Raw genomic sequence first — 56,727 nt, forward strand, 5'->3', positions numbered from 1 at the left:
GCGTTCGGTAACGGTGGACATGACAAAACCTCACGACATCAAGATGAATTATTGAATGCTGTAGCCGCCGTCGATCACCATGTTCGCGCCGGTGATCATCTGTGCGGCATCGCTGAGCAGGTACAGCGCCAGTCCGGCGATTTCCTCGGGCTGGGCAAAGCGGCCTGCCGGGATTTGCCGTTTGGCCCGCTCACCCACCTCGCCGGCCCAGGCTTTCTTGCCCAGCGCGGTTTCGACGATGGTGGGGGAGATGGCATTGACGTTGATCTGCGGTGCCCACTCCATGGCGAGCACCTTGGTCATGCCGACAATGGCCGCCTTGCTCGCGCAGTACGCAACGTGGCGGTCCAGGCCGATGACGGCGGCCTGGGAGGCGAGGTTGACGATACGCCCGCTGCCCTGGGCCAGCATGTGGCGGGCGCAGGCCTGGGCGACGAAGAAGCTGGCCTTGAGGTTGATATCCAGGGTGGTGTCCCAGGCGCTTTCGCTGACCTCGATGGCCTTGTCCAGCAACACCACGCCGGCACTGTTGACCAGGTAATCCAGACGTTGAAAGTGTTCGAATACGTGGTCGATGGTAGGTTGTATGCGGTCGACCCGACCGAGGTCGACGGCAATGCCCAGGTGCCCGTCGCCGAGACGGGCGGCAACGTCAACCACTGCCGGATCGCGGTCGAGCAAGGCCACCCGGGCGCCGCGCTCCGCCAGCAGGGTGGCGCAGGCCAGGCCGATACCGGCGGCGCCACCAGTGATCACGGCGCAACGGCCGCTGAGGTCGAAGGCTTGGTTCCAGAAACCAGACATGAGTGACTCCTCTTTTCAAAGCGATGCAGATCCAGTGTGGGAGGGGGCTTGCCCCCGATGGCAGTGTGTCAGTCACCTGATCTATCACTGTTACACCGCTTTCGGGAGCAAGCCCCCTCCCACCGTTGACCGTATTTCAAGTCAGTGACTACTTGGCGCCGCTGACCTGCTTGTACAGCGCATCGGCATTCGCATGGGTCACCGGCACCCACGGCAGGATGTAGTTCTTGTCACTGCCATCCCCCCATTTCACGTCCTTGGCATAGCGTGCCCAGATCACCGACTGCGGCGTGTAGTCCTTGCCGGCCAATGCGCGCAACGCCACGTCCAACGCGCCCTGAGACTGGGCCTGGGCGTCCTGGAGGAAGGTGGTGACTTCATCTTTTTTCGCCGCCTGGATCGCATCCGGCATGCCGTCGATGGAGGTCACGGGCACGTCCCTGGACGTGAGGCCATGGGACTTCAGAGCCTGCACCGCGCCGAGGGCCATGTCGTCGTTCTGTGCGATCACGCCATTGATGCCCTTGGGATGAGCGTTCAGCCAATCCTCAGTCAGGGCCAGTGCCTGGGCGCGGTCCCAGTTGGCGGTTTTCTTCTCGATGATCTTGATGTCCGGGTGTTTGCCCAGCACTTCCAGTTCGCCTTTTTCACGGTCGATCTGTGCCGATTGGCCGATGGGGCCCTGGATGATCACCACATTGCCCTTGCCGTTGAGCTTGTCGACCATGGCCTGGGCCTGCAGGCGGCCGCCCTCCACATCGTCGTTACCCACATACGGCACGTTGGCGTCGGCAACTTTCGTGTTGGAGGCGATGACCACCACGTCGTTGCTCATGGCCGCCTTGACCGTGCCGACGCCGGCCTTGGTATCGATGGGCACGAACAGGATGGCGTCGTAGCGCTGGGTCACCATGTTTTCGATCTGGTTGTTCTGGGTCAGTGCGTCGTAGTTGCCGTCGAACACGGTCAATTGCACGGTGCCGTCCTTGACCGCAGGATGCTCCTTGAGCTCGCGGACCCAGTTCTGCATGAACTGGCCCTTGAGGCCGTAGACGGCGGCGCCGATCTTGTAGGTCTTGCCATCGGCGGCCAGGGCGATACTGCTGGCCAGCAGGGTGAGGGTCGCCGCAGCGGCCAAAGTGATACCCAGTTTCATAAGTCGAACTCCAGTTATTGTTATTGGTCGTTCTTCAGCGTTTTTTCTTGCGCCACACGTCAATCAGCACTGCGAACACGATGATCAGGCCCTTGGCGACCTGCTGGTAATAGGAGGACACGCCGAGCAGGTTCAGGCCGTTGTTGATCACGCCGATCAACAGCGCGCCAAACAGCGTGCCGACGATGCTGCCGGTGCCGCCCGACAAACTGGTGCCGCCGATCACCACGGCGGCAATCGCGTCCAGCTCATAGGAAACCCCGGCCTGGGGCAGGGCGGAGGTGGTACGCGCCGACAGCACCACGCCGGCCAGTCCGGCGAGCAGGCCGGAGACCACGTACACCGAGAACATCACCTTGCGCACGCCGATACCGGAGGTGCGTGCGCTCTTTTCATTGCCACCCACCGCGTACACATAGCGGCCGTAGGTGGTGTAGCGCAGCACCATCCAGAAGATCAGCGCGACCACCGCGAAGATGATGATCGGCACGCCTATCGGGCCGATCTTGCCGATGCCCAGCGCCAGGTAGGCGTCGGGCAGGTCGGTGATGGGGCTGCCGTCATTGAGAATGAAGGTCATGCCGCGCGCGATGCTGAGCATGCCCAGGGTGGCCACGAACGGCGGGATCGACAGGTTGGCGACCATGAAGCCGTTGACCACGCCGAGCATCGCGCCGGCGAACATTCCCGCACTGACCGCCGCCAGCAGGCCATAGCCCTGGGTCGCGACCATCGCGCTGCACAACCCGGCAAACGCGAGGATCGAGCCCACCGAGAGGTCGATACCCTTGGTCAGGATCACATAGGTCATGCCCACGGCCAGGATGCCGTTGATGGAGGTCTGGCGCAGGATGTCCATCCAGTTGCGCCAGGTCATGAAGTATTCACTGGAAAACGCCATCGCCACGCACAGCAGGATAAACACCAGCGGCAGGCCGAAGCGGTCGAGGGACAGGCGCAGTCGGCTGCGCGGCGCGGCGGTAACGGGCGCAACGATCGTTTTGGCATTCATGAGGCAAGACTCAACAAGGCTTCCTGGGAAAGGGCGGTGTCGCTGCTGACAGTGACCAGGCGGCCGCCCTTGAAGACGGCGATGCGATCGCTCAGGTGCAGCAGTTCCGGGGCTTCCGATGACACCACAATGGCAGCGCCCCCGGCGCGCACGAACTGATCGAGCAGGTGGTAGATCTCTTGCTTGGCGCCTTCGTCGATGCCCCGCCTGGGTTCATCGCAGAGCAGGCACACCGGTTGCGTGGACAGGCATTTGGCGAGCACGACTTTCTGCTGGTTGCCGCCGCTCATGGACGCCACCGGCAGGTCCAGGGAAGTGGTCTTGATCTGCAGGCGCTTGACCATGTCCTCAGCCAATTGGGTTTCCTTGCGCGCGTTGATCAGTGACCAGTTCGACAAGCGCTTGTAGGCCGACAGCGCAATGTTGGAAACAATGCTGCCAGTGAGTACCAGGCCACTGTCCTTGCGGTCTTCGGTGACCAACGACATGCCGGCGTTGATGGTCGCTTTGGGCAGCCCGATGGGCAGAGGCTTGCCGTGCAGGGTGACGCTGCCCGAGTGCGGCGTGGTCAGCCCATAGATGCAGTTGAGGAACTCACTGCGCCCCGACCCCATCAGGCCGTAGATGCCGAGGATTTCGCCCTGGCGCAGTTGCAGGCTGATGTCGTGGAACTCGCCGCTGCGGCTCAGGTTGTCGACTTGCAGGCAGGTGGTGGCGGTGCATTCACGGCCGACCTTGTGGTCGATGCGCGTCAGCTCCTGGCCGACGATGCCGCGCACCAGGTGGTTGCGGTCGATATCGGCCATGCGCCCGCTTTCCACAAAGGCGCCATCGCGAAAGATGCTGTAGTCATCGGCGATCTGCGCCAGTTCGCTCAGGCGGTGCGACACGTACACGATGCCCGCGCCACGCGCGGTGAGGCGGCGAATGGCCTTGAACAGGGTGTCTGCCTCACGCTCGCCGATGGCCGAGGTGGGTTCGTCCATGATCATCACCTGGCAGTCATGGCTGAACGCCTTGGCGATCTCCACCAGTTGGATCTGCGCCACGCTCAAGCGGTGCATGGGGCTGGTGGGGTCGACGTCGAATTCCAGGCCTTCGAGCAGCTCGCGGGTACGCCGGTTGAGGGTTTTGCTATCGACGATGCATCCAGCGCGGCGCGGTTCGCGGCCCAGCCAGATATTTTCGGCGACGGTCATGTAGGGAATGGGTTCCAGCTCCTGGGTGATCATCGCGATCCCCGCCGCCAGGGCCTCGCTCGGGCGGTTGAACTGCACCGCTGCGCCGTTGAGCAGAATGCTGCCGGCATCGCGCGGGGTGATGCCCATCAGGATGCTCAGAAATGTCGATTTGCCTGCGCCATTGCCGCCACACAGGGCGTGTACGCTGCCGGCCCGCAAGGAGAGGCGCCCGTCACGCAGGGCAGGTACCCCGGCGTAAGCCTTGGCGACGTGTTCAGCCTGGAGCAGTAATGGCGTGGCCATCGGCGTGTCCTCGTGCTGTGAATTCTTATTAGGTCGCACAGTCATGTTTCGCTGTGATCATATGTGTATCAAATGAAATTCTGATCAGTCAATCCCTTTCACTTAAAAGTGATGATTCTCATCTTGAGTGCTTTTATTCGCGCTTTATGGGGCTTTGACTGGGAGGTCAGTAAAAACTCGCTTGACAGAATCAGGCTTATGCACGAGAAATGTCTGAATTAAATTTCACTGAATGATCAAATGATCAGTCGTAACAGCAGTAACGGCAGCGGAGCCAGACGCCATGAACACACCTTTCCCGGTGGCTATCGGATGCGATGAAGCGGGTTTTGAGCTCAAGGAGCTGTTGAAGCGCCATATCGAGGCGCTGGGATACCCGCTGACCGATTTCGGCACGCATTCCACTGCACCCGTGCTTTACCCGGACATCGCCCTGGCCGTGGCCAGCGCCATCACCGCCGGGCAGCAGCGCCTCGGCGTGCTGGTCTGCGGCACCGGGATCGGCATGGCGATTTCGGCCAACAAAGTGCTCGGGATCCGGGCGGCCCAGGCTCACGACACTTACTCGGCGGAGCGCGCACGCAAGAGCAACGATGCGCAGATCCTGTCCATCGGTGCGCGGGTAATCGGCGCGGAACTGGCCAAAAGCATCGTCACCGCGTTCCTGGCGTCGGAGTTCGAGGTCGCGCGTTCGGGGGCCAAGGTCGAGCGCATCAATGCGATCGAGCGCGATGGGCATCAATAGTGGACGGCGCGGGGCAAGAGCCGGGAGAATGCGCCTTTGACGCCGAAACGGAAGCCCGTCCCCATGAGTGACAGTACCCAGCGCATGGCCAGTGATATCGATCAGATGACCGAAGTGGCGATGCTCTATTACCTTGAGAACGTCACTCAGGAGGCCATCGCCAAGCGCTTCGACCTGTCGCGGGCCAAGGTCAGCCGTTTGCTCAAGCGCGCGCGGGATGAAGGCATTGTCGAGGTGCGCGTGTTGCAGCACCCGGCGATGAACAACGAGCTGGAGCGGGCGCTGGTGGAGCGCTTCAAGCTCGACCGTGCCTTGATCGCCGTCGACCACAGCGACGCCGACACCCAGCGATCGGCCGTCGCCAGCCTGGTCGCCAATTACCTGAACAAAACCCTGGGCGACGGCATGATCGTCGCCGTGGGCATGGGGCGTAATGTCGGCGCAGTGGCCGATAACGTGTTTCTGCCGGTGACGCGCAACTGCACCTTTGTCTGCGCCATCGGCGGTTCGCTCAAGGCTGGCGAGTACATGAACCCCGACCACATCTGCCGGCGCCTGGCCCTGCGCTTTGGGGGTGAAAGTGAGAGCCTGTACGCCCCGGCGCTGGTGGCCAACCCGGAACTGCGCGGCGTCTTGATCAATAACGACACGGTGCGCTCGACCCTGGACCGTGCGCGCCGCGCCGACATTGCCTTGATCGGCATCGGTGACATGAGCGAGAACAGCAACATGGTGCGCATGGGCTGGTTTTCACCGCAGGAAATCGCCCAGGCCCGCTTGTCCGGCACGGTGGGCGACATGATGGGCTATGACTTTATCGATATTCACGGCCAGCCGGCGGTCAACGCCATCCAGGGGCGGGTGATCGGGTTGACGGTGCAGGAGCTGTTTCGCATCCCGGACGTGGTGGCGATTGCCAGTGAGAACACCAAGGCGGCGGCGACCCTGGGCGCGTTGCGCTCGGGGGTGATCAATACCCTGGCGACGACGGTGACCAATGCACATACCATCCTGGCATTGGACGACGCCACCCGAAAAGCCTGACTCAACACTCTTCCAGATGTGGACTGGAGACCAATCTGGAATGGGGACCAATGTGGGAGGGGGCTTGCCCCCGATAGCGGTGTGCCAGCCGGCTTATATGTTGACTGGCACACAGCCATCGGGGGCAAGCCCCCTCCCACATTGGTTTTATATAAGTCAGGGGACAGGTTTTGTAATAGTTTTGCCCTGTGGGAAATTTGTATTTGGGCTGTAGGATTCAAGCCCTTTCGTTATTTCAGGACTTGCATGAACAGCCTCTCGGAGCCCCCCAGTCGTCTTTCCCCAAGACACCCGCTGTCGTTGTTCTCGCTCATACACCCCGTATTTCGTCGACTAACCTTGTCCCGGTCCAATGACCGCGTTTTGCCGTGTCCGGCATTCTGAACCCCTTGAATACAGAGAACCCCTAGATGGAATGGTTAGCGGATCCAACGGCCTGGCTCGGCCTTGCGACCTTGATTGTGCTGGAACTGGTACTGGGCATCGACAACCTGGTGTTTATCGCGATCCTCGCGGACAAGTTGCCGCCTGAACAGCGCGACCGCGCGCGGTTGATCGGTTTGTCCCTGGCCCTGCTGATGCGCCTGGGCCTGCTGGCGAGTATTTCCTGGCTGGTGACGCTGACCCAGCCGCTGTTCGAGGTGTTCGACAAGAGTTTCTCCGGGCGTGACCTGATCATGCTGTTTGGCGGTGTGTTCCTGTTGTTCAAGGCCACCATGGAACTGCATGAACGCCTGGAAGGGCATGTCGCCCAGCACAAGGGCAACGTGACCTATGCGATGTTCTGGCCGATCGTGGCGCAGATCGTGGTGCTCGACGCGGTGTTCTCCCTGGATGCGGTGATTACCGCCGTGGGCATGGTCGATGAGCTGGCGGTGATGATGATCGCGGTGATCGTGTCCATCGGCCTGATGATCGTGGCGAGCAAGCCGCTGACCCGCTTCGTCAACGCCCACCCGACGGTGATCATGCTGTGCCTGGGCTTTTTGATGATGATCGGCTTCGCGCTGACTGCCGAAGGCCTGGGCTTTCATATTCCCAAAGGCTACCTGTACGCGGCGATCGGCTTCTCGATCCTGATTGAAGTGTTCAACCAGATCGCTCGCTCGCGGCGCAAGAAGTCGGCGCAAGGCGTATTACCGGTGCGTGAACGGACCGCCCACGCGGTGATGCGCCTGCTTGGCGGTCGCACCCTGGCGGTGGAAGAGGTCGGTGAGGAGGTGGCTGACCTGCTGGGCGAGCCGGATGCTGCGCAGGGCCCGTTGTTCGATCGACGCGAGCGCGTGATGATCAGCGGTGTGCTGCAACTGGCTGAACGACCGATCCGCACATTGATGACGCCACGGGCCAAGGTCGACTGTATCGATCTGGCGGACGATCCCGAGAGCATTCGCCTGAAACTGATGCACTCCTCCTACTCGCGGCTGCCGTTGATCCGTAACGGTGCGGTCGATGAGCCCCTGGGCTTCGTGCACAAAAAGGAATTGCTCAAGGAATACCTGGCCGGCAACGAGCCGAATCTGGAGCATTTGGCGCGTCGTGCGATCAACCTGCTGGAGCGCTTTTCGATCCTCAATGCACTGGAGCAAATGCGCCAGGAATCTACGCATATCGCCTTTGTGATCAACGAGTTCGGTGACTTCATGGGCGTGTTGAGCATGACCGATATCCTCGAGTCCATCGCGGGTGAGCTGCCGGACGCCAGCGAGATCGAAGGGCCGGATATCGTCGAGGACGGCGCGGGGTATCGTGCCGATGGCGCGTTGAACCTCGATCAGGTCCGCCGACGCACCGGCTTCAAGGCGGCCGCTACCGAGGATTACCAGACCCTGGCCGGGCTGGTCATGAGCCTGCTTGATCGCCTGCCTGTGGTAGGTGATCACCTGGAACATGAAGGTTGGCGGTTGACGGTGGCTGCGGTGCGTGAGCGCCGGGTGACGCAGGTATGCCTTGAGCCTCTTTCAGGGCATAGCGCCTGAATATGCCTTCAAGGGTTTGCTCCTGGGTTGCCTGGGGGCCAAACCCTTCGATGAATTCCTCGACCTTGCCATTGACGTGGGGGACAAGGGTGGGTGTCGCTCTCACCCCCGGCAATGTGGGGGTTTTTGCGATATCGACCACCAGGCATTTCACCGTCTTGTAACGCCGTGCAGCCGCTTCAAAGCGCTCGGCGGCGGGGCCGCATCCAGGGCAGGTCTCTGAAACAAACAGGATGAATACGATTGGAGCGGATCTGACGATCAACTGATACTGCTCGTTGGTTGCAATAGCGTCCTTTGCGATACCCATTTGACTTCCCTCTCGGCCAGCGTTTTTGCCAACGCTAGGCCGGTAGTGCATCGGTGTCTACTGTCAACCTTCACAGGTCCGGCTGACGCTCCAGGCGTTCCCGGGCCTTGCGCGCCTGGCTGGCGCACTTGCGGTATTCCTCATTGTCACGGGATGCCTTGGCCTCGCGGTAGGCATGGTGATTCTGGCTGGTGTAGTTGGTGTCGAAGGCTTCCTTGAGTTTGCGCAGTTGTTCCTTGCAGTCGCGGCGGTCGTTGCTGGCCAGGGCGTTGCCGGCCATCAGGTAACACAGCATTAACAGGCCAAGCTTCAATTTCATCTGGGGTCCCTCCGTGCAGGGGCTTGTTCGCTCTACAGGTTAGCCCAACCGTACAAGGTTGGTGCGCAGTAATACCGTTGTGGGGCATTGAGTAGCAGAGCGCTGGGGTGATGGCGCAACGCCGCCGTGCTCCTCAATAACTATCTTGCTGATCCTTAAGGATTTTCTCTCCGGCATATTTTTCCTTCAGTGGCTATGGCACACTTTCTGCTGTCTATTCCGTTGTTACATACCAAGTTCCGGTACAGCGGAATACACATCTCCTGGAGTGCTTGTCATGCATCACCGACCTTCCGTGTTCAAAGCGTGTGTTTTTCTCTTCGCCGCATCGGCGTGCGTTGCCAGCCTCGCGCAGGCGGCGGACAGCAAGCTCGACGATGTGCTCAAGCGCGGGCATCTGATCGTGGGTACAGGCAGTACCAATGCGCCGTGGCACTTCCAGGGAGCGGATGGCAAGTTGCAGGGGTTCGATATCGACATTGGCCGCATCGTGGCCAAGGGGTTGTTCAATGACCCGAGCAAGGTCGAGTTCGTGGTGCAGTCGTCCGACGCACGGATTCCCAATCTGCTGACCGACAAGGTCGACATGAGTTGCCAGTTCATCACCGTCACCGCCAGCCGTGCGCAGCAAGTGGCCTTCACCCTGCCGTATTACCGCGAAGGCGTCGGCCTGCTGCTGCCGAACACCAGCCAGTACAAGCAAATCGAGGACCTGCAGGCCGCGGGCGATGACGTCACCGTGGCCGTGCTGCAGAACGTGTATGCCGAGCAATTGGTGCATCAGGCGCTGCCCAAGGCCAAGGTCGACCAGTACGACAGCGTCGACCTGATGTACCAGGCCGTGAACTCCGGTCGCGCCGATGCCGCCGCCACCGACCAGTCCTCGGTCAAATACCTGATGGTGCAAAACCCTGGCCGCTACCGCAGCCCGACCTACGCCTGGAGCCCGCAGACCTACGCGTGCGCGGTCAAGCATGGCGACCAGGACTGGCTGAACTTCGTCAATACCGCGCTGCATGAAGCCATGACCGGCGTCGAATTCCCCACCTACAAGGCCTCGTTCAAGCAATGGTTCGGCGTTGACCTGCCCGAGCCGGCGATTGGTTTTCCTGTGGAATTCAAGTGATCCGCAACAATCGGGGCGCGCTTGACGGCGCCCCACTCAGGTACTGTCGACCATGAACTATCAGTTGAACTTTGCCGCCGTATGGCGTGATTTCGACACCTTGCTGGCGGGCCTCGGCCTGGGCCTGCAGTTGGCCTTGCTGTCGATCGCCATCGGCTGCGTGATCGGCCTGCTGATGGCGTTTGCCATGCTCTCCAGGCACCGCGCGTTGCGTATCTTTGCTTCGGTGTACGTGACGGTGGTGCGCAACACGCCGATCCTGGTGTTGATCCTGTTGATCTACTTCGCCTTGCCGTCGCTGGGGATTCGCCTGGATAAAATTCCGTCGTTCATCATTACCCTGTCGCTGTATGCCGGGGCCTATCTGACCGAGGTATTCCGCGCCGGGCTGTTGAACATTCCCAAGGGCCTGCGCGAAGCCGGCTTGGCGATTGGCCTGGGTGAGTGGCGTATCCGCGCCTATATCACCGTGCCGGTGATGCTGCGCAACGTGCTGCCGGCGCTGTCGAACAACTTTATCTCGCTGTTCAAGGACACGTCCCTGGCCGCTGCGATTGCGGTGCCGGAGCTGACCTATTACGCCCGCAAGATCAACGTCGAAAGCTACCGGGTGATTGAAACCTGGCTGGTCACGACCGCGCTCTACGTGGCTGCCTGTTACCTCATTGCCATGCTGCTCCGTTACCTGGAACAGCGTCTGGCGATTCGTCGTTAAGGAGGGTTTCCATGTACGAATCCCCCAGTTGGCTGCATGAATTGTGGATCGCCCGGGAGACGCTGTGGGCAGGGTTTCAGACCAGTATCTATTGCTCGGCGCTGGCAATCTTTTTCGGCACCCTGATCGGTATCTGCGCCGGGATGGTGCTCACTTACGGCACGTTCTGGATGCGTGCGCCGTTTCGTCTGTATGTCGACCTGATTCGCGGCACGCCGGTGTTTGTGCTGGTGTTGGCGTGCTTCTACATGCTGCCGGCGCTCGGTTGGCAGATCAGCGCGTTCCAGGCCGGCGCCGTCGGGCTCACGCTGTTTTGTGGCTCCCACGTCGCGGAAATCGTGCGCGGTGCGCTGCAGGCCATTCCCCGTGGGCAACTGGAAGCGGGCAAGGCGATTGGCCTGACGTTCTACCAGTCCCTGGGCTACGTGCTGTTGCCCCAGGCGTTGCGGCAGATCCTGCCGACCTGGGTCAATTCCTCCACGGAAATCGTCAAGGCCTCGACCCTGCTCTCGGTCATCGGCGTGGCCGAGTTGCTGCTGAGCACCCAGCAAGTCATCGCACGCACCTTCATGACCCTGGAGTTCTACCTGTTCGCAGGCTTTATGTTCTTTGTCATCAACTACGCCATTGAATTATTCGGGCGCTACATAGAAAAGCGGGTGGCCTTGCCATGAATCAACGTCAAACAACCGAACCACTGCTGAATATTCGTGGCCTGCGCAAGCAATACGGGGCAGTGGAAGTACTCAAGGGGGTCGACCTGAGCCTGCAGCGCGGCAACGTGGTGACCCTGATCGGCTCCAGCGGCTCGGGCAAGACCACGCTGTTGCGTTGCGTCAACCTGCTGGAAGAATTCCAGGGCGGGCAGATTACCCTGGACGGCGAGTCCATCGGTTACAGCGACGTGGCCGGCAAGCGCGTGCGTCATCCCGAGCGCGTGATCGCCCAACACCGCGCAATGACCGGCATGGCGTTCCAGCAGTTCAACCTGTTTCCGCATTTGACCGCCTTGCAGAACGTGACCCTGGGGTTGTTGAAAGTTAAGAAAATGCCTCAGGACGAGGCCGTGTCGCTTGCGGAAAAATGGCTCGACCGCGTGGGACTTCTGGAGCGTCGCAATCACTTTCCCGGTCAGTTGTCCGGCGGCCAGCAACAGCGCGTGGCGATTGCACGGGCGATTGCCATGAACCCCAGCCTGATGCTGTTCGACGAAGTGACCTCGGCCCTCGACCCGGAACTGGTAGGCGAAGTGCTCAACGTGATCAAGGGGCTGGCGGAGGAGGGCATGACCATGTTGCTGGTCACCCACGAAATGCGCTTTGCCTACGAAGTGTCGGACAAGATCGTTTTCATGAACCAGGGGCGCATTGAAGAGCAGGGCAGCGCCAAGGATATTTTCGAACGCCCGCAGTCGCCGCGCCTGGCGGAATTTCTCAAGAACATTCGTTTTTAATCAAGGAGCTATTTTATGAGCATTACTCGTTACGGTGCCGGTAGTACTGCCGGCGGCGGCCAGCCACGTCCCTTCGCCCGCGCAGTGGAAGCGGACGGCTGGTTGTACGTCTCAGGCCAGGTGCCTGCGGTGGACGGCGAAATCATCACTGGCGGCATCATCGAGCAAACCCGCCAAACCATGCGCAACGTGGTGGCGATCCTTGAAGAGGCCGGCTACGAATTGAAAGACGTGGTGCGTGTCGGCGTGTGGCTGGAAGACTCACGGGACTTCTGGAGTTTCAACAAGGTGTTCGGCGAATACTTCACGGCCGAACACGCCCCGGCGCGGGCGTGCGTGCAGGCGAACATGATGGTCGATTGCAAGGTCGAGATCGATTGCGTGGCCTACAAGAAAAAGGGCTAAATTGGCCCCACTCTCTACACCACAGCTGCTCCAATGTGGGAGGGGGCTTGCCCCCGATAGCGGTGTATCAGTAACAGCTGTATGGACTGACACACTGCAATCGGGGGCAAGCCCCCTCCCACAGGAGAACTTTGTCGCACACATCAACTTCGACCGGACCGGAACCGCCATGACCGAAGACACCATCAAACGCCGCGCCAAAGGCCTGGACCGTGCGTTCGATATTCTCGATTTTCTCAAGGAAATCGGCCAGCCGCTGCGCCCGAATGATATCGCCAGCGGCATCGGCAGCCCCAAGTCCACGGTCTATGAACTGGTCGCCTCGCTGCTCGAGCGCCGCATCCTGGAAACCGTGGGCAAGGACGGTCACGTCTACCTCGGGCGCCAGCTGTATTTCCTCGGCCAGGCGCACCTGCGCCACTTCGACCTGACGCGCGAGGCCGACCACGCCTTGCAGGAGATCGTCAGCAAGACCCACGAAACCGCGCAGATGTGCCTGCTCAACGGGCGCAAGTACACGGTAGCGCTGATGCGCGAAGGCCAGCGGCATTTCCGTATTTCGTCGGATATCGGTGAAAACGCGCCGATCCCCTGGACCGCTTCCGGGCGCCTGTTGCTGGGGCATTTGAGCGACCAGCAGATCATCGACCTGATCGACTCCGACGATTTCATCCTGCCCGATGGCCTGCGCCTGCCCCTGGAGACCTTCCTGGCACAGATCCGCCAGGCCACCCTCGACGGGTTCTTCTCCTTCGACAGCGTGGCCGACACCTTTACCCACTGCTTTGCCGCCCCGGTGCGCGACGCGCAGGGCACCAGCATTGCAACGCTGTGCATCGTTGCCCCCCGGGCTGATGCGAGCAAAAACTACCATGACTATCGCCGGGTGCTGATCGACAGCGCCAACAACCTGGCCCGGCGCATCACCGAATAGGAATTTCCCATGTCTGCCTTCAATGCCGTTGAAAAAGGCGCCGCCGCCATTGGCGCTCATCTGGTCCGCGACGTGAGCCTGCCGGCCCTGGTGCTGCACCGCGAGGCACTGGAACACAACATCCGCTGGATGCAGGCATTCGTCAGTGCCAGCGGCGCGCAGTTGGCGCCCCACGGCAAGACCAGCATGATGCCGGCATTGTTCCAGCGTCAGGTCGCTGCGGGTGCGTGGGGCATCACCCTGGCCAACGCCGTGCAGACCCGCGCTGCCTACGCCGGTGGCGTGCGTCGCGTGCTGATGGCCAACCAGTTGGTGGGGGCGCCGAACATGGCGTTGATTGCCGACCTGCTGGCCGATCAGGATTTTGACTTTCATTGCATGGTCGATCACCCGGACAACGTCGCTGACCTGGGCCTGTTCTTCGCCGCCCGTGGCCTGCGCCTGAACGTGATGATCGAGTACGGTGTAGTCGGTGGTCGCTGCGGCTGCCGCAGCGAGCAGCAAGTGCGCGAATTGGCCAAGGCGATCAAGGCTCAACCTGCGCTGGCCCTGACCGGTATCGAAGGCTACGAAGGGGTGATCCACGGCGAGCACGCCATCAGCGGCATCCGTGACTTCGCCGCCAGCCTCGTGCGACTGGCAGTGGACCTGCAGGACAACGGCTTTTTTGACCTGCCCAAACCCATCGTCACAGCCTCGGGTTCGGCCTGGTATGACCTGATCGCCGAATCCTTCGAGCAACAGAATGCCGCCGGGCGCTTCCTCAGCGTGCTGCGCCCAGGCAGCTACGTGGCCCACGACCATGGTATCTACAAGCAAGCGCAATGCTGTGTGCTTGACCGTCGCAGCGACCTCGACGAAGGCTTGCGCCCGGCGCTGGAAGTCTGGGCCCATGTGCAATCGTTGCCGGAACCGGGCTTTGCGGTGATCGCCCTGGGCAAGCGCGACGTGGCCTACGACGCCGGTCTGCCGGTACCGCTCAAGCGCTACAAGGCCGGGATCGTGCCGGCCGAGGGCGATGATGTGAGCGCGTGCCAGGTGACCGCCGTGATGGACCAGCATGCGTTCATGACCGTGGCGCCGGGGGTTGACCTGCGCATTGGCGACATCATTTCGTTTGGTACGTCCCACCCATGCCTGACCTTCGACAAGTGGCAGGTGGGTTGCCTGGTGGATGAGCAGTTGCGGGTGATCGAGTCCCTGCGTACGTGTTTCTAGACCGCGTCGTGCCTATCGGGCGGCAAGCCCCCTCCCACATTTGGAATGCGTTCCCCTGTGGGAAGGGGGCTTGCCCCCGATGAGGCCATCAGCCCCACCGAGACAGCAGCCATGACCACTAAACCGCGCATCGCCCTTATCGGCGAATGCATGATCGAACTGCAACACCGCGCCGACGGCAGCCTGCACCAGAGCTTCGGCGGTGACACCCTGAACACCGCGGTGTACCTGCGCCGCGAACTGGGTGATATCGGCAGCGTCGACTACGTCACTGCCCTGGGCGATGACAGTTTCAGCGATTCAATGTGCGCACAGTGGCAAGCCGAGGGCATCGGCCTGGGCATGGTCCAGCGCCTGCCCGGACGCCTGCCGGGTTTGTATTGCATCCAGACCGATGCCAATGGCGAGCGTAAGTTTCTCTACTGGCGCAACGAAGCGGCCGTACGCGATTGCTTCACCACGCCTGCGGCCGAACCGATCCTGGCGGCGTTGCCGGAGTATGACGTGGTGTATTTCAGCGGCATCACCCTTGCGGTGCTCGGTGCGGTTGGGCGCGAGCGCTTGCTGGACACCCTGGTAGAGACCCGCCGCCGGGGTGGCAAGGTGGTGTTCGATAACAACTACCGGCCACGCTTATGGGTCGATGTGGACACGGCTCGTGAGGCCTATCGCAAGGTGTTGGCTGAAGTGGACATCGCCTTGCTGACCGAGGATGACGAGCGCGCGTTGTTTGCTTATGAGGACAGCGAACAGGTATTTGCGGCCTATCCAGCGATTGCGCAGGTGGTGCTCAAGCGGGGCGCGGATGCGTGTTTGATTCGTTGCGCGGGGGAGCGCTATGCGGTGCCGGCGGTAACGGTGGAGAAGGTGGTGGACACCACGGCGGCGGGGGATTCGTTCAGTGCGGCGTATCTGGCCGGGCGGCTCAAGGGTGAGTCGCCGCAAGAGGCAGCGTTGGCGGGGCATCGGCTGGCGAGTCGGGTGATTCAGGTGCCGGGGGCGTTGATACCGAGGTGAGTGGCCGCCTGTGGCGGATCGGGGGCAAGCCCCCTCCCACATTTGGAATGCGTTCCCCTGTGGGAGGGGGCTTGCCCCCGATGGCGGTGTAAAGCCAACCCCCTCAGTCCCGGTAAAACACCTGCACCAGGTGATACCCAAACTTGCTCTTGATCGGCCCATGCACCACCTTCACCGGCTTCTTGAAGATCACCGCATCGATGGCCCCCACCATCTGCCCGGGCCGCACCTCACCCAGATCGCCGCCACGCTTGCCCGACGGGCAGGTGGAGTACTTCTTGGCGAGCACGTCAAAGGCTTCGCCCTTGGCAATGCGCTGCTTGAGTTGTTCGGCTTCTTCGCTGGTTTTCACCAGGATATGGCGGGCTTGGGCTTTCATTGATGTCTACCAGGTGTGCGACGGCGCGCGATTATGCCTGAACTCAGGCATCGACGCCGATCATGCTGCGGATTTTAGTGGCCAACAGGTCGATGGAAAATGGCTTGGCGACCATGTCCATGCCGTCCTCCAGGAAGCCCTGGCGTTCAGCGGCTTTCTCGGCATAACCGGTCATGAACAGCACGCGCAGGCCCGGGCGATGCTGGCGGGCGATTTCCGCCAGTTGCCTGCCGTTCATGCCCGGCAGGCCGACGTCGGTCACCAGCAAATCCACGCGCAAGTCCGATTCCAGCAGCGGCAGCGCGGCACGCGCATCCGCCGCCTGGTGAGCGGTATAGCCCAGTTCGTCGAGCAGATTGACCACCAGCATGCGCACCGCCGGGTCGTCCTCGACCACCACCACGGCTTCTCCGGCCAGGGCCACCGGGGCTTCGCTCAGGCTGGCGGGCAGGCTGCTTTCCAGCGCGGTGCCGTGCAGGCGCGGCAAGTACAGGCGCACGCACGTGCCCTGGCCCGGCTCGCTCTGGATAGTCACATGGCCACCGGACTGTTGGGCGAAGCCGTAGATCATCGACAAGCCCAGTCCGGTGCCTTGGCCGATGGGTTTGGTGGTAAAGAACGGGTCGAAGGCCTTGGCCAGGATCTTCGGCGCCATGCCGCTGCCGTTGTCGCGCACGCCGAGCATCACGTAGTCGCCGGCCTTGACCGGCTCCAGGGTGGTGATATCGGTGCCGTCCAGATAACTGTTGGCGGTTTCGATCAGCAGTTCGCCGCCGTCGGGCATGGCGTCGCGGGCATTGATCACCAGGTTGAGCAGGGCGTTTTCCAGTTGGCTGGCGTCGGTGTTCACCGGCCAGATGTCTTTGCCAAGCTGCACGTTGAGGGTGATATGCGCGCCCTTGGTGCGGCGGAAGAGGTCTTCCAGGGACGCCACCAGTTGGTTGGGATCGGTGGGTCGCCGGTCCAGCGATTGGCGCCGTGAGAACGCCAGCAGTCGGTGGGTAAGGGCGGCGGCGCGGTGGGCGGACGTCACGGCGGCATCGGCAAAGCGGCCTATGTCCTCACTGCGGCCGTCGGCAATGTAGCGTTGCATCAGGTCGAGGCTGCCGATGATACCGGTGAGCATATTGTTGAAGTCGTGGGCGATACCGCCCGTGAGCTGACCCACCGCTTCCATTTTCTGCGCGTGGCGCAAGGCATCTTCGGCCCGCTCGCGCTCGAACATCTCGTTCTGCAGGCGCTGGTTGGCCTCGGCCAGTGCCTGGGTGCGCTGGGCCACGCGTTCTTCAAGGTTCTCGTTGAGATGGCGCAGGGCTTCTTCGGTGAGTTTGCGTTCGGTCTCATCGATCACAAAGATGTAGAAACCGTTCACCGAGCCGTCGTTGCTGAAGCGCGGCAGGTACTTCATCAAGGCATGGCGCGCTCGCCCGTCGCGATGGGGCGAGACGGTCATGAAGCTGCACGCCTTGCCGTTGAGCGCGGCGGCGATCTTGTCTGCGCGCCCGGCGTACACCTCGTCGCCGATGACTTCGCGGATGGTCTTGCCGTACAGCTCCTGTGGCGTCTTGCCGTACCAGTCGAGGTAGGCGCTGTTGTTCAGGCGAAAGCGCTGCTCGTGGTCGACATAGCCGATCAACACCGGCATGGCGTTGATGATCAGTTGCAGCTCGGTCTGGCTTTGACGCAGCGCCTGCTCGGTGTGCTTGCGCTCGGTGAGGTCCAGCGCGGCGCCAAGGAACCGCGCCGGCCGTCCCTGCGGGTCCTTGTAGCAACGGCCACGGGCAAACACCCAGCGCACCTGGCCGTCGGCTTGCTGCAGGCGGTATTCCTCGGCGTATTCGGTGCCGTAGGTGATGCAGTGCTTGATGCTGCGCGTGACCGAGCCTCGGTCTTCGGGGTGCACGCCGAGCAGGTAGGCGCTGATGGGCAACAGGTCGGCGTCATTCGGGTCGACGCTATGCAAGTAAGCGAAATGCGCGTCGGCGATAAAGCGGTCTTCGCCGATGTCCCAGTCCCAGGTGCCTACCGCGTCGGTCGCCGCCAGTGCCAGCTGCAGACGCTGCTCGGTACTGTGCTGGGCCTTGAGGCTGTCTTCGGAGCGCTGCTGCAATTCGAGGGCTTTGCTGCGCCGCTCGTTGGTTTCGATGGCGGTGACCAGGATGCCGGCCACGCGGCCGCTTTCATCGCGCACCGGGCTGTAGGTCAGGTCGAGCCAGATCTCAGTGTCGCGATGGTTGCGCTGCAGCACAAAACACTGCTCGCTGAAGGTTCGCACCTGGCCGCTGAGCACCGCGTCATAGATCGGCGCAGCAAAGCTCTGCAGTTCCGGCCAGGTCGTGTGTACCGGCTGGCCCAGGGCGTCGGGGTGCTTGTTGCCGGCCAGCAGGGCGAAGCCATCGTTGTAGAGCTGGATGAGCTGCTCGCCCCAGAGCAGCAGCATCGGCATGGGCGAATGCACCACGATATCCACGGCGGTGCGCAGACTTTGCGGCCAGTCATTGGCCTCACCGAGGGGGCTTTGCGCCCAGTCCAGCCGCTCGATCAGTGCAGCGGCCTCGCTACCGGTGGATGTTCCATTCATAAACAAGCCTTGCGCTTCACGCTCTGAAAAAAAGACAACGCCCATTATCCCAAGAGACAACCACGGGTGGCTACCTCGAAAAATAGCATGCATTGCCGGTTTTTCTTCAAAACGCCGTATCAGCGCTGAAACCTTTCATCTGTCACGCCAGCTCAGGGCGGTCGCGAAATTGCTCGAGCGCCTGCGGATTGGCCAACGCATCGGTGTTTTTCACCGGTTCACCGTGTACGACGTTGCGCACTGCCAATTCGACGATCTTGCCGCTGATGGTGCGTGGGATATCCGTGACCGCGAGGATCTTCGCCGGAACATGGCGCGGTGTGGTATTGGCGCGGATCACCTGGCGAATCTGCTGCTCCAGCGCTTCATCCAGTTGCACACCATCGTCAAGGCGCACAAACAGCACCACGCGCACATCGTCCTGCCAGCGCTGGCCGATGGCGAGGCTTTCCAGCACCTGGGGGACTTTTTCCACCTGGCGATAGATCTCGGCGGTACCGATGCGCACGCCGCCAGGGTTGAGCACCGCGTCGGAGCGGCCGTGGATCAGCAGGCTGGCGTTGGGACGCTGCTCGGCATAGTCGCCCTGGGCCCATACGCCGGGGAACTGGCTGAAATACGAAGCGCGCAGTTTCTGCTGGTGTGGATCGTTCCACAGCCCGATGGGCATGGCCGGAAAATGCCGGGTACACACCAGTTCGCCTTTTTCGCCGACCAGCGGTTGGCCCTGGTCGTCCCATACTTCGATGGCCATCCCCAGGCTCTTGCACTGCATTTCGCCACGGCGCACCGGCAGCACCGGGTTGCCGATCACGAAGCAGGAGACGATATCGGTGCCGCCGGACATGGACGACAGGCACAGCTCGCCCTTGATCTCGCGGTACACATAGTCGTAACTCTGGGGCGACAACGGCGAACCGGTGGAAATCAGGCCCTTGAGGCTGCTCAGGTGGTGGCTCAGGCGTGGCTGCAGCCCGGCTTTTTCCAGGGTGACGAGGAACTTGGGGCTGGTGCCGAACACACTGATGTTTTCCGCATCGATCAGGTCGATCAAACGCTCGGGGCCGGGATGGAACGGCGAGCCGTCATACAGCACCGCCGTGGCGCCAATCGCCAGCACCGACACCAGCCAGTTCCACATCATCCAGCCGCAGGTGGTGTAGTAGAACAGGCAGTCCTCGCGAGACAGGTCGGCATGCAGGCCATGTTCCTTGAGATGGGTGAGCAGCACGCCGCCGGTGCCGTGAATGATGCATTTGGGCACGCCAGTGGTGCCGCTGGAATAGAGGATATACAGCGGGTGATCGAACGGCACCGCGACAAATTCAGGCTCGCCGCCGGCCTGGTAGACGTCGTCCCACAGCGTGACCCGGGCTTGTGTGCGGTAGTCGCCGACCTGCGCCTGCGGGCGGGCGTAAGGCACGATGATCAGTTGCTCCAGGGACGGCAGCCGCGCGAGGATTTCATTGAGCTTGGCGCTCTGGTCGAGGGTCTTGCCGGCATAGCGATAACCGGCGCAGGTGATCAGCACCTTGGGTTCGATCTGACCGAACCGGTCGATGACGCCCTGAGTGCCGAAATCCGGCGAGGAGCACGACCAGACTGCGCCGAGACTGGTGGTGGCGAGCATGCCGACCAGGGTTTGCCAGGTGTTGGGCATGCACGCGGCCACCCGGTCACCGAGGCCGACCCCGGCCGCGCGCAAGCTTTTTTGCAGGCCCGCCACGTGCGCGGCCAGCTCGGCGTAGGTCAGTTGTTCGCGCTGGCCGTCTTCGCTGATGGCAACCACGGCAGGGTGATCGTCGCGGCGGCGCAGCAAGTGCTCCGCGAAGTTCAATGTCGCGCCGGGAAACCATTGGGCGCTGGGCATTTCATTGCCTTCGACCAGCGTGGCGCTGGGCGGGCTGCGAAAATGCACGTCGAAGAACGCCACGATGGCCTGCCAGAAGTCCGCGCGCTGGTCGATGCTCCATTGGTGCAGGGCGGGATAGTCGTTGAGCTGCACATCGTGGCGAGCATTGATAAAACGTCGGAACTGGTCCATGCGCGTGTTGGCGATGCGTTCGGGGGAGGGTTGCCAGAGGATGTCGGACATAGCGATATCTCTTGTTCTTTTACTGGTGTTCCAAACAATAGAGTTCCAGTGTGGGAGGGGGCTTGCCCCCGATGGCGGTGGTTCAGTTACAAATTTTCACTCTGACACACTGCCATCGGGGGCAAGCCCCCTCCCACATTTGATCTCCACTGCCTGGGGTTATTGGGCCAGCCAGCCGCCATCGATGTTCCACGCCGCACCACGCACCTGGGCGCCGGCCTCGCTGCATAAGAACAGCACCAACTCACCCAACTGTGACGGCGTCACAAACTCCAGCGACGGCTGTTTTTCCGCGAGCAGATCCTGCTGCGCCTGCTGCGGCTCCACCCCACTGGCCACACGATCATCAATCTGCTTCTGCACCAGCGGCGTCAGTACCCAGCCTGGGCAAATGGCATTGCACGTTACGTTGCTGGTAGCGGTTTCCAGGCCCACGACTTTGGTCAGGCCGATTACCCCGTGCTTGGCCGCCACATAGGCTGCCTTGCCCACCGAACCGACCTGGCCATGCACCGAGGCGATATTGACGATGCGTCCCCAGCCCCTGGCCTTCATGCCCGGCAGGCTCAAGCGGGTGCTGTGGAACACCGATGACAGGTTGATGGCGATGATCGAGTCCCAACGCTCCACCGGAAAGTCTTCCACTGCCGCCACGTGCTGGATGCCGGCGTTATTGACCAGAATGTCGATGCCGCCGAACTCGTGCTCGGCGTAGGCGAGCATCTCGGCGATCTGTGCCGGGTCGCTGACGTCCGCCGGGTGATGCCCGACCTTGCCGCCCAATGCCTGCACCTGGGCGATCACCGCGCTGGCGTCGCCGAAGCCGTTGAGGATCAGGTTGGCGCCGGCCTTGGCCAGGCTCAGGGCAATGCCCAGGCCGATGCCGCTGGTGGAGCCGGTGACCAGAGCCGTCTTGCCGTTCAATCTCGTCATGAAAACCTCACACAATGCCGGTGGCGTAGAAAGTACCGATCACCACGAACACCGCAAGGGTCTTGATGATCGTGATGCCGAAAATGTCCTTGTAGGCTTCGCGGTGAGTCAGCCCGGTCACCGCCAACAGCGTGATGACCGCGCCGTTGTGGGGCAGGGTGTCCATGCCGCCGCTGGCCATGGCCGCGACCCGGTGCAGCACTTCAAGGGGGATATTGGCCGCATGGGCCGCTGAAATAAAGCTCTCGGACATGGCTGCCAGGGCGATGCTCATGCCGCCGGACGCGGAGCCGGTAATCCCCGCCAGCAGGGTCACGGTAATGGCTTCGTTGACCAGCGGGTTGGGGATGCCCTTGAGCCAGTCCGCCAGTACCAGAAAGCCCGGCAACGAGGCGATCACTGCACCGAAACCGTATTCAGAGGCAGTGTTCATCGCCGCCAGCAACGCGCCGCTGACTGCACTTTTACTGCCTTCGGCCAGCTTGCTCTTGATCGCCGAGAAGCCGCACACCAGCACCACGATAATCCCCACCAGCAACGCCGCCTGCACCGCCCAGATCGCAGTGAGTTTGGCAATTTCAGTGGTCACCGGGGCGCTCATGCCGGGCAGGCTGAGGCTGTGGGTCTTGCCGTACCACTGCGGGATCCAGTGGGTGAACAGCAGGTTCATCACCCCTACCAGAATCAGCGGCGACAGCGCGATCCAGGGGTTGGGCAGGGTCAGGTTCTCGGCGGTTTCCGGTTCGTTGCGCAGCTCGGTGCCATAGCCTTCGCCCGCGCGCTGGGCCTTGTTGCGTTGGCGCGCCAGGTACAGCATGCCCGCGCAGAATACGAAGATCGTACCGATCAGCCCCAGCCACGGCGCCGCCCAGGCCGTGGTGTTGAAGAAGGTGCTGGGGATGATGTTCTGAATCTGCGGCGTGCCGGGCAGGGCGTCCATGGTGAACGAGAACGCGCCAAGGGCGATGGTGGCCGGGATCAGGCGCTTGGGGATATTGCTCTGGCGGAACATCTCCGCCGCAAACGGGTACACCGCAAAGACCACCACAAACAGCGACACACCGCCGTAGGTGAGCAGGGCGCAGACCAGTACGATCACCAGCATCGCCTGGCGCGTACCAAGCACACGAATGGCGGCGGCGACAATCGAGCGCGAAAAGCCTGACAGCTCGATCAGCTTGCCGAACACCGCGCCGAGCAGGAACACCGGGAAATACAGCTTGATAAAGCCGACCATCTTTTCCATGAACACCCCGGTAAAGGCCGGAGCGACAGCGGACGGGTCGGTGAGCAGCACAGCGCCAAGGGCAGCGATTGGGGCAAACAGGATGACGCTGTAGCCACGGTAGGCAGCCAGCATCAGCAGCGCCAGCGCTGCCAGGGCAATGATCACACTCATGGTGTGTCTCCATCGGATTGTTATTGTTGTGGGGTGGGGCTTTGGGGGAGGTATAGCGAGATGTGTGCCAAGTATTTAAGTTATTGAAATAAAAGGTTATTTATAGGATTTTGCGTTGATTATTTTGGAGGCTATCTCAATAGTGAGACAAACACAGCTCCAATGTGGGAGGGGGCTTGCCCCCGATGGCGGTATATCAGGTGTATATGCTTAACCTGACACACTGCTATCGGGGGCAAGCCCCCTCCCACATTGGGTTGTCTTTATATTGAGAGTGCTGTCTCTTTAGGGAGACTGAGTTAGCCCAAGGGCGATCATTTTCTTGTACAGCGTCGACCGCCCCAGCCCCAACCGCTTGGCGGCCTCCACCACATTCCCCGCGCACGCCTGCAAAGCCTCATCGATCAACTGCCGATCAAACCGCGCCCGCGCCGCCGCAAACGTCTCACCCTCGACTGTGGCCACCGCACCGCTTGCCACCGGGCTGAACGTACCAATCGCCGCACGGATCTGTGCGGCGTTCAACAGCAGGTCATCACTCAACAACGCCGCCCGCTCAAGCACATTGCGCAGCTCGCGGATATTGCCCGGCCAGGCATGGTGGGCCAACAGTGTCAGCGCTTCGGGGCTCAACTCATGCCGGCTGCGCAGTTCTTCCAGAATCGCTTCGCTCAGCGCGGGAATATCCTCCAGCCGTTCACGCAACGGCGGCACCTGGATCGGCAGGACATTGAGGCGGTAATACAGGTCTGCGCGGAACTCGCCACGCTTGATCGCCGCTTCCAGGTCCATGGAGGTGGCGGCAATCACCCGCACATCGCTGTGCAGCATCTCGTTGGAACCCACCGGTTCGAATTCCTTTTCCTGCAGCACCCGCAATAACTTGCTTTGCAGGGGCAGCGGCATGTCACCGATCTCATCCAGAAACAGCGTGCCACCCTGGGCGATCTGGAATTTTCCCGGCCGGCCCTTGCGGTCGGCGCCGGTAAACGCACCCGGTGCGGTGCCGAAAAACTCAGCCTCGAGCAGGTCATGGGGAATCGCCGCGCTGTTGATGCTGACGAACGCCTTGTGGGCGCGTGGCGACGCGCCATGGATGGCCTGGGCAAGCAGCTCCTTGCCGGTGCCGGTTTCACCGAGCAGCAGCACCGGCGATTCGGCGTTCGCACTGCGCCGCGCGCGGCGCTTGACTTCAAGGCTGGCGGCGCTGGTGCCGATAAAGTGCGCGAAGTTGTATTTGCTTTGCCGCGAGCGCAACAGCGAACGGGTGGACGCCAGCTCCTGCTGCATGCTCAGGTAGCGTTCGATCAGCGGCGACAGGTTGCGCAACTCATCGAACAACGCAAACCCGATCGCACCGATCACCGCGCCCGCTTCGTCGTGGATCGGCAGGCGCATCACCACCAGCGGGCCCTTGGGCGTGTCCTGGATATCCAGCAGGATCGGCCGGTCATTGCGCACCACCTGGCGCAGCAGGCTATTGGAAATCACCTGCTCGCAGGGTTGGCCGATGGCCTGCTCGGCGCTTTGCAGGCCGAAACGCCTGGCGTAGCGTTCGTTCATCCAGACGATATTCGCGTCGCGATCGACAATCACCGTGCCTTCGCTGGACTGCTCAATGATCTCGAACAGCGACTGGATAGCCAGGCCACGAACCTGTTGGTAATCCTTGAGGCTGGTACTCATGGGTACAAAATCCTGTAGGCGCGAGCTTGCTCGCGAAGGTTATCAACGATAACGCGGCGCTTCTGGAGGAACTTGGAGTATTCAATTTCTTCGCGAGCAAGCTCGCTCCTACAGGGGAATATGCGCCGCTGCCAGAAGCTCCCGGGTGTAGGGGTGTTGCGGCGACTCAAATACGTCATGACTGGCGCCACGTTCCACTACCTTGCCGTCCTTGACCACGATCATATCGTGGGCCATCGCACGCACCACCGCCAGGTCATGGCTGATGAACAGGTACGTCAGGCCGTATTTCTCCTGCAGTTCGCGCAGCAGCGCCACCACTTGTTTTTGCACCGTACGGTCCAACGCCGAGGTGGGTTCATCCAGCAGCATCAGCGCCGGCCTGAGCACCAGCGCACGCGCAATGGCGATACGTTGCCGCTGGCCGCCGGAAAACTCATGGGGGTAGCGATGGCGGCTGGCGGGGTCCAGGCCCACATCCTTGAGGACTTGGATCACTTGCGCTTCGCGCGCGTCGAGGCTGCACGGGGCGTGCACTTGCAGGCCCTCGCTGATGATCTGCTGCACTGACATGCGTGGGCTGAGGCTGCCATAGGGGTCCTGGAACACGACCTGCATCTGCTTGCGCCACGGCCGCATCTGCTGATGAGTGAGCGGGTCGAGGGCCTGGCCCTGGAAGCGGATGCTGCCGCTGGAGTCCAGCAAGCGCAAAATCGCCTGGCCGAGGGTGGACTTGCCCGAGCCGGACTCGCCGACAATCCCCAGGGTCTTGCCCCGTTGCACGCTCAGGCTGATGCCGTCCACCGCGCGCAGGTAGGTCTTGGGCCGAAAAAGCCCGCCGCCGAGGCGAAACTGCACGGTCAGGTCATCGACCTGCAAGACCGTCTCGCGCTCGTCGCTGCACAGCGCATCGCCGGACGGTTCGGCGTCCAGCAGCAGGCGGCTGTAAGGGTGCTGGGGCGCCGTGAACAGCGTCTGGCAATCGGCCTGCTCGACGATCTCTCCGGCGCGCATCACGCACACCCGCTGGGCAATGCTGCGCACCAGGTTGAGGTCATGGCTGATCAGCAGCAGTGACATGCCCAGGCGTTGCTGCAGGGACTTGAGCAACAGCAGGATCTTGCGCTGCACGGTCACGTCCAGCGCGGTGGTGGGTTCGTCGGCAATCAGCAGCTCCGGCTCGCAGGCCAGGGCCATGGCGATCATCACCCGCTGGCGCTGGCCACCGGAGAGTTGATGGGGATAGGCCTTGAGCCGCTCCCGCGGCTTCTGGATGCCCACCAGGTCGAGCAGTTCGAGGATGCGCGCCTGCGCCGCCTTGCCGCCCAGGCCCTTGTGCAGCAGCAGGGTCTCGCCGATCTGCTTTTGGACCGTATGCAGCGGGTTCAGCGAGGTCATCGGCTCCTGAAAGATCATGGCAATGCGGTTGCCGCGCAGCTTTTGCAGGGCCGCAGGTGACGCACCCATCAACTCCTGGCCGCGGTACTTCACCGAGCCTGTGCTGTGCGCGCCGGCGTCGGGCAGCAATTGCAGGATCGAATGGGCGGTCACGGATTTGCCCGAGCCCGACTCGCCAACCAGCGCCAGGCATTCGCCTGGGCGTACGTCCAGGCTCACATTGTGCACCACGGTCTGGCCGCCGAACGCCACGCACAGGTCACGGATTTCAATCAGGTTCATACGCGGTCACTCATGAGCGAGGGTCGAAGGCATCACGCAACGCCTCGCCGATAAACACCAGCAGCGACAGGATCAGCGCCAGGGTGAAAAATGCCGTCAGGCCCAGCCACGGCGCTTGCAGGTTCTGCTTGCCCTGGGCGATCAACTCACCCAGCGAAGCACTGCCGGCCGGCATGCCGAAGCCGAGGAAGTCCAGGGCGCTCAAGGTCGAAATCGCCCCGGTCAGGATGAACGGTAAATAGCTCAAGGTCGCGGTCATGGCATTGGGCAGGATATGCCGGGCGATGATCTTGCCGTCGCCCAGTCCCAGGGCGCGTGCGGCCTTGACGTACTCCAGGTTGCGCCCGCGCAGGAACTCGGCACGCACCACATCCACCAGGGCCAGCCAGGAGAACAGCGCCATGATCCCCAGCAGCCACCAGAAATTCGGCTCGACGAACCCCGACAGAATAATCAGCAGGTACAGCACCGGCAGGCCCGACCATACCTCCAGGATGCGTTGGCCGAGCAAGTCCACCCAGCCGCCGTAGTAACCCTGCAATGCGCCAGCAGCGATGCCGATGGCCGCGCTGATCGCGGTCAACGCCAGGGCAAACAGGATCGACACCCGCGCGCCGAAAATCACCCGCGCCAGCACATCCCGCGACTGGTCATCGGTGCCCAGCCAGTTCACCGTCGACGGCGGGCTGGGGGCAGGGCGGGTCAATTCATAGTTGGGTGTGTCGTCGCTGAAGGGGATGGGGGGAAACAGCATCCAGCCGCCGTCCTGCCTTATCAGCTTTTGCACGTAGTCACTGCGGTAGTCGGCCTGGAACGGCAGTTGCCCGCCGAACTGCTGCTCGGTGTAGCGTTTGAATACCGGGAAATACAGCTCGTTCTTGAAACTGAGCACCAGGGGCTTGTCATTGGCGATCAGCTCGCCGCCCAGTGTCAGCATGAACAGGCCGATGAAGAGCCATAGGGACCACCAGCCACGACGGTTCTTCTTGAATCGCTCAAAACGCCGACGTGCCACGGGAGACAGATTGAGCATCAGGCGTTCCTCGCGGCAAAGTCGATACGCGGGTCCACCAGGGTGTAGCAGAGGTCACCGATGAGTTTGATCAAGAGGCCGAACAGGGTAAAGATAAACAGCGAACCAAACACCACCGGGTAATCCCGCGACACCGCAGCCTCATAGCTCATGCGGCCCAGGCCATCGAGAGAGAAGATCACCTCGATCAGCAGCGAGCCCGCGAAGAACACGCTGATGAACGCCTGGGGAATCCCGGAAATCACCAGCAGCATCGCGTTGCGAAACACATGGCCGTAGAGCACGCGACGCTCGCTCAAACCCTTGGCGCGCGCGGTCACCACGTACTGTCGGGTGATTTCGTTGAGGAACGAGTTCTTGGTGAGGATGGTCAGGGTGGCGAACCCGCCGATCACCAGCGCCGTGACCGGCAATACCAGGTGCCAGAAGTAGTCGGCGATCTTGCCCACGGTGCTCAGTGCTTCGAAATTCTCCGACACCAATCCGCGCACCGGGAACCAGTTCAGCGAAGTGCCGCCGGCAAATATTACGATCAGGAACATCGCGAACAGGAACGCCGGCATCGCATAGCCGATCACGATGGCGGTGCTGCTCCATACATCAAAGCTGCTGCCATGGCGCACCGCCTTGCGTATCCCCAGGGGGATCGACACCAGGTAAGTAATCAAGGTGGCCCACAGGCCGAGGGAAATGGTGACCGGCATCTTTTCCAGGATCAGGTCGATCACCGTCGCGCCGCGAAAGAAGCTGTTGCCGAAGTCCAGTCGGGCGTAGCTCTTGAGCATCAGCCACAGGCGTTCCGGCGCAGGCTTGTCGAAGCCGTATTGCTTTTCGATGTCCTTGATCAGTTTCGGGTCCAGGCCGCGGCTGGCCCGCGAGCCGCTGATGCCTTCGCCGGAAGCGCCTGCGACACCGCCCCCGCCGATGCCTTGCAGGTGGGCAATGGCTTGTTCGACCGGCCCGCCCGGCGCGGCCTGCACGATCACGAAATTGACCAGCAGGATGATCACCAGGGTCGGGATGATCAACAGCAGGCGCCGCACGATATAGGCAAACATCAGCGCTTAGCTCCACGTTGTTCCAGCTTGGCGCGCATCTGCTCGTCTGTCAGCGGCGTCGGGCTGACTTCCCACCAGGTTTCCAGCGCTTCATCGTTTTTCGCCTCGATGGCTGGGCGGCCGAAGCGATTCCACCACGCCGCGGAGGTGCCGGGTGGGTAGTAATTGGGAATCCACAGGTAGTTCCATTGCAGCACCCGATCCAGCGCGTGGGCGTAGGTGAGCATCTGCGCCTGGGTGTCGGCCTTGACCAGGCCCTTGACCAGGCTGTCGACGGCCGGATCCTGCAGCACCATATAGTTATTGGCGCCCGGATCGAACGCGGCGGCGGAACCGAAGAAATTGTACAGCTCCATGCCCGGCGATGCCGTGACCGGAAAGCCGGTGACAATCATGTCGTAATCCCGTGCCATCAAGCGGTTGACGTATTGGGAGGAGTCGATGCGGCGGATATTCAAGGTGATACCGATTTGCGCCAGGTTGCGCTTGTACGGCAGCAGCAGACGTTCCACACCCGCCTGGGCATTGAGGAAGGTGAATGCCAGCGGCTCGCCCTCGGCATTGACCAGCCTGTCGCCGTCAGGCTTCCAGCCCGCTTGCTCCAGCAGGGCCAGGGCCTGCAACTGCTTATCGCGGATCACGCCGCTGCCATCGGTGACAGGCGCCTTGAACACCTGGGTAAACACTTCATCGGGAATCTGCCCGCGCAAGGGTTCAAGGATCGCCAGTTCTTCCTGGCTCGGTAACTGGGTGGCGGCAAGCGGGCTATTGGAGAAATAGCTCTGCTGACGGATGTACAGGTTGCGCATCATCTGCCGGTTGGCCCATTCGAAATCCCATAGCATGGCCAGGGCCTGGCGCACGCGACGGTCCTTGAACATCGGCTTTTGCACATTGAACACATAGCCCTGAGCCGGCTGCGGCATCTCCTTGGCCAAATGCGCGCGCTGCAGGCGGCCATCGTCAAGGGCCGGGCCGTTATAGCCGATGGAGTAGCCGGTGGCGGAAAACTCCCGGTTGAAATCGTAGGCGCCGCCGCGCAGCACCTGGCGCGCCACTTCGGTGTCGCCGAAATACTCCAGGCTCAGGTGATCGAAGTTGTAGAGGCCACGGCTGACGGGCAAATCCTTGCCCCACCAATCGGGATCGCGGGTAAAGGTGATGGTGCTGCCGGAGTCGATCTTGCTCACTTTATACGGGCCACTGCCCAGAGGGGCTTCATAGCCGCCGCCATTGGCGAAGTCGCGGGTCTTCCACCAATGTTCGGGAAACACTGGCAGGGTGGCGATATCCAGGGGCAGGGTGCGGTTTTCATTGCTGGCAAAGTCGAAACGCACCTGGCGCTCGCCTTCGACTTCGACATGCTTGACGTCGGCAAACAGTGTGCGAAAACGCAGGCTGCCTTGGGTCATCAATAAATCGAAGCTGTAACGCACGTCTTCGGCGGTAATCGGTTTGCCATCGGCAAAACGCGCCTTGGGGTTGAGGTAGAAACGCAGCGACAGACCGTCGTCGGCGCGCTCCATTTTTTCGGCAACCAGGCCGTAGACCGTATAAGGCTCGTCCAGGGAGCGCTGGGCCAGCGGCGCATACAGCCAGCCATCCACCTGGGACACGCCGATGCCTTTGTCGATATACGGCAAGACATGGTCAAAGCGCCCGATCTCCAGGGCGGAGCGGCGCAGGCTGCCGCCTTTGGGCGCATCCGGGTTGGCATAGTCGAAATGGCTGAAGCCGTCGGGGTATTTGGCCGGCTCGCCGTACACCGTGAGGGAGGCTTGTGGCGCTGCTATCACGGCGGTGCCTGTCATGAACAGGACCAGGGTGATGCTCAACAGTTTTGGAAAAGCCAATCGCATTATCAGCCTTGAGCGCGGATGAACATAAATAGAGAGCGGTACGTTAACGACTTAAGCGTCGTCAGTCATCACATGCACAACGGCCCACCAAATGGCGGGCCGTTGTTTACAGCATCAGCACGGACCGATCAGTCCTGGCGGCTGGTGACTTCCAGCAGGTGATAACCGAACTGGGTTTTTACCGGGCCTTGTACGGTGTTGACCGGGGCGCTGAAGACGACGCTGTCGAATTCCTTGACCATCTGGCCTGGGCCGAACGAACCCAGGTCACCGCCTTGACGGCTGGACGGGCAGCTGGAGTTGGCTTTGGCGACTTCGGCGAAATCAGCGCCGCCTTCGATCTGGGTCTTGAGTTCGTTGCACTTTTCTTCAGTGGAAACGAGGATGTGGCGGGCGGTGGCTTTGGCCATGGAAAATAACTCCTTAAGTGAAAAACGGTGAGCCTACCGGATTCAGGCGGTTATTTCCCGGCAAAGTTCCACCGGCGTGCCTGACCGGCTGAGGAATGGCCTGGCGCGCGGGTTTCAGGCCAAAACGATGTAGTCGTTCTGCTGGACGATGGGGGCGTGCGGGCCCTTGACCAGATGGATATAGCGACCGTCCACCAGGTCGATGGGCAGACAATCGTCGATATCCATGACCGCGTCGGTGTGGGCCTGGGACCAGTGGCGCAACAGGTGCTGCTTGCCCTTGCTCATCGCTTCGCGTTTGTCGCGCGCGACCAGCAACAGGTAGTGATGGGCCTCGCCAAAGCTGTTGGCCTCATAGCCGCCCAGGTTGATGAAATACAAGTGAGGCGCCTCGCCGTGCGGCGCCAATTGGCTGAATCGGACCTTCCAGCCGTCGACACCATCGACCGCCATCCACGAATCGATGTGCACGCCCTTGGGGCTGCCAAACCAGGCGTCGCGCAATTGCGGGTAGGTGGCTTGCAGCGTATCCGCGACGGCAAACGCCACATCGTGTACTTCGATCCGGGCCCTGGGGTGCTTGCCTCCGAGCATGACAACAAACAGCATTGCGGGTGATTCCTGGCGATTGATCAAAGGCCAACCATACTGCGATTGAACCCTTTTGTCCGGTCAATGCCACACTGTTAATTCGCGAACTCATCAGGAGGTTGTCATGCGTACTATCGATCTGGCCGGCGTTCCCGTCCCTGTCATCGGCCAGGGAACCTGGCGCATGGGCGAAGACCCGAACCGGCGCCGCGCCGAAGTGGGCGCATTGCAACTGGGTATCGACGAGGGCCTGACCCTGATCGACACCGCTGAAATGTATGGCGAAGGCGGTGCGGAAAAGGTGGTCGGCGAGGCCATCCAGGGCAGGCGCGACCAGGTATTCCTGGTGAGCAAGGTGTACCCGCACAATGCCAGCCGCACGGGTGTGCCCCGCGCGTGCGAAGCGAGCCTTCAGCGCCTGGGCACCGACTACATCGATCTGTACCTGCTGCACTGGCGCGGCCAGTACCCTCTTGAAGAAGCCGTCGAAGCGTTCGAGCGTTTGCGCGAAGCAGGCAAGATCGGCCGTTGGGGGGTTTCCAATTTTGATGTAGCAGACCTGCAGGAACTGGCATCCCCTGTGTGCGCAACCAATCAGGTGCTCTACAACATTGAAGAGCGTGGTATTGAATTCGACCTGCTGCCGTGGTGGCAACAGCACCATTTGCCCCTGATGGCTTACTGTCCTGTCGCCCAGGGCGGTGCACTGTTGGCGAGCCCGACGCTCAAGCAGATCGCCCATCGCCATGAGGCGACCGCTGCGCAAGTCGCCCTCGCCTGGGTCTTGCGTCAGGAGGGCGTCATTGCCATCCCCAAGGCAGTGATGCCCGAACACATACGGCAAAACGCTGCCGCTGCGAAGCTGGTATTGGACGAGCATGACCTGGACGCCATTGATCGCGTGTTCGGCGCGCCCAAGCGCAAGCACCCGCTGGCCATGGTGTAGTCCCAGCAGGAACGGTGCCTTCCCTGGACCGTTCCCGCCTGCGCCGCGGTCAGCTGGCCACAGGATTGCGCCAGTCATCAGAGCCGGACGTGCCGGCTACTTCATGGGTCCAGACGATCTTGCGATAGCTGAAGTACACGTCCTCCAGGTGGGTGAAATGGGCGTTGTCCGGGTCCTGGCAATTGGGCATGCGCGACTGGATGTCCACAATCGTCGCGCCTTCCAGTTCGACGGTGAAGTAGTGCTCCTGGGTGCCTGCCGAAGAGGTACGAAACCATTCCAGCCGGCACGACACTTCTTCTCCCGAAGTCAGTGCACTGAATAGCAGGGGCGAGGACTTGTCGAAGACCTTGCTGATCATCAGCGGTTTGTGTGCACGCTGGCCGGTAGGCTGTCCCGATTGCGGATCCCGGGGAATGATCACCTGATGTGCAAACGCCTGCACCAGGATCTGATCTTCATGGCCTTCCTGATAAATGTTTCCTACCGAGTCCTGGGTAAATGTACCTGCGGTGATCAAACCTTGTTTGACACCGGTGATGGAGAGGTACGCGGGTGTTGGCATGACGGGTTTCCTTGTCTGATTGAGTAGGTACCCCCGAACAGCAAAGTTGCCGGGCGGTTAAATGCCTATAACAAAAAGCGTGCCGGAAAGTGCGTGGGTCAATGAAGTCAGGGTGATCTGGTTGGAAAAATTTAATAGCTCAATGCGTTGTGGGTTTTTGGCGGTTATTCAGTAATTGAAGTTGCGCATAAGTGCGCAGTTAATTGCTCGTGGTGGTGAGTGAGCGATTAAGCGCAGGTGCGGATAATTGAAGGATTTTTCAGTTGATTAAGTGCGCAAATCCTTGCGCAGGCCACGATTTTAGAGGGTTGTAGGAAATTCCTTAAGTCCTGCTCTGCAGCTTGCTGGTTGTTTTTAAGGTGGCTAAGGTTTGTTCACTTCGTAGCGTGTTGAACGCGGGGTTAGCGGCACTCAGATACGTGTTTCATGGTATCTGGTTTGCCTATTCAGCCTTCTTAGTTGTGTGCGGCCAAAAATGGTTCATTCAGAAAAGCTTTATGCTTATTATCAGGAACTTGCACGAACCCCCTGTTCGTCAGGGAATTTCGCTGGCAACGACGTGCGGTTTTCGAGTGAGTTTGAAACCATGGAAACCGAGGTCGCCAAAACACAATCGATACATGGTGGGAGCCTGCCGAATTGGCAACAGGTCTGCGACATCAGTGAGCGCATGCTGCGTGAGCAATCCAAGGATCTTCGCGCCGCTGTATGGCTGACCTGGGCGCTGCACCAGCGTGATTCATTTCCTGGGTTGCTGGCCGGTCTTGGTTTGCTGGTTTATCTCTGTGAGCATCACTGGGCACCGGTGTATCCCGCCAAGCCATGTACCCGCGTTGCCGCGTTGGGCTGGCTGGTGACGCGCCTCGACTCGCTCTTCTCGCATAACCTGTCTCTCGTCGACCAGTTGCCCTTGTTCCGGGCACTGCATGAACACCTCGTACGCCTTGACGAACTGTTGAACGAGCACCTGGGTAGCGACGCGCCGTTGTTGTTGCCGAGCCGACGACAACTGTCGGAGCGTCTGGCGCGTGCCACCCAAGGCGGTGTGGAGCCGGCGGGCATCGCGGGCGTCATTGCCCAGGTCAAGCAGGCGGGCACGCAACTGCTCAAGCCTGAATCGCCCATCAACAACGAGAAGGATGCCCACAAAGCGCTGCGCGCCTTACAGGAACAGGCCCGCACGTTATGTACCTGGTGGTTGCGCCAGAATGCCACCGACCTGCGCGCCTTGCGTCTGGGACGCACCTTGGCCTGGCTGAGCCTCGTCAACTATCCCGATGCCAACAGTGAGGGGGTGACGGCGTTGCGCCCGCTGGCTCCCGACAAGCTTAACCGTTACCAGGATCGTCTCAGTCACGGCCATCACGCCGAGCTGTTGCTTGAACTCGAGGCCAGCCTGGCGGGCGCATTGTTCTGGTTCGATGGCCTGCGCATGGTCTGGGAATGCCTTGAAGCCTTGCATGCGAGCCAGGCGATGACTGAGCTGGAAATGAGTTTCGCGCTGTTATTGCAACGTTTGCCGAACCTGCCTGAATTGCGCTTTGACGACGGTACCCCGTTTGCGGCCCCGGCGACCTGTGAGTGGATCACGCTCCATGTGATTCGCCACCTGCACAAACCCGAGTCTTTCAATGCTGTCGCCGATGTCGGCAGCGAACCCTGGGAAGCCGCCTTGCAGGCGGCCATGCCAAGCGTGCGCAAGGAGGGGCTCAAGACTGCAGTGAGCGTGCTCACGCAAGGTTTGAAGAGCGCGTGCAGTGAACGCGCGCGCTTTCATTGGCGGCTGGCGCTGGCCAGGTTATGCGTGCGGGCGGGCAAGCCTGACTTGGGCAGGATTCAACTGGAACAGCTGGACCTCGAATTACAGCGCGCGGGCCTGGACCGCTGGGAGCCGGAACTGGCCTTGCACGTCGGTCGGCTGCTGTACCGCTGCTATGACCTGTTGCCACAAAGCCACGCCGTGCGCGAAAGCAAGGACGCCACGCACCGCCGGTTGTGCCATTTCGATCTGGAAGCGGTACTCGAATAAAAAATCATCATAAGGAGAAACACCATGGCCAAAGACGGTTCGGTAGCACCCAAGGAACGTATCAATATCACCTTCAAACCCGCGGTTGGTGGTGCGCAGGAGGAAGTCGAGCTGCCGTTGAAACTGCTGGCGCTGGGGGATTTTTCACAACGCGAGGACCCGCGCAAGCTTGAGGACCGCAAGCCTATCGGAATCGACAGGAACAGCTTCGACGAGGTGTTGGCCAAACAGGCCCTGAACTTGACATTGAGCGTGCCCAATCGCCTCCAGGAAGACGCTGACGTCGAAGACCTGGCGATCCAGGTCCGGATCAACTCGATGAAGGATTTCAACCCCGCCAACCTGGTCGAGCAGATACCGCAGCTGCAAAAGCTGATGGTGCTGCGAGAGGCATTGGTGGCGCTCAAGGGGCCGCTGGGCAACACCCCGAGCTTTCGCAAAGCCATTGAGCAGGCACTGGCCGATGACGACTCCCGTGTTCGGGTACTGGCCGAGCTGGGGCTGAGCAACGCTGATGCCGAACCTATTCAGTAAAAGGACACTGACACCATGACGACTACCCAGCATGACCCGCAGCCCCTGCCAAACGCCGCCGACGCGTGCAGCATTCTCGACAACATCATTGCCCAGACGTTGCTGAGTGCCGATGACGAGGCGTACAGCATTGCCAAGCGCGGTGTGTCGGCGTTTATCGAAGAACTGGTCAAGCCCCACAACCGCGAAGAACCGGTCAAGAAACGTCTGGTCGATCGGATGATCGCCGAGATTGATGCCAAACTCAGCCGGCAAATGGATGAGATTCTGCACCACCCGGAGTTCCAGGCACTGGAGTCGGCCTGGCGAGGGCTGCAACTGCTGGTCGAGCGCACCAACTTCCGTGAGAACATCAAGATAGAACTGCTGAATGTCTCGCGGCAGGACCTGTTGGACGATTTCGAAGATTCCCCGGAAGTTACCCAGTCGGGGCTCTACAAGCACATCTACAGTGCCGAATACGGTCAGTTTGGCGGGCAGCCGGTAGGGGCGATCATCGCCAACTACTTCCTCTCGCCCAGCGCGCCTGATGTAAAACTCATGCAATACGTGGCGGGTGTTGCCGGTATGGCTCACGCCCCGTTCATCGCGGCCGCAGGGCCAGGTTTCTTCGGTCTGGAAAGCTTTACCGGCCTACCTGACCTCAAGGACCTCAGGGATCATTTCGAAGGCCCTCAGTTTGGCAAGTGGCAGAGCTTTCGCCAGAGCGAAGATGCTCGCTACATCGGCCTCACGGTACCGCGCTTTTTGCTGCGCACGCCGTACGACCCCCTTGAATGCCCGGTCAAAACCTTTGCCTACCGGGAAACTGTGGTCAACAGCCACGAACACTACCTGTGGGGCAATACGGCGTACGCCTTCGCTACGCGCCTGACCGACAGCTTCGCGCGCTTTCGCTGGTGCCCCAACATCATCGGGCCCCAGAGTGGGGGAGCGGTCGAGGACCTGCCGTTGCATCACTTCCAGAGCATGGGTGAGATTGAAACCAAGATTCCTACCGAGGTACTGGTTTCAGACCGGCGCGAATATGAGTTGGCGCAAGAAGGGTTCATCGCCCTGACCATGCGCAAGGGCAGTGACAATGCAGCCTTCTTTTCCGCCAGCTCTGTGCAGAAACCCAAGACGTTCGGCATCAGCGAAGAGGGCAAGGCAGCCGAACTGAACTACCGGCTGGGTACCCAGTTGCCTTACATGATGGTGGTCAATCGCCTGGCCCACTACCTCAAGGTTCTGCAACGTGAACAATTGGGCTCGTGGAAGGAACGGACCGACCTGGAGTTGGAACTCAACAAGTGGATTCGCCAATACGTAGCGGATCAGGAGAATCCCAGTGCAGAAGTGCGCGGGCGGCGTCCACTGCGTGCAGCGCGCATTGTCGTCAGCGATGTCGAGGGTGACCCGGGCTGGTACCGCGTCAGTTTGAGCGTACGGCCGCATTTCAAGTACATGGGGGCAGACTTCACCTTGTCCCTTGTCGGCAAGCTCGATAAAGAATGAGTCGAGGCCAGGGAATGCGCCACTACAGAAGCCTCTTCGAGCGCCTTGAGCCCGACGCGTCCGCCAGCGTGTGCCGCGTGACGTCCGTCGCCGCGCATTTGACGAAAATGCTCAGCACCCGTGCAGGCAGCGTCCAGACGCTGCCGGATTACGGCTTGCCTGATCTCAATGATATGCGGCTCAGCCTGCACGAATCCCTGACCCAGTCGCGGCTGCTGATCGAGCGCTTCATCCAGGCCTACGAACCACGGCTGGTGAATGTACGCGTCAGGGTGCTACCCCGCGTGCACGAAACGTTGGTATTGGCCTTTGCCATTGATGCCGGACTGCTTATTGACGGTGGCACCCAATCTGTTGTGTTCCATGCGCGCCTGGCGGATGCAGGGCAAGTGGAGGTCTGCGCCGATGGCCTTTAACCGTTATTTTCAAAGCGAACTCAGTGCCCTGCGGCAACTCGGGCGGCGCTTTTCCGAGCGCAACCCGGCCCTGGCACCGTTTCTCGCCGAGGCCGGTCAGGACCCGGATGTGGAGCGCTTGCTGGAGGGCTTTGCGTTTCTGACCGCGCGCCTGCGTCAGAAGCTGGATGACGAGCTGCCTGAGCTGACGCATTCGTTGATGCATCTGTTATGGCCCAACTACATGCGGCCGATGCCTGCTTTGAGCATCCTGCAATTTGACCCGTTGAAGTGCGCCGGCCCCAGTGTTCGAGTGGCACGGGATACCGCCGTGGAAAGCCTGCCCATCAAGGGCGAACGTTGCCGTTTCAAAACCTGCTATGCCACCGATGTCATGCCGTTGCAACTGCGTAGCCTGGATTACACCTGCCAGGGTGCAGTGGACTGGTTGGACCTGCGCCTGACCATGAGCGCAGAGGGTAATTTCAGTGCGTTGGCATTCGATTCGTTGCGCCTGCACCTGGCCGGAGACCGCTATATCAGCCAAGGCCTGTACCTTGGCCTGTTGCGCCATCTGGACAGCATTCAGGTGCAGCTATTGGACCAGAGCGGTTCGCCGGTCAACGGGGTCGACGATCAGCCGGCCACGCTGCGGCTCAGCGCCAGCCAGATCCGGCCGGTGGGTTTTGCACAGGAACACGCACTGATTCCCTACCCGCAAAACACCTTTTGTGGTTATCGCCACCTGCAGGAATATTTCACGTTTCCCGAGAAGTACCTGTTTGTCGATATCGAAGGGTTGGCTGCCCTCCATCGGTTTCCCCAGGAAATCCTCAAACAGGCACACGGCATGCTGTTGAGCTTCGAGCTGTGCGGCCAGGGCCGTGCGCTTGCACGCCCCACCCTGGACAACGTGAAGCTGTACTGCACGCCTATCGTCAACCTGTTCAATCACGATGCGATACCCATTCGGCTGGACGGAAAACAGGACGAATACCTCCTGTTGCCCGGGGAATACTCCCCTGGAAATGCCGGTGTGTTTTCGGTTGACCGTGTTACAGGATGGCGGCCCGGTGGCGTGGGGTATCAGACGTATGTGCCCTTTGAGTCCTTCGAGCATGACGGCGACCTGCAGACTGCGGGGGCGTCTCCCAGCTTCAGCATCCGTCAACGGCCTTCGGTACAGCATGACGGGCTGGCTACCTGGATAGGGTTTGACGGTCGTCGCGAGCAGGGCCCGGAAACCCTGTCGATCGAGCTGACGTGCACCAACGCAGGCCTGCCGCGACAGTTACGGGCCGGTGACATCAACCAGCCCGGCGAGCACACCCCCGAGTCGTTGACGTTTTGCAATATCACCGCGCCAACCGCGAGTTTTGCGCCGCCGCTGGACCAGGATTACCTCTGGAAGCTGATCAGCAACATGTCGCTCAACTATCTGTCGTTGACCGATATCAACGCGCTGAGGGTGATTCTCGAAACCTACGATCTGCCGCGCTATCACGATCGACAGGCGCTGAACATCAGCCGGAAAAAGTTGGGCGCGCTGCGCTCCATCCAGCATGAAGCGGTTGACCGCTTGCACCGTGGCCTACCGATTCGCGGATTGCGCGTGGACCTGACGGTGGACCCCCTGGGGTTTGCCGGCCAAGGCGATCTGTTTGTGTTTGCTTCGGTCCTCAATCAGTTCTTTGCGCTGTACGCCAGCCTCAATTCCTATCACGAGTTGCGAGTGATCAGCACACAAGGAGACGTGTATCTATGGCCGTTCCAGATGGGGCAGCAACCCCTGCTTTGACTCGGCTTTGCCGTGTCATCCGCGAATACACGCTGTTCCAGGCGGTGGTGCAGGTGGTCGCACGCTTACGCGAAGCCCATCCACGGCTGGATGAGGATGCGCTGTACGACCTGCTGGAATTCCAGGCCAATCCAGGCCTGGGGTTGCAGGACACGATATCGATCGCGTGGCGTTTTTCATTGACCACGGGACCTTGCGTGCGCGCCTGCGCATCAATGTGCTGGGGTTGTTCGGCGCCGGTTCACCATTGCCCGCGTTTTATGCTGAGCAGGCATTGGCGGAACGAGCGGGTGGCAATCCCACGCGCGATTTCCTCGATGTGTTCCACCACCGACTGCACCGCCTGATGTTACCGATCTGGCGGAAATACCGTTACCCGGCCTGTTTCCAACAGGGCGCCCGTGATGGGTTTTCACAGCAGATGTTTGCGCTGATCGGCCTCGGCAGTCACGCGATACGAGGGGCCTCGCGTCTCGATTGCAAGCGCCTGTTGCCTTACCTCGGGCTGCTGAGCCTGCGAACGCACTCGGCGACGTTGATCGAGACCGTCCTGCGGTATTACTTCAAACATGCCTCGGTGTTCATCGAGCAATGGGTCGCACGCACGGTGGACGTTGCGCAGTCGCAGTGCAATGACTTGGGCCGCGCCAACTGTGAGCTTGGCCAGGACCTGGTGTTGGGGCGCCGGATCGCTGACCGCAGCGGCAAGTTCAGGGTGCATATCACGGCGTTGGGTTGGCAGCGTTTTCACGATTTTCTCCCCACGGGAACGGCGTATGCCCCGGCGTGTTCGCTGGTGCGTTTAACCGCGCCGGATGCGCTGCAATTTGACCTGCGCCTGGTGCTGGCGGCCGGCGAAATCCGGGCGCTGCACATCGGCGCAAACAATGTGTGCCGCCTGGGTTGGACCACGTGGCTGGACCATGAGCGAGCCGAGGGTGCGATCACACTCGACGGGCATTTTCATTAAGGATTGATGAGCATGATTAATGTGGACCTGCAACAACTGATCCGCACGCTGACGGACCAGACCCGCCGTGACCTCACGCGTTCTGCCGAGCGCTGCATGACAAGAGGCGGCCATGAAGTGTTAGTGGAGGATCTGCTCCTGGCCCTGCTCGAGCATCCCGCCGGGCTGATGGTCAAGGCATTGTCCGATGCCGGCATTCCCGTGGGCGAACTGCAGTCAGCCTTGCAGCCCAGGAGTGAGCAGAGCGCTACACGCAATCCGGTGTTCGCCCAGGCCCTGGTGCTGTGGTTACAACAAGCGTTGATCATTGCGCACGTGGAGTTGGGCCAACGTTTCGTCGATCACGGCGCCCTGTTGCTGGCACTTTTACAGCACCCGCTGGAACACGCGGGCAGCGGGTATTACGCCGTGCTCAGCCGCCTTGACACGGGCAGGCTGCGGGATTTCCTGAAGAGCCAGCCCAGCGAGAACCAGCCGATTGCCAACGAGTCGCTGTTGCAACGCTTTACCCAGGACCTCACCCGGCAGGCCCGTGAGGGCCGGATAGACCCCGTGCTGTGTCGTGAGCGTGAAATACGCCAGTTGATCGATATTCTGCTGCGCCGGCGCAAGAACAACCCGATTCTTGTGGGGGAGGCCGGGGTAGGGAAAACCGCGATCGTCGAAGGACTTGCGTTGCAGATCGTCGCGTTGCAAGTGCCCGAGGCCCTTAAAGCGGTTCGCGTGCTGACCCTCGATATGGGCCTGCTGCAAGCGGGGGCCGGCCTCAAAGGCGAGTTCGAGCGGCGTCTCAAAGGGGTAATCGATGAAGTGAACGCATCGCCGGAGCCGGTGATCCTGTTTATCGACGAAGCCCATACCCTGGTTGGCGCTGGCGGCCAGCCGGGAGGCCTGGACGCGGCCAACCTGCTCAAGCCGGCGCTGGCTCGCGGCGCGCTGCGTACGATTGCCGCCACTACCTGGTCGGAATACAAGCAGTACATCGAAAAGGACCCGGCCCTGGCGCGGCGGTTCCAGCCGGTACTGGTCGCGGAACCCGGTGTCGAGCAGGCGGTGTCGATTCTGCGGGGACTGGTGCCTGCCTATGAAGCGAGTCATGGCGTGTACGTGCGTGATGATGCGGTGGTGGCGGCCGCTCGCATGAGTGCACGCTATCTTGCAGGCCGACAACTGCCGGACAAGGCAGTGGACGTGCTGGATACCGCCTGTGCCAGTGTTCGCACGCGTCAGGCCATGCCGCCGCAGGCATTGCAGGCGCTACGCACCGAACTGATCGAGGGTCAGCGGCAGGCGCGGGCGCTGGGTCGAGACGCCGAGCTCGGTTTGCCGGTGGACGCACAGGCCTTGCAGGCGTTGACGCTGCGCCTGGAAACCCTTGAGCACGAGCGCCTGACACTTGAGCGGCGCTGGCTTGAGCGGGGTGAGCAGCCGTCGGCTAAACCTGAGGTATGCCCGCGTGGCGTAGCGCAAGTCATCAGCGCGTGGACCGGTATTCCCACCGAGCAGTTGGCCCTGGAACCAAACGAAAAAGTCCTGGGGTTTGCCGAGGCTCTGCGCGCGCGCGTGCTTGGGCAGGAACACGCGGTGCAGGCCCTGGATCGCGCCATGCGCGCGGTCGCCGCTGGGCTTGACAAGGTCGATGCGCCTGTCGGGGTGTTTCTACTGGTGGGGCCAAGCGGTGTCGGCAAGACCGAAACGGCACTGGCGCTGGCCGATCTCTTGTACGGCGGTGAGCAGTTCGTTACCACGATCAATATGTCGGAATATCAGGAGAAGCACGCGCTTTCCCGATTGATCGGCGCGCCGCCGGGTTATGTCGGTTATGGCGAAGGCGGGGTATTAACGGAAGCCGTACGCCAACGTCCCTATTCGGTGGTGCTGCTCGACGAGGTGGAGAAAGCGGACCCGCAGGTATTGAACCTGTTTTACCAGGTGTTCGACAAAGGCCGTGCCAATGATGGCGAAGGGCGGGAAATCGACTTTCGTAACACCGTGCTGCTGATGACTTCCAACTTGGCAAGCGACTGTATCGACGCGCTTTGCGCAGACGGTCAACGACCTGATCCCCAGGTGCTGCAAGACGCGATCTATCCAGTACTGCGTGCCCACTTCAAGCCCGCATTGCTCGCCCGCATGCGTGTCGTACCGTATTACCCGATTGGGGAAAAGGTGCTGCACGAGGTCGCCGCACTCAAACTGGCGAGCCTTGGTCAGCGGCTGCACCAACGTCAACTGGCGTTCACCTGGACGCCCGGATTGGTTGCGCACATGGCCGAGCGTTGCGCTGACGGCGACAGCGGTGCGCGGTTCATCGACCAGTGGATCGAGCGGCATTTATTACCGCAGATGGTGGATGGTCTGCTCGACGCCATGGCCGCGGACGCACCGGTTGTCTCGGTGCATGCCCGATTGGATGGCAACGGCCAGCCCGTCTGTGAGTTCAGCCAATGACCGGAAAAAGCCTTGAGCAACTGCCTGACCCGCTTGCCCATGCCCGCGCCATGCTCGACTGTTTCACGCGAATAGGCCTGGACACCGACGTCGCTTCATTGCCCGGCGTGTGCGTTTCGGCTGCGGCACACATGAGCCACTGTGAACTGAGCCAGTTGTACCGGCTCGATGAAGGAACTGGTCGGCTTGATCTGATCGCCCAGCACCTGAGCACGACACCCTCGTTGGAGGTTGCGGCTGCAGCTATCGATCTGCTGCAGGTGCCTTTGCTGCGCGACACCGTGAACCAGGGCGTTGCCGTCGATGTGGAAGCTGGGCAAAACAGTCCCTACGACATGGCTTTTTTGCCGGTGCTCGCGTCACCTTGGCGCGCCATGTTGAGTGTGCCGCTGTTCAACCGCCTCAATGCAGTCACGGGCGTGCTCCTATGCGCCGCTCAACGCCCGGCGCCGTTACGAGGATACGCGTGCTCGCTGGGCCAGTTCGGCAGCTTCGCCTTGCACCAATTGGCTCTGTTGCGCAGCCTGCGGTGGGTGCCGGCTGTTGCACCGCAAGGACACGAACAGTCGCTGGCCGGTACTTATGGCCTGATTGGCAGCAGCACAGCGATGGCCCAGACCTGCCAATTGATCGGCAAGGTGCTGCATACCCCTTATACCGTCCTGCTGCGGGGAGAAACCGGCACCGGCAAAGAAGTGGTGGCTCGGGCCATCCACCTGGCAGGGCCGCGTGCGGCCAAGACGTTTGTGGTGCAGAACTGCGCGGCGTTCCCGGAAGGCTTGTTGGAAAGTGAGCTGTTCGGCTACCGAAAAGGCGCGTTCACCGGTGCCGAGCGCAACTATGCCGGGCTGTTCGACGCCGCGCATGGCGGCACTCTACTGCTGGATGAAATCGGCGACATGCCGCTGTCCCTGCAAGCGAAGCTATTGCGGGTATTGCAGGAAGGCGAGGTTCGTCCATTGGGCGCCAGTGCAGCGCACAAAGTTGATGTGCGTATCATCGCGGCCACTCACCGCGACCTGGCAGCCATGGTCGCCGAAGGCCGCTTTCGCGAAGACCTTTATTACCGGCTTGCCCAGTTCCCCATCCAGTTGCCCGCCTTGCGTGAGCGGGACGGAGATGTGCTGCAACTGGCACGCCATTTCGCCGTCAAGGCGTGCGCAAGCCTGGGGAGGACACCTGTGCAATGGTCGAATATCGCCCTTGATCAACTGTCGAGTCATCCCTTTCCCGGCAACGTGCGTGAACTCAAATGCCTGGTGGAGCGAGCGGTGCTGTTGTGTGACGACGACGTGATTCTGCCGGTGCACCTGTCGCTGCCCCAGGCACCGGCCGCTACCGCCGTTGATGATGTAACGCTGCGCCAGCGTATGGAACGGGTAGAGCGGGTGTTCCTGCTCGATTGCCTGCACAAGAATCGTGGCAACCGAACCCGTACCGCCCGTGAACTGGGTGTTGCACGGCGCACGCTGCTGTACCGGCTCGCGCGCTTGAACATTGCCTGCGGCGATGCCCGTGGGGAGCGTTGAACGGTGTATCTGAAGATTGCCGAGATCATCGCCGCCGCCATCGATAGGCGTCGGCATGCCTTTTCACCGAGGAGAAACCTGATGCTTGATCGTCCCCGGCACCTCGTCGTGCTTGTGCTGTGTCTGCTTGGCGGTTGTAACGCCAACTATGTATTCGATGACGCCCAATACCGGCCTTTGGGTGAGCCTCAGGCAGTGATCCGTGGCCGCTGAGCAGAGGAGGGAGCCTGACCATGCAACTCGTGTTTGAAGTATGTGAGGCCGCAGGCGTCAGTCCTGCGTCCACGGTGCGCAAGGTGTTTGACGGCGTCGGCGGCGTGATTGGCCGTGGCTCCGGCTGTGACTGGGTAATCCACGATCCCAGCCGCTTGCTCTCCAGCCACCATGCCCTGGTGGGTTGCCGGGAAGGACGTTACTTTCTCACCGATATCAGCAGCAACGGTATCGGCATGCCAGGCAGTGGTGAGCGACTGCGCAAGGGGCAGGCGCGACTGATCGAGGAGGGCGATGTATTCGAGCTGGGGACGTTGTCGATACGCGCGCGGTTGATTGAACCCGCTCAACCCTTTGATGAGCTGCCGATCAGCACGGGTATACCGATTCCCGATGACGCTTTCCTGGCGCTGGACCCGTTGCAGGCGCTGGACCTTGAGCACCAGCGGCATAGCGTCTCGGATGAGCTGGCGGCGTTGAGTGCAGGCGTCGGCGAACTCGGGGCATGGGCTGATCGGTATGCCGCCGACCGCGAGCATGTGGCGATGCCGCGCAGGGTTGATCCCCTCATGGAGATGCCCGTGGCTGAATCTGTCGCGATGGCAGCCTCGTCCGACGAGGCCTTCTGGATCGCGTTCGCTGCGGCGCTGGGGCTCGACCTGGACAGGCTTGACAGTGCTGCCCGAGAGGCGCTGGCGATCAAGGTGGCGCGCTTGTTTCGGCTGGAGGTAGAACGACTGCAAAGCAGCCTGCGCACCTGTGAACAATTGCAAGGCGAACTGGCAACGCTGCCTGTCGACGCGTTGCGCACCGCCCACAACCCCTTGCACAACTGTGTCGATACCGACGCGGCCTTAACCGCGATATTGGACATGGCGCAGGTGGCCCCGCTGTCTGGCGAACAGGCGATCGCCCAGGCGCACCGGGCGCTTCAGGTGCATCAGGTCGCGTTGCTGAGCGCCTGCCGCAGTACGCTGCGTAACGCTCGAGCCGCTTTCGCCCCAGGCCATTTACTGGCGTGTGCCGAATTTCAGGAAGCAGCCCCCCGATGGTTTTCCGATGGCGCGCGCTGGCGGGCATACCTGCGTCACTACCGGCGCCTGGCGGCGGATGAGCAGTCCGACGAGCGACCGCTGGGCAACGACTTCGTCAGGGCCTATGAGGAACAGGTGCGCCTGATCTCAACCCTGCACAACGATTATCCAGGATGATATTCATGCATCGAGCCACCCTCATATCGCTGTTGCTCATGCTCGGACTGTTGGCTGGCTGCAGCGCCCTATCGCCGTTCTCGACGTTGACCAAACTGGATCTGGTACTGACCGCCAACGAGCACGTCAACCCGGATCTTCAGGGTCGACCCTCGCCGATCGTGCTGCAGTTGATTGAACTGCGCCATGGCGTTGCCTTTGAGAACGCCGACTTCTTCAGCCTGTATGACAACGCCGAGCAGAGTTTGCCAAAGGACTGGGTGAGCAGTGAGGAAGTTGAACTGCGCCCGGGCGATCGACTGGCACTCAAGTTGAGGGTCGAACCAAAGAGTCATTTTGTGGGCGTCCTGGCGGCCTATCGAGACTTGCCACACGTTCAATGGCGGCTGCTCGTTCCGCTCACCGCCCGGCGCTTGAACCGTGCCGAGCTGGTGCTGGACCAGGACGGAATCCGGCTTGCCGACCCGCGTTCCGACAAGGAGGTGCAGTGATATGCACGTACATAAAGTCATATGGCAGGAAGGCATGCTGTTGCGGCCACAGCACTTGCAGCACAACGACCGGCATTACCAGCAACAGCTCAACCAGACGCGCTTGCTGGGCCCTGATGCCTGGGGCTTCCTCACACTGGAATTCGATGTGCAGTACCTCAACCTGGGCAAGCTGGTGGTCACTCAAGCCAGCGGTGTGTTGCCGGACGGCACCCTGTTCGACCACGGTACCGCCATGGAACCCCTGGTATTACAGGTGCCCGCCAATGCCGGGGAACAGGCCGTTTACCTTGCGCTGTTACTGGCGACCGACAATCAGATTGAAGCCCGGCAACCGGAGCAGGGCGATGTCCTGGCGCGCTACCTCAGCTGTGAAGTGGAGGTAGGCGACTCGAATGCCGGGACCGGCTCTCGTTGTCGGATTCACTGCGCGCGACCTGATCTGCGCCTCCTGTTGGGTGAGCCGCAGAGGGAGCAGGGTTACGTCACACTCAAGGTCGCACAGGTACTGGAGTCTACCGACGCGGGGGGCGTGCGCCTGGACGCGGAGTTCGTCCCTACGTTCATTTTTATGCATGACCGCGGGTATGTAGCCTCTTGTCTCAAGGAGGTGATCGGCTTGCTTGCATCGCGGGGGGATGCCATCGCCGCGCGGATCAGGGGGGAGAGCACCGCCGCCGGCACGCAGGTGGGTGATTTTCTGATGCTGCAGGTCATCAATCGTACCGAGCTTGCACTGCGCCACTGCTTGAGCCAGGCCCGGGTGCGCCCTGAAGCGGTGTTCGGTGCACTGTTGGCGCTGCTCGGCGAGTTATCAACGTTCGCCAGCGATAGCAGGCGCGCTGAGCTGGACGTGCATTACCGGCACGCCGACCAGGGGGCAAGCTTCCGCGGGCTGATGGAAGCGGTGCGGGGCGTGCTGTCGGTCGTGCTGGAACAACACTCTATCGAGTTGACGTTGCAACAGCGACAGTACGGCGTATTGGTTTGCCCGGTAAGCGACTTGAAATTGCTGGGCACTGCGACGTTCATCCTGGCGGCCACGGCGCAGTCTGATTCGGAGCAATTACGCCAACGCCTGCCAGCGCACCTGAAAATCGGCCCCGTTGAGCGCATACGCGAGCTGGTCAACCTGCACCTGGCGGGTATCAAGGTCAAGCCACTGCCCGTAGCGCCGCGCCAGATCCCGTTTCACGCCGGCAAGACTTATTTCATGCTGGACATGAGTGCCCGCGACATCGCGCAGTTGCAGCAGTCGGGTGGGTTCGCGTTCCACGTGGGGGGCGAATTCTCCGGGCTTGAGTTGACCTTCTGGGCCATCAGGAATTGAACGCTATGGACAGTGAATATTCGCAGGATGAAAAAACCGTTCTGCTCGATCGCGACGGCCATGGGCCCGCACAAGGAGCGCTTACGCAGTTCCCCTCGCCGCCACGCTACGAACAGTTGCAGGATCGGATGATCTACGCGAGCCAGGCGTTGGACGCACACAGCTTCGCGACAATGCTCAACCCGCTGGTGGTCGCGGCTTGGGACGTATTGTCGCAAGTGGTCCGGCTCAAGGGCTGCTCCGGTCGTGAAAACCTCGTCACGATCAACGATCGGTTGTCATCAGCGGTGACTCAATTCGAAACCCGTGCCTTGCAGGGAGGCGTTGAGAACACTCAGGTCATGTCTGCGCGCTACGTGTTGTGCAGCCTGATCGACGAAGCAGTCGTCACCACGGCGTGGGGCGCTCGAAGCGACTGGTCGAAGATGAGCCTGTTGAGCCGCTTTCACCACGAGACGTTTGGCGGCGAGAAGGTCTTCCAGTTGCTCGAACGCCTGGCGCGTGATCCGGTAAAACACGTGGCGATGCTTGAGCTGGTGTACCTGTGCCTGTCCCTGGGGTTCGAAGGGAAGTTTCGAGTGATGGAGCGGGGGATGCTGCACCTCGAGGCCGTTCGCGATGGCCTTTATCGACAGATCCGGCAGGTGCGCGGCAATCCGTCGTCGGCGCCGGTTTTGCCGCCCGGGCAGGGGCGTGCGCGCGGCAAGCGCCTATACGTCATCCCTGCGCGCTGGTTTGTTGCCTTCACGCTGTGCTGTTTGCTCACGATGTACGCAGGGTTCTCCTGGGTGTTGGAGCGAGACAGGACCAGCGCACTGCAGAATCTTCAACTTTCGGCGTCGGAGCCTACCCGGACGCCCTTGTAAAAAACGCAGGGAGCAATGAATGAACGCATTCTTCAAGGGCGTGGGCGCCGTGCTGGGCAGAGTATGGGTTTGGAGCCTGATACTGGTGCTTTCCTGCGCTGTGCTGGTGTGGTGTGTCGGACCGCTGCTGGCCGTGGACGACCACCGGTTCTGGCAGGGCGCGACTGCCCGCCTGGTCACCATCAGCGTTTTGTTTCTGCTGTGGGGATTGGCGATGGTCCTGGCGGATGGGCGCCGTGCTGCCGGACGCGAACGGCCGGATTCGCCAACGAGCCAACCTTCGCTGGCGGCGGTGGAGGACGAGCGCAAGTACGTCCATGGCCGTTTCAAGCAAGCGTTGCACCGGTTGAACACGTCCCCTCGCTATGGAGAGCGCAATGCGCGTTGGCGCCATGATTTGCCCTGGTACCTGCTGATCGGAGAATCGCGCAGTGGCAAGACCCAGCTGTTGGAAGCAGCCGGGTTGCAGTCACCGCGCGATCAGATGGACACGGGGTCGACGGGCAGCAGCACACAGTGTGAATGGTACTTTGCCGACGAAGCTGTGCTCATCGACACGCCAGGGCGCTATCTGGTTCAACCCGACCGTTCGGTGGACGTCGCCGGCTGGACCACACTGTTGAACAGGCTGAGGTGGCGGCACCGAGTGCGTCCGCTCAACGGCGTGGTGGTGACACTCTCGGCAGACAGGCTTCTGAGCGGTAACGAGCACGACCTGGAGCAATCGGCCCGCCATGTGCGTTCGCGCCTGCAGGAAGTCCAGCAGATGCTGCATGTGGAGGTACCCGTCTACCTGGTGTTGACCCAGGCTGATCGACTCTCTGGGTTCATCGAGTACTTCGACTCACCTTCGGCGGACGATGTCGATGCGGTGCTGGGCCAGCCGCTGGAGGCTGACAAGGCGGGCAATGACATTACCCAGGTTCGCCAGGCGTTCGAGCAGTTACTGCAACGTCTGCACAGTGAATTGATCGAGCGATTACACCAGGAACGCGATGTCGAGCGTCGCAGGCAGATGCTTGAGCTTCCCCAGCAGGCGGCGCGAATGGGCGAGCGTTTGTGCCTGTTCATTGAGGGGGTGTTCTGTGCCCATCGCTACCAGCGCAGCAACGGTTTACGCGGGTTCTACCTGACCTGTGCCAGTGACAGGCGCAGCCATTTCGTGCAGGGGCTGTTCAGCCGGGTGATCTTTGCCGAGGCGGATCTCGCCGCATTGCAGAGCCGCGAGCGACAGCGCATCTGGCGGCGCAACGGGGGGCTGGGAATCGCCGCTGCGCTGGTTCTGGCGTGTGCCGCAGGGCTGTGGATGCACAGTTACGCGATCAACCAACACCGTTTGGCTCACATCGCTGCACTCAGTGCGCCCGTTGCACCGGGTAGCGATGAAACCTTGACGACCCTGGCGCTGCTGGACGCGCGCTGGGCGGCAACCCAGGTGTTTGCGCCTGCAGCCGACACTCCGCTGATTGAGCGTGCCGGCCTGTATCAGGGCGAGGTCAGCCGTCCACGGGTGTCGCGCGCCTATGAGCAAGCGTTAGAGCAGCGACTGCTGGGCCGAACCGCTGCCCTGCTCGAAGAGCAGGTACGCGCCAGCCTCGGCGATAGAGAACGCCTGCTCGACAACTTGCGTGCGTACCTGATGCTCAATCTGCGTGAACGGCGTGATGCCGCGTGGCTGGCGCAGCATGTGGCGAGTTACTGGTCGCTGCGGTTTGCCGGTGATATGCCGGTACAGACGCGCCTGAATGAGCATTGGGCGCGACTGCTCCAACAGCCGTTTTCAGCCCCCCTCAATGACGACCTGGTGGCTCAGGCGCGTGCCGCGCTGCGGGGAGAGTCATTGGCCGATGTGGTGTATCGGGTGCTGCGCGAACAATCGCGCGACCTGGAGCCGTTGCGCCTGGCCGAGGGCAAGGTATTTGCCGCCATCGAGCCATCTGTTCCCGGTTTCTACACCAGAAGGTACGTGCAGTACTTCGAGACCCAGGGCCCCAGGCTGGTGAACGCCATCGCCCAGGATAACTGGGTACTGGGGGAAGGCACTGACTTGAGCGGCCAGGATTTGCAGCGCTTGATGACCCAACTGCAACAGCGCTACTTCAGCGAATACGCCCAGGCCTGGAGCGACGCCTTGGGGCGTGTCAGGCTGTTGCCAACCGACAGTCTTCGCGAGGATGCCGAACGGCTCGCGGGGCTGACCTCGGCGCAATCGCCGCTACTGCTGTTATTGCAGCAGCTTCGCGAGAACACCCGCTTGCTGCCTGGCCTTGAGCTGCCGGCCACGGTGGCCCAGCCGTCAGGTGCGTTGGGCACTATCGCCAAGGCCGCGTTGGCGCAGGGGCAGGCGAGCCTGGGCGACTCGGCTCGCCGGGCCTTGCAGCGGCGTTTTGAACCGCTGCATCAATTGCTGGACGAGCAGCAGAACCCCGGCGCCGAGCTGACCCGGGGGTTGGGCCTGCTCGACCAATTGCACCTGCAATTGGCGGCGCTGAACCGTGAGGGTTCGCCTGAGCAGGCGGCTTTTTTACGGGCAAAGCGGCGCATGGACGGCCAGCAGGACGTGCTGGGCGACCTGCGTGAAACGGCCACCCGTCTGCCGCTTCCGCTGGCCGGCTGGTTCGAAGGGATTGCTGAAGAAACCTGGCGCCATGTGCTGGACCAGGCCTATGCCCACGTCAATCAGCACTATCAGAGCGAGGTGCAGGGGCTTTACGCCAGGACGATTCGCCAACGGTATCCGTTCGCTGCCCACGCCTCGAGTGATGTGGCCCTTGAGGATTTTCGTGAGTTTTTCAAACCCCAAGGTGTTCTGGCGCGTTTTTACGAGGCTTACCTGCGCTCTTTTGTCAGCGCGGATGGCACGCGCTACCGGTTACGCGGAATGGACGGGCAGGGTTTACCCATCTCGCGCTCGCTGCTGGATCAATTGACGAAAGCCCAGGTTATCCGACGTGGCTTTTTCACCGAAGAGCAGGGCGAGCTGGCCGTGCGTTTTACCCTGGCGCCCTACAGCCTGGATCAGTCGGTCAACCGGGCGACTTTGCGATTGGGTGAACAGCAGCTGGAATACCGGCACGGCCCGATCATCCCCATGGCGTTCCGCTGGCCCATCGAAGCGGACAACGGTCGTGCCAGCCTCGTGCTGGACAGAGGCGCCGAACTGCGCCCGCTGGGTATCGAGAAGAACACCGGCGCCTGGTCGTTGTTCCGGTTTTTCGACCTGCTGCACCGAGAGCCTGCCAGTGGTGGCAACGCGCAAATGGTCAAGGCCGACCTGGCCGGGCTGCGCGCCCATTACCTGCTGGCGAGCCAGCGAACACCCAGCCCATTTGAAATGGACACATGGCGCACCTTTCGCCTGCCGGAGCAACTGTGAACTCGCTGCGCCCCACATGGCGCAGTGCCGGGCGTACACAGCGCGGGCAGTCACGGCCGCGTAATGAGGATGCCTTGCTCGATTGCCCGCAACTGGGCTGTTGGGCCGTGGCGGACGGCATGGGCGGGCACCGGCATGGCGATGTCGCCAGCCAGTGGGTGATCAGCAGCCTGGCTTCGTTGCCCGCACGGGGCAGTCTCGATCAGCGGGTCAATGCGGTCCGGCAGAGCTTGCAGGGTGTCAACCAGCGGCTGGCGAATGCGCGGCAGGCGCCAGGGGCACCCGGCAGTGGCGTGATAGGCAGCACGGTGGTGACGCTATTGCTGGAGCACGGGCGTGCGGCGTGTGTGTGGGCGGGGGACAGCCGCTGTTATCTGTGGCGCGAGCAGAACCTGTACCAGCTCTCCCGGGATCATTCGCTGTTGCAGCGTCTTATGGACGAGCGTCAGTTGAGTGCAACGCAAGCTGGCGCTCACCCTGATGCCAGAGCCTTGACCCGTGCGGTTGGCGGGCACTCTACCTTGCGGCTCGAGGTGCTGGAACTCAGTACCCGCCCTGGCGATGTATTTTTACTGTGCAGCGACGGTCTCTACCAGGCACTCAGCCATGCCGACCTGGGTCTGGCGTTGAGTGCGGGCGGGCCGCGACAGGTGGTGGACAGATTGTTTGCCAGCGCGCTGCACACCCCGGCGCGCGACGACCTGACCGCAGTGGTGGTGCAGTCATGAAGACAGGATCGACTCCGGTGTTGCTCGTCGGGCGCTACCACCTTGAGCAGGTATTGGGCCGGGGCGGAATGGGCGTGGTGTACCGCGCACGCGACCTGTTGCAGGAGCAGTTCGGTGAACCTTGTTCTGGTGTGGCGCTCAAGCTGTTGGACGAATCTTTATCGGCGTGCCCGGATGCCCATGTGTTGCTGCACAGCGAGTTTGCGTTGTCTCGTCGTCTGCGACATGAACATGTGGTGAGGGTGTATTCGTTCGAGGTGGATACCTGCAGCCAGATCGCTTTTTTCACCATGGAACTGCTGCATGGCATGACGCTTGACCGGTTGCTGCTGGAATGTCCCGACGGACTGCCCTGGGCCGAGCTGCAACCGATTGCCCTGCAGCTGCTGGATGCGCTGGCTTACGCCCATCAACATAACGTGCTGCATGGCGATATCAAACCGGCCAATGTCATGGTGGGAGAAGAGGGCGTGCGCTTGTTCGATTTCGGCCTGGGGCAGTCCATTGCGCTGACCACGGCGGATTTGCCGAGTGTGAGTCGCAGCCGCTTGAATGCCTGGACTCGCGCCTATGCTGCGCCTGAATTACTCGCCGGTGGCACGTTGACGCCCGCGGCCGACCTGTATGGCGTGGCGTGTGTTCTGTATGAGCTGGCCCAAGGGCGTCGCCGTGACGATCACCCTGCGGGCCACAGACTGCCACGGCCCTGGCAGTTGCCCCGGCGCTGCTGGCCGGCCCTCCGTACGGCGTTGGCGGCGGACCCGCAACGGCGGACCCTGACGGTGGCCGAATTGCGCGAGGCCATCGGTTGCAAGCGGTCTCGCTGGTACGGCTGGCCGCAGCGTCAGCCGCTCAAGTCATGCAGTTGGCAGTAGTCGGCCCAATTCATGCCGGCCATCTGTGCGACTTCCTTGTGCACCTCAAGGCGCTGGGTTTCGAAGGCTTCGCTGGACTCTGTCGTCAGCTTGAGGGTCAGCTCCCAGGCGAACAGGCCTTCGCGCTCGGCCTGCGCTTCGAATGCTTCGTATAGACGCTCGGTACGATACTGCGCCACGCTTTCCCCCCTGGCCTGGGCCGCCAGGGGGTTGAGGCTGTCCAGCTCGGTGGCCACATCCGGGTGTTCGCGCAGGAATCGGTCCAATGCGCGTTGGTAGTTATCGCCAGGTGCTGACAACGCCAGGCCCCTCAGTGAGAGGGATGGGTGTCGACGTCGGGCGCGTGCCCACCGACGTGACGCCGAGCGCGCTTACGCGACCTGCGCTGGATCCAGCGTTGCACCGGTGCCAATAAAAAGAACATCAGGTAGGCGACGAGCACCAACGCCAGGTCTATCCAGGTTTCCGCGACGGGCCCGGTAAACAGTTCGATGACATTCTTGATCACAAATAACAGCACCACACTGCACAACCACAACAGGATGGTGACGAACAGGGGACGCATGGTGCTGGACTGCTTATCGTGCATGGTAAAGCTCTCTCCTTTGTGCCTGCTTTCATCCAGGCCATATTCCCTGAGTAGACACCCGGTGTTATCCAGGTTTTACATCCTTCAACACTCGGAAAGGCGGGGATGATACCGACTCAGGCAGGATTAGGGAGCGGAATACATCAGAAAGTTCGATTTTTTATGTGGGTATTTTCCGATGTCTCCGAGTTTTTCGCCGAAAGCGCCAGTGGCGATGGCAAAAAGCTTTCGCTCCGAGCATCAGGGCGTGTAGCGTTGACGCGTATTCCGGCGCTGATCTCCAGAACCCGTGAATACGGGCAGAGGGCGGCTCATGGCGCAAACGCTGTTCAAACTATTCCTGACCCAGCGCTTGGCGGCCCTGGCCAGTATCGAGTCGTTGCGTGCGATTCGGGAGGGCTTGTTGTGGATCCTGCCCTGTCTGCTGGTCTCCGCCGGTTTCCTTATCCTGTCCGAGTGCGCCAGGATGATCGGGTTCAGCCCTCAGACCGTCAGCTTCCTGGCGGGTCTGCATGACCGCATCAGCTCGGTCATCCCGCTGCTCGTTGCAGCCTCCATCGGTTATATGTTAGCCATTCAGCACCGCTTGCCACAGCTGCCGATCGCTTTTTTGTGCCTGACCCATGTGGTGGTGGCCACGTTTCTCTTGCGTGACTACCCTCGGGCTTCAGCCACCTTTCTGCTGTTCATTGCCATCGCTTCGCCGCTGATCAATGTGCCTGCCGTTGCCTGGCTGCACCGTTTTCGTTGGACACGCCTGGTCCATGAAGACCTGATCGGACACAACCTCAAAGGCACGATCAACATGGTGTTGCCCGGCGTGATCAGCGCGTTGGCACTGGTGGTGGTGCTGTCGTTGCTGCTGCAGATCCCCTACGTGGCGCAGCTGCAGGGGCCGCAGGTGCTCAATGCGTTACAGGCGCCCTACGGCAGCGGGTTGTTCGTGACCTTGATGAACTCGCTGTTGTGGTTTTTTGGCATTCACGGCGTGTACGCCCTGCAGCCGCTGTTCGATGTGCTGGATCAGGCCGTGACGCTCAACGGTGCGGCGCTGGCTGCGGGCGAGCCGGTCCGCTACCTGCTCAACAGTGGCCTGTTGGGCAGCTTCGCGTTTATCGGCGGGTCGGGCAGCGCATTGTGCCTGCTCCTGGCAATCCTGCTGTTTTCCAGGAGCCGGTCCATGCGGTTGCTGGCGATGGCCAGCTTGCCGCTCTCGTTATTCAATGTCAGCGAAGTGCTGTTGTTCGGTTTGCCGATCATCCTCAACCCGCGGTTGTTCATCCCGTTTCTGCTGGTGCCGGCGTTGAATGGGATGGCGGCGTTGGCAGTGGTGCAACTGGGCTGGGTGTCACCCGCAGTGGCCAGCGTGCCGTTTACCGCGCCGGTGTTGCTCAATGCTTACCTCAGCACCCATGGCGATATCGCTGCCGTGGTGCTGCAGGTGGTGCTGCTGGGCCTGGGCACGCTGGTGTATGCGCCTTATGTACGGGCGATTCATCGCCAGGCCAGTGAGGGCGGCACGGTGTACCTCAAGTCACTGGACATGACCTTTCGCGGCCTTGAGGAGAAAGGCCGGTTGCTGGAGTTCGACCCGATCCTGGCGTCCCATCGCACCCTGGCCCGCCAGGCGGTTGAGTTGAGCCGCATCCAGCAGATCAGCGATTACGATTTCTATCTTGAATTTCAGCCACAAGTCTCCACCCGCACCGGCCTGTGCACCGGCTGCGAAGCCTTGATGCGGGCCCGGGACGCTCAGGGCACGGTGCATTCGCCCTGGGAGTTCCTGCAATGGCTGGCACAGGCGCGGTTGATGCCGGACGTGGACGTGTGGGTGGCGTCCCAGGCCGTGCGCCAACATCAAAAGTGGAAGAAGGCCGGGTTTGAATTGCCCATCACCATCAATGTGTCCAGCTTCACGCTCAAGGATGCGGCCTATGGTGATCGCCTGGTAGAGATCCTCGCCCAGGCCCACGGCTGGGTGTCGGTGGAGATCACTGAAGATGCGCTGGTCAGCGATATCCAGGCCACCCGTCAGACCATTGGCAAACTGCAGGCGTTGGGGGCCAAGGTGTATATCGATGATTTTGGCACCGGATTTTCGGCGTTGAGCTACCTGCACCAGTTTCCGGTCGATTTCATCAAGATCGATCGCAGCTTCGTGGTCGCCCAGCACGATCCCAAGGGCGCGCAGGTGCTGACGGGCATGCTGCGTTTCTGCGAGGCATTGAACCTGGGCGTGGTGGTGGAAGGGGTCGAGACCGCCGAGCAATTGGCGTTCCTGAATACGGGCGCCGAGTTGTTTATTCAGGGATGGTATTTCAGCAGGGCGTTGCCGGGGGATGAGATGCCGCAGTTTGTGCGTGAGCGGGCCGCGTTGGCTTGATCAAGCGGGCAAGGCGGCCCCGGTGTGAGTGTGGAAGCGGGTGGGCTCCCACATTTTCAGGCCGCCTAGGCGGCCTCGTAGGCTCGATTGGTCTGTTCAATCTCCTCGACCAGCCCATCTATCCCCTGCAGCCGGGCGCGATTGTCATGATCCCAGGGATGAAATCCGGGTTTGAAATAATGCAGCCAGGGCCGCAGCATGCGTGGAAACACGCCCTTGGGGCCGTACAGAAACTTGAGCATGCGCCAGAACCCCTTCAGATGCCCACCCGACTTGCGGTCGGCAATCAGCAGGCGCACGTGGAAGTCGAGCACCACCAGCCAAAAAAGCACCGTGGTAAACAGCATGGTGCCGGTGCGCAGCAGGTAGCGTCCGGGCCCAGGCTTGATCACCGTGTTCCACACATCGTAGGCCACTGCCTTATGTTCGGTTTCTTCCAGGGCGTGCCAATACCACATCTGCCGGTAGCCTTTGAGTGAATCGCCAAAGCGCGACGGGTCGCTCAGCAGGATCTCCGCGAGCATCG

50 protein-coding genes and 1 pseudogene (2 of these 51 running past the window's edge) are annotated in these 56,727 nt (G+C 61.4%); 29 read left to right on the forward strand and 22 right to left on the reverse strand.

Annotated features, from left to right (window positions below; translation table 11 throughout):
- The 5 genes from PspCFBP13528_RS20010 to PspCFBP13528_RS20030 form a co-directional block, all read right to left on the reverse strand.
- On the reverse strand, nt 1–21 hold the beginning of the coding sequence (locus tag PspCFBP13528_RS20010; RefSeq protein ID WP_065952439.1) for an alcohol dehydrogenase catalytic domain-containing protein. It extends 1,095 nt beyond the left edge of the window; the window shows 21 of its 1,116 coding nt (coding positions 1–21); the start codon lies at nt 19–21; its stop codon lies beyond the left edge, outside the window.
- A gap of 27 nt (nt 22–48) precedes the next feature.
- Nucleotides 49–804 (reverse strand): SDR family oxidoreductase, encoded by a 756-nt coding sequence (locus PspCFBP13528_RS20015; protein ID WP_137201316.1) that lies wholly within the window; start codon nt 802–804, stop codon nt 49–51.
- A 148-nt stretch (nt 805–952) separates the two neighbouring features.
- Nucleotides 953–1,960 carry a substrate-binding domain-containing protein gene (locus PspCFBP13528_RS20020; protein WP_137201318.1) on the reverse strand — a complete coding sequence of 336 codons (1,008 nt, stop codon included), beginning with the start codon at nt 1,958–1,960 and terminating at the stop codon, nt 953–955.
- Nucleotides 1,961–1,994: 34 nt separating this feature from the next.
- On the reverse strand, nt 1,995–2,972 hold the full coding sequence (locus PspCFBP13528_RS20025; RefSeq protein WP_065952442.1) for an ABC transporter permease: 978 nt from the start codon (nt 2,970–2,972) through the stop codon (nt 1,995–1,997).
- Nucleotides 2,969–4,456, reverse strand: a complete 1,488-nt coding sequence (locus tag PspCFBP13528_RS20030) for a sugar ABC transporter ATP-binding protein (protein ID WP_137201319.1) — start codon at nt 4,454–4,456, stop codon at nt 2,969–2,971. The genes PspCFBP13528_RS20025 and PspCFBP13528_RS20030 overlap by 4 nt, the downstream gene beginning before the upstream one ends.
- Nucleotides 4,457–4,739: 283 nt before the next feature.
- Here PspCFBP13528_RS20030 and rpiB point away from each other — a divergent pair, with 283 nt between their 5' ends.
- The 3 genes from rpiB (at nt 4,740) to PspCFBP13528_RS20045 (ending at nt 8,224) form a co-directional block, all read left to right on the forward strand.
- Complete coding sequence (gene rpiB / locus PspCFBP13528_RS20035; protein WP_137201321.1) at nt 4,740–5,201, forward strand: ribose 5-phosphate isomerase B; 462 nt, start codon at nt 4,740–4,742, stop codon at nt 5,199–5,201.
- A 63-nt stretch (nt 5,202–5,264) separates the two neighbouring features.
- Entirely contained in the window at nt 5,265–6,245 is a 981-nt protein-coding gene (locus PspCFBP13528_RS20040) for a sugar-binding transcriptional regulator (protein ID WP_065952445.1), read from the forward strand.
- 410 nt (nt 6,246–6,655) lie between these two features.
- Entirely contained in the window at nt 6,656–8,224 is a 1,569-nt protein-coding gene (locus PspCFBP13528_RS20045; RefSeq protein WP_065952446.1) for a TerC family protein, read from the forward strand.
- Between the two features lie 380 nt (nt 8,225–8,604).
- Here the strand turns inward: PspCFBP13528_RS20045 and PspCFBP13528_RS20055 are convergent, their stop codons facing one another.
- Entirely contained in the window at nt 8,605–8,853 is a 249-nt protein-coding gene (locus tag PspCFBP13528_RS20055; RefSeq protein ID WP_065952447.1) for a hypothetical protein, read from the reverse strand.
- 277 nt (nt 8,854–9,130) lie between these two features.
- Between PspCFBP13528_RS20055 and PspCFBP13528_RS20060 the strand changes: the two genes are divergently transcribed.
- The 8 genes from PspCFBP13528_RS20060 to PspCFBP13528_RS20095 all read left to right on the forward strand — a co-directional run bounded on the left by PspCFBP13528_RS20060 (nt 9,131) and on the right by PspCFBP13528_RS20095 (nt 15,721).
- The gene (locus tag PspCFBP13528_RS20060; protein ID WP_137201324.1) at nt 9,131–9,979 is read left to right on the forward strand and encodes a transporter substrate-binding domain-containing protein; all 849 of its coding nucleotides are present in this window, start codon (nt 9,131–9,133) and stop codon (nt 9,977–9,979) included.
- A 52-nt stretch (nt 9,980–10,031) separates the two neighbouring features.
- The gene (locus PspCFBP13528_RS20065; protein ID WP_017737242.1) at nt 10,032–10,694 is read left to right on the forward strand and encodes an amino acid ABC transporter permease; all 663 of its coding nucleotides are present in this window, start codon (nt 10,032–10,034) and stop codon (nt 10,692–10,694) included.
- A gap of 11 nt (nt 10,695–10,705) precedes the next feature.
- Nucleotides 10,706–11,368, forward strand: a complete 663-nt coding sequence (locus tag PspCFBP13528_RS20070; protein ID WP_137201326.1) for an amino acid ABC transporter permease — start codon at nt 10,706–10,708, stop codon at nt 11,366–11,368.
- Nucleotides 11,365–12,147, forward strand: coding sequence for an amino acid ABC transporter ATP-binding protein (locus tag PspCFBP13528_RS20075; protein ID WP_137201328.1), 783 nt, complete (start codon nt 11,365–11,367; stop codon nt 12,145–12,147). The genes PspCFBP13528_RS20070 and PspCFBP13528_RS20075 overlap by 4 nt, the downstream gene beginning before the upstream one ends.
- 15 nt (nt 12,148–12,162) lie before the next feature.
- On the forward strand, nt 12,163–12,552 hold the full coding sequence (locus PspCFBP13528_RS20080) for a RidA family protein (protein ID WP_137201330.1): 390 nt from the start codon (nt 12,163–12,165) through the stop codon (nt 12,550–12,552).
- Nucleotides 12,553–12,721: 169 nt separating this feature from the next.
- Nucleotides 12,722–13,486: an IclR family transcriptional regulator gene (locus PspCFBP13528_RS20085; RefSeq protein WP_137201331.1), complete on the forward strand. Its 765-nt coding sequence runs from the start codon at nt 12,722–12,724 to the stop codon at nt 13,484–13,486.
- Between the two features lie 9 nt (nt 13,487–13,495).
- Nucleotides 13,496–14,704: an amino acid deaminase gene (locus tag PspCFBP13528_RS20090; protein ID WP_137201332.1), complete on the forward strand. Its 1,209-nt coding sequence runs from the start codon at nt 13,496–13,498 to the stop codon at nt 14,702–14,704.
- A gap of 111 nt (nt 14,705–14,815) precedes the next feature.
- Complete coding sequence (locus PspCFBP13528_RS20095) at nt 14,816–15,721, forward strand: sugar kinase (protein WP_137201334.1); 906 nt, start codon at nt 14,816–14,818, stop codon at nt 15,719–15,721.
- Between the two features lie 103 nt (nt 15,722–15,824).
- Here the strand turns inward: PspCFBP13528_RS20095 and PspCFBP13528_RS20100 are convergent, their stop codons facing one another.
- From PspCFBP13528_RS20100 to PspCFBP13528_RS20155, 12 genes are all read right to left on the reverse strand, one after another.
- Nucleotides 15,825–16,100, reverse strand: a complete 276-nt coding sequence (locus tag PspCFBP13528_RS20100) for a peptidylprolyl isomerase (RefSeq protein WP_003174397.1) — start codon at nt 16,098–16,100, stop codon at nt 15,825–15,827.
- A gap of 43 nt (nt 16,101–16,143) precedes the next feature.
- A complete protein-coding gene (locus tag PspCFBP13528_RS20105; RefSeq protein ID WP_137201336.1) occupies nt 16,144–18,681 on the reverse strand; it encodes a PAS domain-containing protein in 2,538 nt (845 codons plus the stop codon).
- 142 nt (nt 18,682–18,823) lie between these two features.
- The gene (locus PspCFBP13528_RS20110) at nt 18,824–20,776 is read right to left on the reverse strand and encodes an acetoacetate--CoA ligase (RefSeq protein WP_137201338.1); all 1,953 of its coding nucleotides are present in this window, start codon (nt 20,774–20,776) and stop codon (nt 18,824–18,826) included.
- Between the two features lie 159 nt (nt 20,777–20,935).
- Nucleotides 20,936–21,709 (reverse strand): 3-hydroxybutyrate dehydrogenase, encoded by a 774-nt coding sequence (locus PspCFBP13528_RS20115; protein ID WP_137201340.1) that lies wholly within the window; start codon nt 21,707–21,709, stop codon nt 20,936–20,938.
- 7 nt (nt 21,710–21,716) lie between these two features.
- Entirely contained in the window at nt 21,717–23,108 is a 1,392-nt protein-coding gene (locus PspCFBP13528_RS20120) for a GntP family permease (RefSeq protein WP_065952458.1), read from the reverse strand.
- Between the two features lie 285 nt (nt 23,109–23,393).
- On the reverse strand, nt 23,394–24,794 hold the full coding sequence (locus PspCFBP13528_RS20125; RefSeq protein ID WP_137201342.1) for a sigma 54-interacting transcriptional regulator: 1,401 nt from the start codon (nt 24,792–24,794) through the stop codon (nt 23,394–23,396).
- A 108-nt stretch (nt 24,795–24,902) separates the two neighbouring features.
- Nucleotides 24,903–26,474 carry an ABC transporter ATP-binding protein gene (locus PspCFBP13528_RS20130; RefSeq protein ID WP_137201343.1) on the reverse strand — a complete coding sequence of 524 codons (1,572 nt, stop codon included), beginning with the start codon at nt 26,472–26,474 and terminating at the stop codon, nt 24,903–24,905.
- 10 nt (nt 26,475–26,484) lie between these two features.
- Nucleotides 26,485–27,507, reverse strand: coding sequence for an ABC transporter permease (locus PspCFBP13528_RS20135; RefSeq protein ID WP_065952461.1), 1,023 nt, complete (start codon nt 27,505–27,507; stop codon nt 26,485–26,487).
- Nucleotides 27,507–28,565: a microcin C ABC transporter permease YejB gene (locus PspCFBP13528_RS20140; protein WP_137201346.1), complete on the reverse strand. Its 1,059-nt coding sequence runs from the start codon at nt 28,563–28,565 to the stop codon at nt 27,507–27,509. The genes PspCFBP13528_RS20135 and PspCFBP13528_RS20140 overlap by 1 nt, the downstream gene beginning before the upstream one ends.
- Nucleotides 28,565–30,424, reverse strand: a complete 1,860-nt coding sequence (locus tag PspCFBP13528_RS20145; protein WP_137201348.1) for an extracellular solute-binding protein — start codon at nt 30,422–30,424, stop codon at nt 28,565–28,567. Before PspCFBP13528_RS20145 ends, PspCFBP13528_RS20140 begins: the two co-directional genes overlap by 1 nt.
- Before the next feature lie 128 nt (nt 30,425–30,552).
- The gene (locus PspCFBP13528_RS20150) at nt 30,553–30,834 is read right to left on the reverse strand and encodes a peptidylprolyl isomerase (RefSeq protein ID WP_065952464.1); all 282 of its coding nucleotides are present in this window, start codon (nt 30,832–30,834) and stop codon (nt 30,553–30,555) included.
- A gap of 114 nt (nt 30,835–30,948) precedes the next feature.
- The gene (locus tag PspCFBP13528_RS20155; protein ID WP_137201350.1) at nt 30,949–31,443 is read right to left on the reverse strand and encodes a DUF1543 domain-containing protein; all 495 of its coding nucleotides are present in this window, start codon (nt 31,441–31,443) and stop codon (nt 30,949–30,951) included.
- A 106-nt stretch (nt 31,444–31,549) separates the two neighbouring features.
- On the opposite strand from PspCFBP13528_RS20155, the gene PspCFBP13528_RS20160 reads away from it, so the two are divergent.
- On the forward strand, nt 31,550–32,371 hold the full coding sequence (locus tag PspCFBP13528_RS20160; protein WP_137201351.1) for an aldo/keto reductase: 822 nt from the start codon (nt 31,550–31,552) through the stop codon (nt 32,369–32,371).
- Between the two features lie 49 nt (nt 32,372–32,420).
- Here the strand turns inward: PspCFBP13528_RS20160 and PspCFBP13528_RS20165 are convergent, their stop codons facing one another.
- Nucleotides 32,421–32,936: an Hcp family type VI secretion system effector gene (locus PspCFBP13528_RS20165; RefSeq protein ID WP_065952467.1), complete on the reverse strand. Its 516-nt coding sequence runs from the start codon at nt 32,934–32,936 to the stop codon at nt 32,421–32,423.
- A gap of 475 nt (nt 32,937–33,411) precedes the next feature.
- Here PspCFBP13528_RS20165 and tssA point away from each other — a divergent pair, with 475 nt between their 5' ends.
- The 16 genes and pseudogenes from tssA to PspCFBP13528_RS20245 all read left to right on the forward strand — a co-directional run bounded on the left by tssA (nt 33,412) and on the right by PspCFBP13528_RS20245 (nt 53,229).
- Nucleotides 33,412–34,965 carry a type VI secretion system protein TssA gene (tssA, locus tag PspCFBP13528_RS20170; RefSeq protein ID WP_137201352.1) on the forward strand — a complete coding sequence of 518 codons (1,554 nt, stop codon included), beginning with the start codon at nt 33,412–33,414 and terminating at the stop codon, nt 34,963–34,965.
- Between the two features lie 24 nt (nt 34,966–34,989).
- The gene (gene tssB, locus PspCFBP13528_RS20175; RefSeq protein ID WP_065952469.1) at nt 34,990–35,499 is read left to right on the forward strand and encodes a type VI secretion system contractile sheath small subunit; all 510 of its coding nucleotides are present in this window, start codon (nt 34,990–34,992) and stop codon (nt 35,497–35,499) included.
- Between the two features lie 15 nt (nt 35,500–35,514).
- Nucleotides 35,515–36,996: a type VI secretion system contractile sheath large subunit gene (gene tssC, locus PspCFBP13528_RS20180; protein ID WP_137201354.1), complete on the forward strand. Its 1,482-nt coding sequence runs from the start codon at nt 35,515–35,517 to the stop codon at nt 36,994–36,996.
- 14 nt (nt 36,997–37,010) lie between these two features.
- Nucleotides 37,011–37,412 (forward strand): type VI secretion system baseplate subunit TssE, encoded by a 402-nt coding sequence (tssE, locus tag PspCFBP13528_RS20185; RefSeq protein ID WP_137201356.1) that lies wholly within the window; start codon nt 37,011–37,013, stop codon nt 37,410–37,412.
- Nucleotides 37,402–39,189: a type VI secretion system baseplate subunit TssF gene (tssF, locus tag PspCFBP13528_RS20190; protein WP_137201358.1), complete on the forward strand. Its 1,788-nt coding sequence runs from the start codon at nt 37,402–37,404 to the stop codon at nt 39,187–39,189. The genes tssE and tssF overlap by 11 nt, the downstream gene beginning before the upstream one ends.
- Nucleotides 39,153–40,159 (forward strand): annotated as a pseudogene (tssG, locus tag PspCFBP13528_RS20195) (type VI secretion system baseplate subunit TssG). The gene tssF and the pseudogene tssG overlap by 37 nt, the downstream one beginning before the upstream one ends.
- Nucleotides 40,160–40,171: 12 nt before the next feature.
- Nucleotides 40,172–42,610, forward strand: coding sequence for an AAA family ATPase (locus tag PspCFBP13528_RS20200; protein ID WP_137201360.1), 2,439 nt, complete (start codon nt 40,172–40,174; stop codon nt 42,608–42,610).
- Entirely contained in the window at nt 42,607–44,139 is a 1,533-nt protein-coding gene (locus PspCFBP13528_RS20205; RefSeq protein ID WP_137201361.1) for a sigma 54-interacting transcriptional regulator, read from the forward strand. Before PspCFBP13528_RS20200 ends, PspCFBP13528_RS20205 begins: the two co-directional genes overlap by 4 nt.
- An 81-nt stretch (nt 44,140–44,220) precedes the next feature.
- Nucleotides 44,221–44,352, forward strand: coding sequence for a type VI secretion protein (locus PspCFBP13528_RS20210; protein WP_065893074.1), 132 nt, complete (start codon nt 44,221–44,223; stop codon nt 44,350–44,352).
- 20 nt (nt 44,353–44,372) lie between these two features.
- Nucleotides 44,373–45,563: a type VI secretion system-associated FHA domain protein TagH gene (tagH, locus tag PspCFBP13528_RS20215; protein WP_137201363.1), complete on the forward strand. Its 1,191-nt coding sequence runs from the start codon at nt 44,373–44,375 to the stop codon at nt 45,561–45,563.
- Between the two features lie 5 nt (nt 45,564–45,568).
- Nucleotides 45,569–46,054 carry a type VI secretion system lipoprotein TssJ gene (tssJ, locus tag PspCFBP13528_RS20220; RefSeq protein WP_137201365.1) on the forward strand — a complete coding sequence of 162 codons (486 nt, stop codon included), beginning with the start codon at nt 45,569–45,571 and terminating at the stop codon, nt 46,052–46,054.
- A gap of 1 nt (nt 46,055) precedes the next feature.
- A complete protein-coding gene (gene tssK / locus PspCFBP13528_RS20225; protein WP_065952478.1) occupies nt 46,056–47,384 on the forward strand; it encodes a type VI secretion system baseplate subunit TssK in 1,329 nt (442 codons plus the stop codon).
- 5 nt (nt 47,385–47,389) lie between these two features.
- Nucleotides 47,390–48,250, forward strand: a complete 861-nt coding sequence (icmH, locus tag PspCFBP13528_RS20230) for a type IVB secretion system protein IcmH/DotU (protein WP_137201367.1) — start codon at nt 47,390–47,392, stop codon at nt 48,248–48,250.
- Between the two features lie 19 nt (nt 48,251–48,269).
- Nucleotides 48,270–51,626: a type VI secretion system membrane subunit TssM gene (tssM, locus tag PspCFBP13528_RS20235; protein WP_137201368.1), complete on the forward strand. Its 3,357-nt coding sequence runs from the start codon at nt 48,270–48,272 to the stop codon at nt 51,624–51,626.
- 5 nt (nt 51,627–51,631) lie between these two features.
- Nucleotides 51,632–52,354: a PP2C family serine/threonine-protein phosphatase gene (locus tag PspCFBP13528_RS20240; protein ID WP_191950205.1), complete on the forward strand. Its 723-nt coding sequence runs from the start codon at nt 51,632–51,634 to the stop codon at nt 52,352–52,354.
- On the forward strand, nt 52,351–53,229 hold the full coding sequence (locus PspCFBP13528_RS20245) for a serine/threonine-protein kinase (protein ID WP_137201369.1): 879 nt from the start codon (nt 52,351–52,353) through the stop codon (nt 53,227–53,229). The genes PspCFBP13528_RS20240 and PspCFBP13528_RS20245 overlap by 4 nt, the downstream gene beginning before the upstream one ends.
- Here the strand turns inward: PspCFBP13528_RS20245 and PspCFBP13528_RS20250 are convergent.
- Nucleotides 53,199–53,528, reverse strand: coding sequence for a DUF6388 family protein (locus PspCFBP13528_RS20250; protein WP_101220514.1), 330 nt, complete (start codon nt 53,526–53,528; stop codon nt 53,199–53,201). The two genes, PspCFBP13528_RS20245 and PspCFBP13528_RS20250, sit on opposite strands and share 31 nt — an antisense overlap.
- Before the next feature lie 11 nt (nt 53,529–53,539).
- Entirely contained in the window at nt 53,540–53,818 is a 279-nt protein-coding gene (locus PspCFBP13528_RS20255) for a hypothetical protein (RefSeq protein ID WP_057722127.1), read from the reverse strand.
- Nucleotides 53,819–54,131: 313 nt separating this feature from the next.
- Between PspCFBP13528_RS20255 and PspCFBP13528_RS20260 the strand changes: the two genes are divergently transcribed.
- Complete coding sequence (locus PspCFBP13528_RS20260; protein WP_137201370.1) at nt 54,132–56,201, forward strand: EAL domain-containing protein; 2,070 nt, start codon at nt 54,132–54,134, stop codon at nt 56,199–56,201.
- Between the two features lie 65 nt (nt 56,202–56,266).
- Here the strand turns inward: PspCFBP13528_RS20260 and PspCFBP13528_RS20265 are convergent, their stop codons facing one another.
- On the reverse strand, nt 56,267–56,727 hold the 3' portion of the coding sequence (locus PspCFBP13528_RS20265; protein ID WP_065952485.1) for a metal-dependent hydrolase. It continues 382 nt past the right edge of the window; the window shows 461 of its 843 coding nt (coding positions 383–843); its start codon lies off the right edge, out of view — the gene reads right to left on this strand; the stop codon is at nt 56,267–56,269.

It is taken from the genome of Pseudomonas sp. CFBP13528, from assembly GCF_005233615.1.
Taxonomy (GTDB): Bacteria; Pseudomonadota; Gammaproteobacteria; order Pseudomonadales; family Pseudomonadaceae; genus Aquipseudomonas; species Aquipseudomonas fluorescens_AM.

What these genes read in the sequence shown, in the direction of transcription:
- PspCFBP13528_RS20015 (WP_137201316.1), bottom strand. Translation starts at nt 804, where the DNA reads ATGTCTGGTTTCTGGAACCAAGCCTTCGACCTCAGCGGCCGTTGCGCC.
- PspCFBP13528_RS20020 (WP_137201318.1), bottom strand. Translation starts at nt 1,960, where the DNA reads ATGAAACTGGGTATCACTTTGGCCGCTGCGGCGACCCTCACCCTGCTG.
- PspCFBP13528_RS20025 (WP_065952442.1), bottom strand. Translation starts at nt 2,972, where the DNA reads ATGAATGCCAAAACGATCGTTGCGCCCGTTACCGCCGCGCCGCGCAGC.
- PspCFBP13528_RS20030 (WP_137201319.1), bottom strand. Translation starts at nt 4,456, where the DNA reads ATGGCCACGCCATTACTGCTCCAGGCTGAACACGTCGCCAAGGCTTAC.
- rpiB (WP_137201321.1), top strand. Translation starts at nt 4,740, where the DNA reads ATGAACACACCTTTCCCGGTGGCTATCGGATGCGATGAAGCGGGTTTT.
- PspCFBP13528_RS20040 (WP_065952445.1), top strand. Translation starts at nt 5,265, where the DNA reads ATGAGTGACAGTACCCAGCGCATGGCCAGTGATATCGATCAGATGACC.
- PspCFBP13528_RS20045 (WP_065952446.1), top strand. Translation starts at nt 6,656, where the DNA reads ATGGAATGGTTAGCGGATCCAACGGCCTGGCTCGGCCTTGCGACCTTG.
- PspCFBP13528_RS20055 (WP_065952447.1), bottom strand. Translation starts at nt 8,853, where the DNA reads ATGAAATTGAAGCTTGGCCTGTTAATGCTGTGTTACCTGATGGCCGGC.
- PspCFBP13528_RS20060 (WP_137201324.1), top strand. Translation starts at nt 9,131, where the DNA reads ATGCATCACCGACCTTCCGTGTTCAAAGCGTGTGTTTTTCTCTTCGCC.
- PspCFBP13528_RS20065 (WP_017737242.1), top strand. Translation starts at nt 10,032, where the DNA reads ATGAACTATCAGTTGAACTTTGCCGCCGTATGGCGTGATTTCGACACC.
- PspCFBP13528_RS20070 (WP_137201326.1), top strand. Translation starts at nt 10,706, where the DNA reads ATGTACGAATCCCCCAGTTGGCTGCATGAATTGTGGATCGCCCGGGAG.
- PspCFBP13528_RS20075 (WP_137201328.1), top strand. Translation starts at nt 11,365, where the DNA reads ATGAATCAACGTCAAACAACCGAACCACTGCTGAATATTCGTGGCCTG.
- PspCFBP13528_RS20080 (WP_137201330.1), top strand. Translation starts at nt 12,163, where the DNA reads ATGAGCATTACTCGTTACGGTGCCGGTAGTACTGCCGGCGGCGGCCAG.
- PspCFBP13528_RS20085 (WP_137201331.1), top strand. Translation starts at nt 12,722, where the DNA reads ATGACCGAAGACACCATCAAACGCCGCGCCAAAGGCCTGGACCGTGCG.
- PspCFBP13528_RS20090 (WP_137201332.1), top strand. Translation starts at nt 13,496, where the DNA reads ATGTCTGCCTTCAATGCCGTTGAAAAAGGCGCCGCCGCCATTGGCGCT.
- PspCFBP13528_RS20095 (WP_137201334.1), top strand. Translation starts at nt 14,816, where the DNA reads ATGACCACTAAACCGCGCATCGCCCTTATCGGCGAATGCATGATCGAA.
- PspCFBP13528_RS20100 (WP_003174397.1), bottom strand. Translation starts at nt 16,100, where the DNA reads ATGAAAGCCCAAGCCCGCCATATCCTGGTGAAAACCAGCGAAGAAGCC.
- PspCFBP13528_RS20105 (WP_137201336.1), bottom strand. Translation starts at nt 18,681, where the DNA reads ATGAATGGAACATCCACCGGTAGCGAGGCCGCTGCACTGATCGAGCGG.
- PspCFBP13528_RS20110 (WP_137201338.1), bottom strand. Translation starts at nt 20,776, where the DNA reads ATGTCCGACATCCTCTGGCAACCCTCCCCCGAACGCATCGCCAACACG.
- PspCFBP13528_RS20115 (WP_137201340.1), bottom strand. Translation starts at nt 21,709, where the DNA reads ATGACGAGATTGAACGGCAAGACGGCTCTGGTCACCGGCTCCACCAGC.
- PspCFBP13528_RS20120 (WP_065952458.1), bottom strand. Translation starts at nt 23,108, where the DNA reads ATGAGTGTGATCATTGCCCTGGCAGCGCTGGCGCTGCTGATGCTGGCT.
- PspCFBP13528_RS20125 (WP_137201342.1), bottom strand. Translation starts at nt 24,794, where the DNA reads ATGAGTACCAGCCTCAAGGATTACCAACAGGTTCGTGGCCTGGCTATC.
- PspCFBP13528_RS20130 (WP_137201343.1), bottom strand. Translation starts at nt 26,474, where the DNA reads ATGAACCTGATTGAAATCCGTGACCTGTGCGTGGCGTTCGGCGGCCAG.
- PspCFBP13528_RS20135 (WP_065952461.1), bottom strand. Translation starts at nt 27,507, where the DNA reads ATGCTCAATCTGTCTCCCGTGGCACGTCGGCGTTTTGAGCGATTCAAG.
- PspCFBP13528_RS20140 (WP_137201346.1), bottom strand. Translation starts at nt 28,565, where the DNA reads ATGTTTGCCTATATCGTGCGGCGCCTGCTGTTGATCATCCCGACCCTG.
- PspCFBP13528_RS20145 (WP_137201348.1), bottom strand. Translation starts at nt 30,424, where the DNA reads ATGCGATTGGCTTTTCCAAAACTGTTGAGCATCACCCTGGTCCTGTTC.
- PspCFBP13528_RS20150 (WP_065952464.1), bottom strand. Translation starts at nt 30,834, where the DNA reads ATGGCCAAAGCCACCGCCCGCCACATCCTCGTTTCCACTGAAGAAAAG.
- PspCFBP13528_RS20155 (WP_137201350.1), bottom strand. Translation starts at nt 31,443, where the DNA reads ATGCTGTTTGTTGTCATGCTCGGAGGCAAGCACCCCAGGGCCCGGATC.
- PspCFBP13528_RS20160 (WP_137201351.1), top strand. Translation starts at nt 31,550, where the DNA reads ATGCGTACTATCGATCTGGCCGGCGTTCCCGTCCCTGTCATCGGCCAG.
- PspCFBP13528_RS20165 (WP_065952467.1), bottom strand. Translation starts at nt 32,936, where the DNA reads ATGCCAACACCCGCGTACCTCTCCATCACCGGTGTCAAACAAGGTTTG.
- tssA (WP_137201352.1), top strand. Translation starts at nt 33,412, where the DNA reads ATGGTTCATTCAGAAAAGCTTTATGCTTATTATCAGGAACTTGCACGA.
- tssB (WP_065952469.1), top strand. Translation starts at nt 34,990, where the DNA reads ATGGCCAAAGACGGTTCGGTAGCACCCAAGGAACGTATCAATATCACC.
- tssC (WP_137201354.1), top strand. Translation starts at nt 35,515, where the DNA reads ATGACGACTACCCAGCATGACCCGCAGCCCCTGCCAAACGCCGCCGAC.
- tssE (WP_137201356.1), top strand. Translation starts at nt 37,011, where the DNA reads ATGCGCCACTACAGAAGCCTCTTCGAGCGCCTTGAGCCCGACGCGTCC.
- tssF (WP_137201358.1), top strand. Translation starts at nt 37,402, where the DNA reads ATGGCCTTTAACCGTTATTTTCAAAGCGAACTCAGTGCCCTGCGGCAA.
- PspCFBP13528_RS20200 (WP_137201360.1), top strand. Translation starts at nt 40,172, where the DNA reads ATGATTAATGTGGACCTGCAACAACTGATCCGCACGCTGACGGACCAG.
- PspCFBP13528_RS20205 (WP_137201361.1), top strand. Translation starts at nt 42,607, where the DNA reads ATGACCGGAAAAAGCCTTGAGCAACTGCCTGACCCGCTTGCCCATGCC.
- PspCFBP13528_RS20210 (WP_065893074.1), top strand. Translation starts at nt 44,221, where the DNA reads ATGCTTGATCGTCCCCGGCACCTCGTCGTGCTTGTGCTGTGTCTGCTT.
- tagH (WP_137201363.1), top strand. Translation starts at nt 44,373, where the DNA reads ATGCAACTCGTGTTTGAAGTATGTGAGGCCGCAGGCGTCAGTCCTGCG.
- tssJ (WP_137201365.1), top strand. Translation starts at nt 45,569, where the DNA reads ATGCATCGAGCCACCCTCATATCGCTGTTGCTCATGCTCGGACTGTTG.
- tssK (WP_065952478.1), top strand. Translation starts at nt 46,056, where the DNA reads ATGCACGTACATAAAGTCATATGGCAGGAAGGCATGCTGTTGCGGCCA.
- icmH (WP_137201367.1), top strand. Translation starts at nt 47,390, where the DNA reads ATGGACAGTGAATATTCGCAGGATGAAAAAACCGTTCTGCTCGATCGC.
- tssM (WP_137201368.1), top strand. Translation starts at nt 48,270, where the DNA reads ATGAACGCATTCTTCAAGGGCGTGGGCGCCGTGCTGGGCAGAGTATGG.
- PspCFBP13528_RS20245 (WP_137201369.1), top strand. Translation starts at nt 52,351, where the DNA reads ATGAAGACAGGATCGACTCCGGTGTTGCTCGTCGGGCGCTACCACCTT.
- PspCFBP13528_RS20255 (WP_057722127.1), bottom strand. Translation starts at nt 53,818, where the DNA reads ATGCACGATAAGCAGTCCAGCACCATGCGTCCCCTGTTCGTCACCATC.
- PspCFBP13528_RS20260 (WP_137201370.1), top strand. Translation starts at nt 54,132, where the DNA reads ATGGCGCAAACGCTGTTCAAACTATTCCTGACCCAGCGCTTGGCGGCC.